Origin of the sequence: Streptomyces sp. NPDC001480 (assembly GCF_042894725.1) — a bacterium.
In the GTDB taxonomy this organism is placed as follows: Bacteria; Actinomycetota; Actinomycetes; order Streptomycetales; family Streptomycetaceae; genus Streptomyces.
Map to the genome: position 1 here is coordinate 169,778 of NZ_JBIAVX010000018.1, position 55,118 is coordinate 224,895.

Below are 55,118 nucleotides of genomic sequence, written 5' to 3' on the forward strand. Positions count from 1 at the left end.
GCTCTACGACGGCCGGACGGCACACGAGGCCGTCGATGCCTCGGGCGCCCACTTCGGCACGGTGTGCGAGCTCGGGCCCCTCGTCACGAGAGGGGTACTGCTGGACCTCCCCGCCGTCCTCGGGATCCGCTGGCTGGAGCCGGGGCAGGCGGTGCACGCGCGGGACGTCGTCGCCGCCGAGGAGGCCCTCGGGGTGACGATCGGCGAGGGCGACGCGGTGCTGCTGCGCTCCGGGCAGGTCCGCCGCCGCCGGGAACTCGGTGCCTGGGACCCCGGCACGGCCGGCGCGGGCTTCCACGTGGACGCCGTACCGCTGCTGGCCGAGCGGGGGATCGCGCTGCTGGGGGGCGACGGCGACAGCGACGTACGGCCCTCGCCCGTCGACGGCGTGCACTCGCCGGTGCACGCGTTGGCCGTCGCCGCGATGGGGGTGCCACTGCTGGACAACCTCGATCTGGAGGCCCTCTCCGCCGCGACCGCCGAGGCCGGCCGGTACGCGTTCCTGCTCGTCGTGGCGCCGCTGAACGTGCCGGGTGGGACGGGATCGCCCGTCACCCCGGTCGCGGTCCTGTGAAGGCGCCTCATGACATGGATGCCGTATCCTCGTCAATGCCAGACTTTTCCGTAAAGTCACGAAAAATGGATTGTCTCGGTGTGAGTGGGGCGAAGCGTGGTTCGGTCCGGCGGAGAACCGAAACCGGCGGGGCGTGCGACAGGCGGCACGGATCCCGCCCGTTTCCGTGAGCGGTTCCTCCAGGGCGAGCCGGTCGAGACGGGCGTTCGCACCTCGATCCTGAACTCCTGGCAGCGCTGCCGGTCCCTGGGGCTCTCACCCGACCAGAGCGACCTCCCCTTCCGGGAGGACTTCGATCCCGGCGGACGGATCGTCCGCGCGGCCGTGCCGGTGCTCGACCGGCTCCAGGCCAAGTTCTCCGGCAGCGAGATGAACATCTCCGTCGCCGACGCGAACGGAACGGTCCTGCTGCGCCGGTTCGGGCGGGCGTCGCTGGCCAGAAGCCTCCCGGCGTTCCAGAAGGTCCCGGGCTTCGTCTTCGCCGAGCAGGTCGCCGGCACCAACGGAATCGGGCTGGCCCTGGCGGAGCGGCAGCTCATCCGGGTCTACGGAGCCGAGCACTTCGCCGAGCGCTCCCAGCAAAGCGCCTGCCTCGCGCTGCCCGTCCGCGACCCGCTCAGCGCGCGCATCGAGGGAGTGCTGTGCATGGGCTATCCGCGCAGGGCCGAAACCCCGGGCCTGGGCGCGGTCATACGCAAGGCGGCCGCGGCCATCGAGCGGCGGCTGCTGGGGCAGAGCTCCGAGCGTGAGCGCGCGCTGCTGACGGCGTACCTCGCGGCGGAGGCCGAAGCGGCCGCCGGCCCCCACCACAGCGTCGCCGTGGACGAACTGGCCCGCGAGCTGCGCCCGCGAGAGCAGGCCGTGCTCCTGGAGAAGGCCACCGAGCTGATCTCCGGCGCGCAGCGGGCCGCCGTCGACGTGTCCCTGCCCGGCGGACGGCGGGTCACCCTCCTGAGCCGCCCCATGACGAGCGCCTCCGGGACGGAAGGCATCGCCGTCGAGGCCGTCCTCCCCGGGGCCACACCGGCGGAGGTCCTCGTCCTCCCGCACCAGTTCGACGCGACGGCGGGCATCGCCGCCGAACCCGTCGTCGTCCGTGCCGTCCCCTCGCTCGCGCGCAGCTCCCTCACTCCGCCGCCGGGACGCCTGCTCTCCGACGGCAGGCCCGGCCTGGTCGCCGCGGGCGGCAAGGCCACGACCAACGGGGCCGACGCCACGGCGGACGACCACCCCGGCCGCCCGTCCGGGGCCAGAGGTCTGGTGATGGTCGGCGAGCCACGCGTGGGGTCGTACGCCCTGGCCGCGCGCCGCCGCCTGGAGTTGCTGTCCGAGGCCAGCGCCCGCGTCGGCACCACCCTGGATGTGTGCCGCACCGCCGAGGAGCTCACCGAGACGGCCGTCCCGCGACTGGCCGACTACGTCACCATCGACCTCGTCGAGGCCGTACTGCGCGGTGAGGAATCCGCGGACCCCCTCGGTGACCTGCGCCGCACCGTCGTCCACGGCATCCGCGACGACCTTCCCTTCATCCCGGTCGGCAAGCGGCCCGACTTCGGCCCGACCGCGCCCCAGCTGCGCTGCCTGACCGGCGGACAGGCGGTGCTGGAACCGGACCTGAAGGTCGCCGCCGGCTGGCTCGCCCTCGACCCCGAGCACACCGAGGCGCTGTTGGCCCACGTCCACTCGCTCATCGCGGTGCCCCTCGTCGCCCGCGGCGTCGTGCTGGGCGTCGCCGGCTTCTACCGCTCCCAGGATCCGGCCCCCTACGGGGACGACGACCTCTCGCTGGCCCAGGAGCTCGCCAGCCGGGCCGCCCTGTCCATCGACAACGCCCGGCGCTACACGCACGAGCGCGCCATGGTCCTGGCTCTCCAGCGCAGACTGCTTCCGCACGGCCTGCCCGACCAGGACGCCGTCGAGGTCGCCCACCGCTACCTGCCCGCGGAAGCCGACGTGGGCGGCGACTGGTACGACGTCATCCCCCTCCCCGGCAGCCGCGTCGGCCTCCTCGTCGGCGACGTCGTCGGCCACGGCATGCTCTCGGCCGCCACCATGGGCCGGCTGCGCACCGCCGCGCGCAGCTACGCCGAGCTCGACTTCCCGCCGGACGAGGTCCTCGTCCACCTCGACAACCTCGTGGGGCGCCTGGACCGGGAGGACCCCGACGGCGAGGGCACCGGCATCATCGGCGCGACCTGCCTGTACGCCGTCTACGACCCGACCACGCAGCGATGCGTCATGGCCCGCGCCGGCCACCCGCCACCCGCCCTGGTCCGCCCCGACGGCACCGTCACCTACCCCGACCTGCCGGCCGGGCCCCCGCTCGGCCTCGGCGGACTGCCCTTCGACGCCGTCGAGATCGACCTGCCCGAGGACAGTCAGCTGATCCTCTACACGGACGGACTGATCGAGGACCGGCACCGCGACGTCGACGCGGTCCTCGAACGGCTGCGCGTTGCCCTGGCGCAAGCGGACCGCACACCCGACGAGACCTGCGAGGCGATCCTGGACACGGTGGCGCCCGACCACCCGTACGACGACATCGCCCTGCTCGTCGCCCGCGCCCACGCCCTGGACGCCCGGCGGATCGCCACCTGGGACCTGGCCGCCGACCCCGCCCTGGTCAGCGAGGTCCGTGCGGCCGCCAACCGGCAACTGGCCGACTGGGGCGTCGACGAGGCCGCGTTCGCCGCGGAGCTGATACTGAGCGAGCTGATCACCAACGCCATCCGCCACGGGGCCGGCCCCATCCGGGTGAGGCTGCTGTACGACCGGGCCCTGATCTGCGAGGTCTCCGACGCCAGCAACACCGCCCCCCACCTCCGTCGGGCGGCCAGTACCGACGAGGGAGGCCGCGGTCTGTTCCTCGTCGCGCAGCTGTCCCAGAGCTGGGGCACGCGCTACCTGCCACAGGGCAAGGTCATCTGGGCCGAGTGCGAACTCGACGCCGCGTGAGGCGGATGCGGCGCGCCCGGTTATGCCCGAAATAGAATGTTTTGTTCGGCTAGTATCCCGCTTGTGCACGACGCTCCAGACCCGTCTGCGAAGGCGCCGGCGCCCTTCGGGACACCGCCCCTGGTCCGCATCCGCGGGCTCGGCAAGCGGTTCGGCGGCACCGTCGCGCTGGCCGGGGTCGACCTCGACGTCCACGCCGGAAGCGTCCTCGCCCTCCTCGGGCCCAACGGCGCGGGAAAGTCCACGCTCATCAAGGTGCTCGCCGGCGTCCATCACGCCGACGCCGGGAGGATCACGGTGGACGGGCACCCGCTCGGCAGCGACGCCGCCTCCCGGCGCATGTCCTTCATCCACCAGGACCTCGGCCTCGTGGAATGGATGACGGTCGCCGAGAACGTCGCCCTGACCACCGGGTATCCGCGACGCGCAGGACTGATCTCCTGGCGGCGGACCCGCGAGCGCGGTGCCGACGCCCTGGAGACCGTCGCAGGACACCTCGACCCCGACGCGCCGATCGCCCGGCTCGGCCCGGCCGAGCGCTCCCTGGTCGCCATCGCCCGAGCCCTGGCGGCACGCGCGAAACTCATCGTCCTCGACGAGCCGACCGCCCGTCTCCCGGCCCCGGACCGTGTCCGCCTCTTCCGCGTCCTGCACACCCTGCGCGACCGGGGACACGCCGTCCTCTACGTGAGCCACCGTCTCGACGAGGTGTACCAGGTCGCCGACACCTTCGCCGTCCTGCGCGACGGCCGCCTCGTCAGCCAGGGCCCGCTGGCGGGCCACAGCGCCGTCCGCCTGGTGCACGACATCGTCGGCGAGGAACCGGCCGACCACCGGCCCACCACGGCCCCGGCCGACGGGCCGCCCGTACTCACCCTCGACGGCGTACGGACCGCCGGCGCCGGACCGGTCAGCCTGGAGCTCAAGGCCGGGGAGGCCCTGGGAATGGTCGGTCTCACCGGCGCCGGGCACCTGGACCTGGGCCGGGCCCTCGCCGGCTCGCACCCCCTCCTCGCCGGACGGGCCCTGCTCGCCGGTCAGCCCTACCGCCCCCGCACGGTCGCCGACGCCGTCCGCCTCGGCGTCGGCTTCGTACCGGGTGACCGACTGCGGGAAGGGTGCGCCGCCGATCTGACCGTACGGGAGAACCTCCTGGCCAATCCGCGCGCGGGAGGCGGACCGGCGCCGCGCTGGCTCGGCCCCCGCCGCGAACGCGCCGAGGCCGAGGCGCTGATGGAACGGTTCTCGGTGCGTCCCCGTGACAGCGAGGCGCCCCTCGCCACCTTGTCCGGCGGCAACCAGCAGAAGGTCATGATCGGCCGGTGGCTGTCGGCCGGCCCGCGCCTGCTGATCCTCGAGGAGCCGACCGCGAGCGTGGACGTCGGCGCCAAGGCCGCGATCCACCGTCTGCTCGACGAGGCACTGGCCGCGGGTCTCGCGGTCCTGCTCCTCTCCAGCGACTTCGAGGAGGTCGCGCGCGTGTGCCGGCGGGCCGTGGTCCTCGTCCGCGGGACGGTGACGGCCGAACTGAGCGGCCCGGCCCTCACGATCGCCGGACTCACCCGGGCGGCTTCGGCCATGCCTCGTCCCGGAACCACGACGAACCCATGACGGCGCCGCCCTCGCCCTCCTCGACCCGGCCGCGCCCGCACCGGCCGGGCGGGCACCTCGTCGGCGCCTACGGCCTCCTGGCCCTCACGGCCCTGCTCGTCCTCGTCTTCTCCCTCGCCCTGCCGCGCACCTTTCCCACCCTCGACACCGTCGACTCGATCCTGTCCAGCCAGTCGATCCCGGCCGTCCTCGCCCTCGCCGCCATGGTCCCCATCGTGACCGGCGCGTTCGACCTCTCCCTCGGCTACGGCCTCGGCCTGGCGCACGTCATGGTGATGCGGCTCCTCGTCCACGACGGGTGGCCCTGGCCGCTCGCCTGTCTCGCGGTGATCGCCGGAGGGACGGCCGTCGGCGTCCTCAACGGTGTCATCGTGGAGTTCGGCCGGATCGACTCCTTCATCGCCACCCTCGGGACCGGCAGCATGATGTACGCCGTCACCGGCTGGATCACCGACGGCGGCCGGATCGTCCCCGGTCCGCGAGGCCTCCCGGCCGGCTTCACCGGCCTCTACGACTCCACGTTCCTCGGCCTCCCGGTCCCCGCCTTCTACGTCCTCGCCCTCGGGCTGGTCCTCTGGCTGCTCCTGGAGCGGCTGCCGCTCGGCCGCTACCTGTACGTCGTCGGCTCGAACCCGCGCGCCGCCGACCTGGTCGGCATCCCGGTCCGCAAGTACACCGTGTACGCGTTCGCCGCGTCGGGGCTGATCGTCGGCATCGCCGGTGTGCTGCTCGCGGCCGAGCAGCAGATCGGCAATCCGAGCGTCGGCCTCGACTACCTGCTGCCCGCCTTCACCGGCGCCCTCCTCGGCTCCACGGCGATCAAACCGGGCCGCCCCAACGCCCTCGGCACCCTGGTCGCCGTCGCCGTCCTCGCCGTCGGCCTCACCGGCATCGCCCAGCTGGGTGCCGACTTCTGGACGGTCCCGCTGTTCTACGGCGGCACCCTGCTCATCGCCGTCGGCCTGGCCGGCTACGCCGCCCGCCGCCGGCTGCGCACCGGCTCCGCCGCGGCCCGTGACGCGCCCGCCGCACCGCCGCCACCGTCCTCCCCGACGCAGGAGGGCGGCACCGCCGGACCCGCTCCCTGACCCGGCTCCGGTGCCCCGCCCCCGGCCGAACCTCCGCTCAGCCCTCCGCGAGGAGCTCCCGTGCACGGCAACCGCAAAGCCACCCCCGGCGCCCGCCAGGTCCGGCTCGCCTCGTGCGCCCTGCTGGCCGCGGCGGTCGTCCTCGCCGGCTGCGAACGCGGCACCACGGGCGGCTCGGGGGAGTCCACGACCGGCCCCGACGGCTGCCCCGCCGTCCACGCCAGGGCGCAGGCAGCCGTCGGCCGGGCGGAGCGGACCGACATCCCGTGGAACGGGCCGACCACCGGCCCCTCGGCGGTGTCCGGCAAGACCATCGTGTTCGTCGCCCAGACCATGACCAACCCCGGTGTCGCGGGCGCCGCGGACGGGGTGCGGGAGGCCGCGCGGGTCATCGGCTGGAACGTCCGGGTGATCGACGGCCAAGGCACCCCCGCCGGTATCCGGGCGGCGATGAGCGAGGCGCTGACCCTCAGGCCCTCTGGCATCGTCCTCGGCGGATTCGACCCCGGCTCGACGGCCCCGCAGACCGCACGGGCCAACGCACAGCGCATCCCGCTCATCGGCTGGCACGCGGTCGCCGCTCCCGGCCCCAGCCGGCGGCCCGAGCTCTTCACCAACGTCACCACCCGTGTCGAGGACGTGGCCGGCATCAGCGCCCAGTGGGTCATCGCCACGTCCCGCGGCCGTGCCGGGGTGGTGCTCATCACCGACGCCTCGATCCCCTTCGCGAAGGACAAGTCCGACCTGATCAGGAAGGACCTCGCCACCTGCCGGGGCGTGCGGCTGCTCGCGTACGAGAACATCCCGATCCCCGACGCGAGCAGCCGCACACCGCGGGAGATCTCCTCCCTCCTGTCCAGGTTCGGGAGCCGGTGGACGCACTCCGTGGCCATCAACGACCTGTACTTCGCCGACGCGGCCCCCGCCTTCCGCGCGGCGGGCCGAAAGGGGTCCGGCCCGCCGTTCAACATCGGCGCCGGTGACGGCGACCCCTCCGCCTTCCAGCGCATCAACAGCGGGCAGTACCAGGCCGCGACCGTCCCGGAACCGCTGTCCCTCCAGGGCTGGCAGATCGTCGACGAGTTCAACCGCGCCTTCTCCGGCCGCCCGGCCAGCGGGTACGTGGCCCCCGTCCACATCACCACGGCCGGCAACAGCGGCGGTGCCACGTCCTGGGATCCGTCCGGTTACAGGGACGCGTACCGGAAGATCTGGGGCGGGTAGCAGGCGTACTGTGGCCGCAACGGTGATCGAGGCGGTGGTGGCGCATGGAGTGGCGCGAGTACGCGGAGCGGATGGCTCTGCTCGCGCGGGACCTGCTCCGGCAGGACTCCGTCCAGGCGACCCTGGACGAGATCACGGCCTCCGCGGTGAAGCTGGTCGAGGGCTGTGACGCGGCGGGGATCCTCGCGGTGCGCAAAGGAAAGGCCGTGACCCTGTCCGCCTGCGGGGACATGGTGCAGGAGAGCGACCGGCTCCAGGGTGAGCTGGGCGAGGGCCCGTGCTTCGATCTGGCCCGCGGCGCGGACAACGACGGCGAGCGCGCGTTCCGCATCGCGGACATGACCCAGCCCCAGCAGGCCTGGCCCCGCTACGCCGCCGCCGCACGAGAACTCGGCATCGGCAGCATGACGGGTGTACTGCTCTACACCCACAACGAGGACTTCGGCGCGCTGAACCTCTACGCACACCGCCCGGGGGCCTTCAGCCACGACATCGAAACCGCGGGCTGGCTGCTGGCCTCGCACGCGGCCGTCGCCCTGGCCGACGCCCGCGCCATCGACCAGCTCGAACACGCCCTGGAGACCCGGCACGCCATCGGCGAAGCCATGGGCATCCTCAGGGAACGCCACGGCCTGAGCGAGGAGGACGCCTTCGACGTGCTGCGCCGTCTGTCCCAGCACCACAACATCAAGCTGCGGGACGTCGCCCAGCGGGTGAGGGACGAAGGCAGCGCGTCGGCCTGACACCGAGGTGGGGCCCACGAAGGTCCAGATCGCCTCCGCCGGCTGCGGTCGCCGCTGGACCCACCCCGGACGTGCCGCCGCTTCGGCGCCGAAGGCCGGCAGGCTCCCCGCGCCCGGTTCCCACAGCCGGGTGTGCGGACCGAAGCAGGCCCAGGACGGGAGGCCGTGGGAGTGTGTGTCACCGGGGCGGCCCCGGCATCAGCGCGGCGATCAGCAGTGTCCGGTCGTCCCTTCCGGCCGGGGCGCTCGGGGTGTGCAGCAGCCGTCGGCACAGCGCGTGCAGCGTGTCCCGGCTGTGCGTGGCGGTGGTCGTGGCCGAGTCGAGGGCGCGTCCGAGCCGGTTGATCCCCTGGTCGATGTCCGTCTGACGGGACTCGACCAGACCGTCGCTGTAGAGGACGAGCAGGGCGGGCTCCGGCACGTTCAGCACCGTGGCCTCGTAGGTGCCCGTCCCGAGGCCCAGGGGCAGGCCGGGGCTGCTGAGCGTGACCGGCACCGCGCGTCCGTCCGGGCCGCGGATCAGCGGGGGAGGGTGGCCGGCGCCGACGAGGGCGCACGTGTGCCGTTCCGCGTCCCACTCGGCGTAGACGCAGGTCGCGAAGGAGGCGCCGGGGGTGTCGCAGGCGAGCGCGTCGAGCCGGTGCATGAGGTCGGCCGGCGGGATGTCGAGACCCGCCAGGGCGCGGACGGCGGTGCGCAGCTGGATCATCGCGACGGCCGCCTCGGGACCGTGGCCCATCGCGTCTCCGACGATGAGGCCGATCCGCCCTCCCGGCCGGGGCAGGACGTCGCACCAGTCACCGCCGATGATGTTGCCGTCACCGGCCGGAAGGCAGCCGTGGGCGATGCGGCAACCGGGGAACTCCGCGTCGGCGGCGGGCAGCAGGCTGCTGCGGATGGCCAGCGCGGTGCGGCGCTCCCGTTCGTATCGGCGGGCGTTGTCCAGTGCCACGCAGGCCCGCGTCGCCAGCCGCTCCACGGCCACGGCGTCGTCCGCCGCGAACGGCTCCCGCCCCGCGCCACGGGTGCAGGCGATGAATCCGACGGCCACGTCCCGCAGATGCAGGGGCACGACCAGGAAGGAGGACGTTTTCAGCAGGTCCTCGATGCGGGCGCTGTCGTCGGCGAGTGAGCCGAGCCGCTCGGAGGTGTGGGTGTCCATGGCGTCGAGCAGTTGGGTGCGCCGGGTGGCGAGAGCGCGCGCGTAGGGGGTCTCGCGAGGGAAGACGATCACTTCCCCGAGGGGAAGCAGCGGTTCCCAGTCCTCGGTGGTGTCCGGACCCACGCGCACGGCGAGGCGGCGGCCCTCGATCTGCGGCGGGTCGGCGGTGGTGGAGCCGTTCTCCTCCTGAAGCCACCGCTCCAGCAGGTAGACCGACGCCGCGTCGCAGAACGCGGGCGTCAACGCGTGCACGACATGGCTGCCGGTCAGCCGCAGGTCGAGTGCGGAGCCTATGACGTCGGCCGCGGGGGAGAAGGAGGGCCGTGCTTCGTTCCGCAGGGTCGTGCCTTTCCGGGTGGGGCCGGGACGTCGCGCATGGCAGGGACGGGCGCGGGGGCAGGGGTCCGCCACGCTGTGAGATCACTATATGATGATGCGTCAAGATCGTTGAGTGGCAGGGGTGTTGTGATGTCCGCTGGTGAGGGTCTTCCGGAAGGGATCGATCCGGACAAGGCGAGCGTTGCCCGCATGTACGACGCGATGTTGGGCGGGCACCACAACTTCGCCATAGACCGTGAGGCACTCGCCGCGTTCACGGCGATCGATCCTCAGGTCCGGACGCTCGCCCGGGCCAACCGTGCCTTTCTGGGCCGGGCCGTCCGCTTCCTCCTCGACGCCGGGGTGCGTCAGTTCATCGATCTGGGCTCGGGCATTCCCACCCAGGGCAACGTCCACGAGGTGGCGCAGTCGGCCAGTCCGGGGGCGCGGGTCGTCTACGTCGACAACGACCCCGTGGCCGTGGCGCACAGCGCGGCCCTGCTGGCCGACAACCCGGACGCGGACATCGTGAACGCCGACATCCGCCGGCCGGCCGACGTCCTGTCCGCCCCGCAGGTGGGGAAGCTGATCGACTTCGACCAGCCCGTGGCCGTACTGATGATCACGATCCTGCACTTCATCGCGCCGGAGGAGAACCCGGCCGGCATCGTGACCGCCTTCCGCGACGCACTGCCCGGCGAGAGCTGGCTGGCGATGACGCATGCCACGAACCAGGACCGTCCGGAAACGGCCGCGGCGGTGGGGCAGTTGTACCGGTCGCGGGCCAGTTCTCCGGTGACGGCCCGTTCCCGCGAGGAGATCCTCGGCCTCTTCGACGGCTTCGACCTCGCCGAGCCGGGCCTGACCTACGTACCCCTGTGGCGCCCGGACCCGGACGACGAGATCCCCGACGACCCGTCCGAGTACTGGGTCTACGCGGGCGTCGGCCGCAAGACCCCGTAGGGCGGGACCGTCGACCGGCCTCACCGCTCGCGACGGGCGCGAATTCCGGCCACTTCGGGCCGGCAGGCAACCTTGATCGGCTTTTGGTCCTGTTCACAGATGGCACACATGTGCCGCCCATGGCGAGCACATGGTGCCTACACCTTCGGACCGACGCAGAGCGAGGAACCGATGACCAGACATCAGCCCCGTGCAGTGACCCGTTCGGCGTGCACCGCGGCCGCGGCCCTGGCCCTCGGCGCCGCCGGCACCGTCGCGGCGCCCGGCGCGACCGCGGCCACCCAGGCGGGGACGCCGAAACTCGAACTGATCGCCGCCACCTCCGCGGTGACCCTCGACCGCTGGGAGGGTGAACCCGGCGTCGCCCTCGACCTCGGCACCTATGTCACGGTCGACGGGGGACCGCTCGAATTCCGTGTGACACGCAAGTCCTACAACGATCCCGTGGTCGCCTCGCAGATCGTCCACTCCGGTGGCAGGACCGTCACCAAGGCCCTGCCCAAGGACCTGGTGAAGGACTTCTCGGGGCTGCCCGGCTTCCTACGGATCAGTGTCACCGATCAGTCCGGCAAGAAGGTGGCCGACACCACGCAGACGTTCTGCCCCAACACCAGGGCGGGCCGGATCCGACCGGACGCCCCCGGCACCTCGAAGTACCCCGAGGGCTGCTCCGACAACCCGTTCACGCTCGGCGGGGTCTGGGGTGTCGAGAAGGGCTGGGCCGCGGCCGCGACGCCGGGGTTCGACGCCGGCAGCACGGTCGACCTTCAGCCGGGCGTCTACACGGCCAAGGTCTCGGTGGCGAAGAAGTACCGCGACCTGTTCGGGATGCCGGCCAAGTCGCAGACGATCAAAGTGACGGTTCGTCAGGGCCATGACGGCGGTGAGGGTCTGGCTTCCGGCAGGCGCCCGGCCGGGGACGCGGCGAAGAGCGCCCAGCCGGCCTCGGGACGCCCGACCGGCTCGGCGGGCGTGCCCGCGGGCGTGCCGAAGCCCGACCTGCGCGCCCTGCCCGCGTACGGCATCGCCATCACCGACGGCGAGGACGGTGACGTACCCGGCAAGGACTACCTGGCCTTCAGCGCCACCGTCTGGAACGGCGGCCCCTCACCGCTGGTCGTCGACGGCTTCCGCAGTCCCGGCAAGGACAAGATGGACGCGTACCAGTACTTCTACGACAGCAAGGGCAAGCAGGTCGGGTACACGCCCACGGGCACCATGGAGTGGGACCCCCGGGAGGGTCACCAGCACTGGCACTTCAGCGACTTCGCCAGCTACCGACTGCTCGGCGCCGACAAGAAGGAGATCGTCCGCAGCGGCAAGGAGGCGTTCTGCCTGGCCAACACCGACGCCATCGACTACACGGTGAAGAACGCCAACTGGCACCCGTACAACACCGACCTGGCCACCGCCTGCGGTGAGGAGACCTCCGTGTCGGTCCGCGAGGTGCTCGACGTCGGCAACGGCGACACCTACAGCCAGTACCGGCCCGGGCAGTCCTTCGACGTCACGAACCTGCCGAACGGCACCTACTACATCCAGGTCATCGCCAATCCCGACAAGCGGCTCGAGGAGCAGAGCACGACCAACAACATCACCTACCGCAAGGTCGTCCTGGGCGGCACTCCCGGCGCCCGTACGGTGGCCGTGCCCAAGTACGGCCGCGTGGACGCCCCTTGAGACCTGCCGGGCGGAGCCGTGCCAGGCTCCGCCCGGCGGTGGCCGGGAATGCCCCGCCGTCCGGCGAGGTTCTCCGACCGACACCCGACGGCTGAAGGGGAACGGCACGGTGACACATGTCAGGGAGCTCTACCTGAGCGTGGCGGACACGGCGGCGAAGCTGCTGGCGGCGCCCGAGGTCGCGGACGGCTGGCACCAGCCCTCCGCACTGGCGAAGCTCAGCGTCCAGGGGCTGGCGGGCCACCTGGCCGGACAGGTCTTCTTCATCCCCGCGGTGCTGGCCGAGCCGGTGCCCGCCGAGCCCGCCATATCGATCCACGAGTACTACGGGCGGGTCAGTTGGATCGGCTCGGACCTCGACACGCCGTTCAACCAGGGCATCCGGTCCGGCGGCGAGAACGAGGCGGCCGACGGCCCCGCCGCGCTGGCCGCGCGGGTCGCGGCGAGCGTCGAGGACCTGCGCGGGGCCCTGTCCACCGTGCCGGACCGCCTGGTCCGCCGCCCCACCTGGGGCCCGTGGTCGATCACCCTCGACGACTTCGTCACCAGCCGGCTCCTGGAGCTCGTCGTCCACTGCGACGACCTCGCCCACAGCGTCGGGCTGGCGACACCCGAGTTCCCGGCCCAGGCCGTCGAGACGGTCGTCGACCTGCTGACCCGGATCGCGCTGCGGCGACACGGCGCGACCGCAGTCCTGCGTGCACTGAGCCGCGCCGAACGCGCGCCGTCCTCCATCTCGGCGCTCTAGTCCAAGGACGAGCACGCCCGGGTCGGCTCACCGCCGGCTCGTGGCGGCCGTCACGAGGTCGCGCCGGTCAGGGCCAGAAACTCACTGCGGGAGCGGGCGTCGGTGCGCAGCAGGCCGAGCATGGTCGAGGTCATGGTGCTGGATCCGCCTGCCTGTACGCCGCGCAGGGTCATACAGGTGTGTTCGGCCTCGATCACCACGCCGACACCCTTCGGCTCCAGATGGTTCTGGAGCCAGTCGGCGACCTGTTTGGTCAGGCGTTCCTGGACCTGCGGGCGGCAGGCGAAGTGCTCGACGACACGGGCCAGTTTCGACAGGCCGAGAATCCGGCCGCCCGGCAGGTAACCGACATGGGCGGTGCCGACGAACGGCAGCAGATGGTGTTCACATACCGACCGGACCGGAATCCGGCGCGCCAGGACGAGTTCGTCGTAGCCCTCGTCGTTGGGGAAGGTGGTCAGGTCGAAGGGACGGGGGCTGAACAGCTCGGCATAGGCGCGGGCCATCCGCCCCGGTGTGCCGCGCAGGCTCTCCGAGTCGGTGGAGATACCGAGCGCCCTGAGGAACCGGCCGGCGGCGTCCTCCGCGGCGGCCAGGTCGATACCGCCCGGCTCGTGGATCACCCGCAGGGCGGGCACCATGGCTGCCGGTCCGTCCTGGCCGGGAACGCGACTGGTGGCATGGGCCGAGGTCTCGGTCATGTCAGCTGCCGCCGATACCGAGAGCGGTGAGCAGTACCAGAACGAGGGTGACCACGGCGAACAGGCCGTGCGCCAGCACCACCGGCACCGGGAAGTGTCGTTCGGCGGGGACGGTTTCCCCGGTCACCGGCGCGGCCGCGGCGCCCGGGGCGGCCGCGGCCATGGCACGGCCGCGGTGGACGGGGATCCAACGGCCCAGCATCACGAATCCCAGCAGGGCGACCGGCAGCAGCAGACCGAACGCGGTCCAGGCGAGGCCGCTCTTGTCGGCCACGACGTAGACGATCCACACCACCAGGCCGACCGCGGCCAGGGCGAAATGACCGAAGACCACCGGCGCGGGCAGGCGACTCGCACCGGACCGCTGCTGCCGGAGCCCGCCGCGCTGGATCCAGGTGCCCAGCATGTAGAAGCCGCCGAGGGCGGTGACCAGCCAGGCGATCAGTGCCGCGATGTCCATGGGGAACTCCCGAGTGATGGAGAGTGCGGGGAGGCGTATCCCTCTGCCTGGGTGTCTTCGTCGGCCACGCGCACGCCGTAGCGGTAGGCGAGCTTGCCGCCCAGGAACCCCGAGACGCCCAGGACCGCCAGGCTGACGGCGGACAGGGCGAGCTTGCCGGGGCCGACGCTGCCGCCGTCCGTGTAGTCGCTGTGGCGCCAGAGGAAATTGATGGCGTAGGCGGCGGTCACCAGCAGGTTCAACGCCATGTGCACCAGGCCGGTGCGGAACGCCCGGGTCCCCGCGGGGATCCCGAGCAGGTCGAGGAATCCGACCATGGCGGCGGGCAGCGCGCCGATCACCCCGACCGCGATCAGCCATTCCGAGCCTTGGGTCAGGAAAGCCGGACGGTGCACCAGGTGGGAGGCGATGTCGAACGCCAGCCCGGCCACCCAGGCACCGATCGGCACCGTCACCAGGATCGGATGGAAGGGATGACCGTACGGACCGGCTAGCGCGGCACTGGTCGGCCGCTTCGCCTGAAGCTGAGATTCACTGGCCATCGCCGCCTCCTTCTTTTTTCACCAACAAAGCTTGGTCTTATTGCGCGGGGACGTCAAGGCATGCAGGTCATGACGTCCCGAATCCCTCAGTGCCCACGCGCGCAGGAGTTACCGTGGTCTTGTGGCTGTGGACCCGACTTCGCCGGCCGACGCGGCCGGCGCCGCGATCGACTCCGTCAGCGTCCTGGGCGAGGACTCGCGGCGACGCATGTTCGCCTTCATCCGGCGCGCCCGCCGGGGCGTGACCCGCGACGAGGCCGCCGCGAGTGTCGGCATATCGCGCAAGCTCGCCGCCTTCCATCTCGACAAGCTCGTCGACGCCGGCCTGCTGCGCGCGCACTACGAACCGCCGGGCGGTATCCGGAAGGTCGGCAGGCAGCCGAAGGTCTATGAACCCACCGATGCCCAGATCACGGTGAACATCCCCGACCGGCGCCACGAACTCCTCGCCGACCTCCTGCTGGACGCCGTTCTGACGGAGGGTGCCGACGAGAACGCCGCGCAGGCGGCGGTCCGGGCCGCCGGCCGGCGTGGCCGGGACATGGGCGAAGCCGAACGGGACCGCACCCGCCCCGGCCGCCTGGGCCCCGAACGCGGTCTGACCGCCTGCGAGCGCATGCTGGACCTGCACGGCTACGAACCCGTCCGCGAAACCCCCGCCCAGGTGCGGCTGCGCAACTGTCCGTTCCACCCGCTGGCCGCCAAGGCCCCCGACCTGGTGTGCGGGATGAACCACGCCTTTCTCACCGGCTACCTCGAAGGCCTCGACATCACCGGGGTGCAGGCGGTCCTGGCCCCCGAACCCGGAGAATGCTGCGTCCGGCTCGGCCCCAGCGCCGCCGCGATCCCCGAAAAGGGCAAGAGGCCGTCGGCTTGATCGGTCCGGCCGCCGTCGCGGGGGTGGGGGCCGCTACGACTCCGCCGTGACCTGGGGGTGGGGAAGCGTGCTGCGGTCGGCTTCGTCCTGGATGAGCAGGGCGAGCAGCGACGCCACGGTCAGCCCGGCTTCGGCCGGGTGCCGAAGGATCTTGCTGGGGTCGATCCGGTAGTTGTTGGAGCGCCCCTCCCGGGTGTGCGAGAGATAGCCGTCGCGTTCCAGGTCGGCGATGATCTTCTGGACGGCACGCTCGGTCAGTCGGCAGTGCGCGGCGATGTCGCGGATGCGCGTGCTGGGGTCGTCGGCGATCGCCGCGAGGACCCGGGCGTGGTTGGTGAGGAAGGTCCATCCGGTATGTGGTTCGGGCACTCCGTCCATGGCTGTCAGCTTAGCGGCTGGACATTCAGGCATTCAAAAGCACGTACTGTTTTTCATGTATTGGTTGACGGGAATGGGTCGATCGGGAGAGCCTGGAGCCGGAGGCTGGTGATCAGGCGAAGGAGGAGGACATGCCGGAGCCTGCGCCGCGGGCGCAGCCCCTCGTCTCGCCGGAGGTCGCACGTGTGGACAGCGGCGCACCGTTCGTGCCCTGCCGGGCGACGGTCGCCGTCCGGCAGGACGGCGACCGGGCGAGTGTGGTGGTCAGGGGTGAACTCGACTTCGACGCCGACCGGTGGCTCCGGACCGACCTCGACGACGTGCTCAGCCGCTCGGTCGACGGCATCACCCTGGACCTGGGCGCGGTGGACTTCTGTGACTGCGCCGGCCTGAACATCCTCCTCACCCTGCGCAAGCGGGCCCTCGAGCAGGGCAGGACCGTCGCCATCCGTGCCGTCAGTCCCACGGTCCAGCGGCTGCTCGACCTGACCGGCGCCGACGAGCTGTTCCAGCCGCAGGGTCCACTGTCGGACCGGATCGATACGGTCGGCCCATGAGAGCTACCGGAACGTTCACCGTCAACGCCTTCGTCCCGACCGAGTTGCAGCCGGAACCTGCTGTGCCCACCGGCCTTCCGGTGGGTGTCGCGACGATGGAGAAGCGCTTCGAGGGAGAGGTCACGGGCCGCTCGGCGACCTTGTTCACCGCCGCGTTCGACCAGGCGACCGGGGTCGGCACCTATGTGGCCATGGAGTCGTTCGAGGGCTCGCTGCACGGCCGTGAGGGCGCCTTCAACTTCGTGCACTCGGCGACCACGTCCGGCAGCGACCGCACCGCGGAGTTCTTCACCGTCGTTCCGTCGAGCGGCACCGGGGAGCTGGCCGGGATCTCCGGCGCGGGCGGCATCGCGATCGGCGCCGACGGTACGCATCGGATCTGGTTCGAGTACTCGCTCGCCTGAGCACGCCGGCGAGCCCGGCGCTCCTTACTTGGATTCGACCCGTCCGAGCGGGTCGGGGACGGCGGCGAGCGCGTCACGTGCCGTCTGCCAGGCGGGGTCCCCGGGGTGGAGCTCGGAGCGGAGGTAGGCCCAGGTGAGCCGTTGGACCACGGACACCCGCTCGGGGTTCTCGTCCGTGGTCTCGGCCACGTCGTATCCGGAGATCCCGCCGAGCCCGTGCTCCGCGTCGAACAGGGTGAGCAGGGACTTGGGGCCGGGGGAGAGGTGGTACGGGTCGGTGTGCCATTCCGGGCCCCGGACCGTCAGGTGGGCGGAAGCGTCCTTGTCGCCGGCGACCACGAGCGTGGGCGTCGTCATCCGGGAGAAGTCCATGGAGAGGAAGAAGGGGTAGTTCTCGGCCACGAACTCGGTGACGGCATCGCCGCCCCTGCCGGGCGCGGCGAGCAGTACACCCGCCTTGATCCGGGGATCGGCCAGATCCGCTTCCGTTCCGTCGTCCGGATCGGTGACCCGGGCGCCCAGCAGCAGGCTCGCGGTGTGCCCGCCCATCGAGTGACCGGCCACGGCCACCCTGCTTCGGTCCACACGGCCCAGGAGGTGCGGGACGGCGGCCTCGATGGCGTCGAGCCGGTCGAGGACGCGCTTCATGTCCTCGGCCCGCGACCGCCAGAACAGAGGCGCCCCCGGTGTGCCGGGATCCAGGCTCAGCGTCCTGGAACTCAGATGGGTCGGCTGGATCACGACGAAGCCGTGCGCCGCCCAGAAGTCGGCGAGTGGCGCGTAGCCGTTCAGTGAGGAGAGGTGGTTCGAGTGACCCTGACCGTGCGACAGGAGGATGACCGGCAGATCGCCCCCGGTCACGGGCGCTGATACGCGTACCTGTAGGTCCACCGGCCGGTCGGGAGCCGGCAGCACCACCGGACTGACCGAGACGACGGGGGTCGGTGAGCCGATGGTGCCGAATGCGCGAGTCGATTCGCTCATGATGCGTTTCCCCTGTATGAAGCGGAGCGTTGTTCCGCTTACTATACGGAACAGTGTTCCGATTCGGCAATGGGTTCCGGCACCGTAAGATGTCCGTCGAACACTGGGTGAGCGACCGCGAGGTGAGGGCATGTCGAAGCAGGCTGCGGGCGGCAGTCACCGCGCGGCTCCGGTGCACACGGATCCCGAGGACGTTTCCGTCCTGACCGCGCTGTCCGCGGTCGCCGATCCCGTGCGCATGCGGCTGATCCGCGAGCTGGCGGGCTCCGCCGACTGGTCACGCAGCTGCGGCAGCTTCGACGTGCCGGTCGGCAAGGCCGCGCTCAGCCACCACTTCTCGGTCCTGCGCGGCGCCGGGCTGGTCGAGCAGCGCGACGAGGGGCCGAGGCGGGTCAACAGGCTGCGCCGCGAGGAGTTCGAGGCCCGCTTCCCCGGGCTGCTCGACCTGCTCCTCCGGGCCGAGGGTGGCGACTGAACGACCGGGCCGCTCCCGGGTCGGCGTCGGCTGTTACTCACTTTCGGGTGACGGTGACCGTCGTCGTGCGCGTCAGTCCTCCATGCCGCAATACGTCTCGGCATGTCTCGGATAGTTGGGTGATACAGGCGAGAGTCACGTGAATATGGGCAATTCGTAACAGGCGTCGCGTATCCCAAGGAGTTTCCGCGTCCGGTTGCAGAGTGTGGGTGCGCGGCCGCCCGGCCGCCACCCGCTCCGAGCATCCGCCGGCGCCGCGGCACCAGACCGCCCGCCAGGGGTGTGCTCCGAACCCCGTGAAGGGGGACCCCTGTGTCCGTATCCGTTCCTGTGACCACCCGCCGTCTGACCGCCGTCGCAGCCGTCGCCGCGGCCGTGGTGGGGGCGGTGGCGCTGCCCGCGTCGGCCGCCGACCACCACCAGCGGCCTTCCGACCGTGACCGCGTGGTCATCAGCGACGTGCAGTACGACTCTCCGGGCCGGGAGGACCGTTCCCGCCACTCCCTGAACCGGGAGTGGGTGGAGATCACCAACAACAGCCGACGCGGCGTCAACCTCGACGGCTGGACGCTGTCCGACGAGGGCGGCCACACCTACACGTTCCGCTACGTACGGCTGGCCGGCCGCGCAACGGTACGCGTCCACACCGGCGTCGGCCGGGACAGTGCCACGGACCTGTACCAGGACCGGCGGACACAGGTGTGGGACGAGGACGCCGACACCGCCACCCTGCGCGACGACCACGGGCGGTTCGTCGACGCCTTCTCCTGGGGCCGGGACCACCACCGCCGTGACGGTGGCGACCGCTGGGGCGGCGACCACCGCGAGGGCGGCCGGGGCTGGGAGGGGCACCGGGGCTGGGACGGCCACCGAGACGGTGACCGCGAGGAGCACCACCACCACGGTGACCACCGCCGGTAGGCGGCCTGTCCGCCGGTGACCGCTGACTCGTAGGCCGGTCACCTCCGGTGTGCACGGCTGACGGCGTGCCACTCTTCCACGGTGGCGCGCCGTCTCCTCCGCTCATCGTCACCCACTTGGTCGCCACCCGGTTCCGGTCGAATTGACAGCTGCCTCGCAGGGCGCGGTACTGAACACGAGGGACTCTTGGTCAAGAGTTTCCCTGTGGTGCACTCCACCATCCCCTTCTCTCCCCGCTCAGGGAGCCGCCATGACGGTGCAGCAACAGCAACCCATGATCCAGACGGTTCTGGTCTACGAGGACGACCCGGGATTTCCCCCCGCGCATGTCAACATGCCCGTGCCGCATCCCGTTCCCCAGCTCGACACACAGCCCTTCCCGACGGCCATAGCCGAGCCGGCGCCTCAGCCGGACAGCGCCGGGCCGGGCACCGAGGCGTTCCGCTACTGGGTGGCGGCCGACGCGCTCAGCAGGGCCGGCCAGACCTGGGGTCCGCTGGTTCCGGCGGGAACCCAGTGGCATCCGACCGTCGGACGCGCACTCACCGCCCACCTCAACGCGGGGGACGACCTCAACGCCTTCTACAACCGCAGAGGCCTGTTCTTCTTCCGCCACACGGTGGCCGGGGTCACCGTCGCCGCGTGCGAGAGCTCCGAGGTCGTCGAGCACGAGACGGGGCACGCGGTCCTGGACGCCCTGCGCCCGCAGCTGTTCAACGCGGCGAGCGCGGAAGCGGACGCCCTGCACGAAGCGTTCGGGGACATCAGCTCCCTGCTGTGCTCACTCCGCCTGGAGACCCTCCGGACCGCCGTGCTGGCCGAGACCCAGGGCGACCTCGAACTGTCCTCGCGGGTGTCGCGGGTGGCCGAGCAGCTGGGGTGGGCGATCCGCCAAGGCCACCCGAGCGCGGTCGACGCGGACTGCCTGCGCAACCTGTCGAACAGCTTCTTCTACACCGACCCGGTGCACTTGCCGCCGAGCGCACCCGCGAACGCGCTCTGCAGCGAACCGCACTCGTTCTCCCGGGTGTTCAGCGGCGCGTTCCTGAAGGTCGTCGCCGGGATCTTCCACATGCAGGACCTCCAGGACCAGGCCGGTCTGGCGGCGGCAGGCGAGATCGCGGGCCAGCTGCTGGTGGACGCCGTGGTGGCCGCACCCGTCGTGTCCGGCTACTACGCACAGGTCGCGGGGCACATGATCGCCGCGGACCAGCGCCGCAACGGCGGCCGGTACGGCCAGGCCCTGCGCTCGGCGTTCATCCGCCACGGCATCCTTTCCATGGAGGCCGCCACGTCCATCACCGGGCCGGAGGTGGCACGCCGCAGCGCCGGCATCACCGAGGCGATGCCTGGCGGTGGTGACGACCAGGGCATGACGGCCGTCACGATCCAGGGGACCATGTACGGCATCACCCAGCCGCTGACGCTCGCCGCCCCGGCGGAGGAACGGCGGTTCGGCATCGCCGGCTCCGACCCCGCCGGCGGCACGGTGCGGCCCGCCGACCCCGAACAGGTCGCCACGTCGTACCTGGAGGACCTCTTCCGGCGCGGCCGGATCCACGTGCCCGAAGAGCACCGCTCCGACGCGGCCTTCGTGGACGTCAGCCCGAACCGGCTCAAGACCCACGAGATCGCGCGCGCGACGACCGGAGAGGGCCTCGCTCTGGTCCGGCGGTGTTTCGACTAGCTGAAGTAGCGCAGACGACGGACGGTCAGCCGTCCGTCGTCCTCGCGTTTGACGACATGCGTCGTCCTCGCCGTCGGCTCCTCGCCCTCGAACACCGCCTCACCGCGTGCCAGCAGATCGCTGATGTACTTGTCCGCCGCCCGGCGCTCGGCGTCGTCGTCCGCACCGGCGGCCGCGGCGCCACCGTCCACCGGCCCCCGCAGGTCCACCGTGAAGCCGCCGCGCTCAAGGGCTTCGGCGCCGCGTGTGGTCGCCATCGCGGGCACCGGCCGTTGGGATACGGCATTCTCGGGAACTGCATTCTCGAAAACGGCCTCGGTCTCGTTCATGGCGGCGGTCAGCTCCGGCAGGCCCCGGCCGTCCGGCACTCCGATCCGCGCCCGGAACACGGGACGGCCGTCCAACGCGGCGAAGGTGAACACCGGGTGGGGCGCGCTGCGCATCCCCGCCTCCCGTGCGAACGCACGCTCGTCGGGATCCTCTCCCACGAAGACACAGTCGTCGGCCGGTACACCCGTGCTCGCCACCGCCCGGTCGAACAGCCTGCGACTGTCCTTGGTGCCCCAGTGGACGAGACCCGCGTCCGTGAAACGACCGGGGAACGCCGCTTGCAGGGCCGCGGCAGCCCTGGCGGCCGCACCGTCACCCGAACCGGGGTTGGAGATGATGCCCTTGCGTACCTCGCCGAGGGCGTCGAGTACGGCGATGACGCGCGGCCGGGGCAGAAGCGACAGCGAGCCGTCGGGCTCCACGCGGGCATCCGCCAGCGTCGCCCCGATGTCGAAGAAGATCACAGGCATCTGGAATGCCTTCCCGCGGCGAGCCCCGCCGACTGTGGACCGCTCGGGTGACGACGGCCGTGCGCGGAGCCCTGCTTCTAGCCGGCGGGGCACCGCTTTCCGGATCCCTCGGTGTGCCGCCCGTCCGGGCCCGTGACGGTCACCGGCAGCGGTTCGGTCCCAGGAGAGGCGAGGCGTTGCGCCGCGACGGCCGTACAGATGAGCTGGGCCGCGGCGAGATCGGCCGGCTTGGCCGTGGGCAGGGAGAGTTCGATGACCACGTGGCCGCCGTCCGACGTCACCTTCACCGGGCCCGAGCCGCCGGCGGGGTCAGTCGGAGCCGGGGTGACGGAGGCCGTGGGAGGGTACGTGTCCGCGGCGGACGGCAGCAGCAGCGGCCGCGGCAGCAGCGTGTCCAGCCCCTTGAGCCGTTCCTTCTCGGTCGGCCCCTGGAGCAGCATCAGCACGGCCGGTTCGACGCCGACCGTCGCGACCATCCGGCGGGGGACGGGGACCAGGGTGCCGTCCGCCACGAAGTAGACCGATGTCGTCGGCACGATCCCGCCGGCAGGGCCGCCCGCCTCCACGACCCCGGTCGTCGGGATACCGCAGGAGGCGAGCGCGCACAGCGCCGGAAGGACCAGCGTCGCGGACCGGAGTACGGCTCTCATGACCGCCTCTCCCGCGGTGATGCTTCCTGCGGCGGCTCGTTCAGGGGCGGTCGGGACTGATCCTCCCTGCGCAACGGAAGTTCCACGGTGAAGACGGCACCGCCCTCCGGCCGGTTCCCGGCGCGGACGGTGCCGCCGTGCACGCGGACGTTCTCGGCGGTGATCGCGAGCCCCAGGCCGCTGCCCTCGGTCCGGGTGCGGGCGGCATCCGACTTGTAGAAGCGCTCGAAGACATGAGGCAGCACGCTTTGGGGGATACCGGGCCCGCTGTCCAGTACCTCGATGACGGCCAGGTGGCCCGCGCCGGGCTCCCCGCCCTCGGACAGGCGCAGCTGGACCGGGCGGGCGCCGTGCCGGAGGGCGTTGCCGACCAGGTTCGCGACCACGACGTCGAGCCGGCGCGGGTCCACGTTTCCGCGCAACGTGTCCGGTGGTGGCAACCGGACGTCCACCAGGTCGGTCCAGGCACGGGCGGCGAGTGTGCGCCGCAGCGACTCGGCGAGGTCGATCTCGTCCAGGTGCAGCACCGCCGCGCCCGCGTCGAAACGGGAGATCTCCATCAGGTCGTCCACCAGGCGGGCCAACTTCACCGTCTCCTCGCTGATCAGCCGGACCGCGGTGGCGGTGTCCGGGTCGAGGCGGGTGGCGTCCTCGTCGAGGACGTCGGTGACCGCAGACATGGCGGCCAGCGGGGTGCGCAGTTCGTGCGAGACGTCCGCGGCGAACCGGCGGGCCCGGGCCTCCATGTCGCGCAGTTCCGCGACCGACTCCTCCAGCGCGGCGGCTGTCTCGTTGAACGTGTGCGACAGATCGGCGAGTTCGTCGGAGCCGTTGACGGCGAGCCGGGTGTCCAGTCGTCCCTCGGCGATGCTGCGGGTGGCGCTGCGCAGCGCACGCACCGGCCGCAGCACCCCGCGCGCGGCGAGCAGGGCGAGCAGCACGGCCAGCACCAGGGCGGGGACGGCGGCCCGTTCGACGGCGGTGACGAGGGCGTCGACGTAGGCCTGTTCCGTGGTCTGCGGCACCGTGAGGAAGACGTGGAGGCCCGAGGCGGTGGCCCGGTCGGCGAAGGTGACCGACATGCCGACGACGAGTGCGGTGTGATCGCCGCTGTCCACCCGCTGAAATACGGTGGCCATCCTGGAGTTCACCGCCTGGCGCAGGACGGGCGTCAGTTCCTCGAACCGGTCGCCGCGAACGGAGGTCGCGTTCAGGCCGTGGTAGGTCACCAGGACGCGCCAGGTCCCGGACGGTTCGGCCGCCGCCACGTCGGCCGCGAACCTCTGGAGCGCGGCCTCGCTCGCCGGCAGGCTCAGCGTCGGGGCGAGCCGGTTCACCTGGCCGCGCAGCTGTGTGATCACCGCGTCCTGGCTCTGCTGGAGCACGCCCGTGCGCGCCTCACGGAAGGTCAGGGCGCCGGTGGTCGTCGCGGTGAGAGCGGCCACGAGTGCGAACGCCACGACCAACCGGGTGCGCAGGCCGCGAAGTTGCGGGACCTTGGCGCGGGCACCGAGCAGCCTTCGTGTGCGGGGTCTGCGCGAGGGCGTCACAGGGAGGCGAACCGGTAGCCGAAACCGCGCACGGTCTCGATGTAGCGGGGGTCGCCCATCTTGGCGCGCAGCCGTTTGACGCAGGCGTCCACCAGGCGTGCGTCCCCGTGGTAGCTGTGTTCCCAGACCGCTTCAAGGAGTTGCTGGCGACTGAACACCTGGCCGGGCGAGGCGGACAGGAGCAGCAGGAGCCGCAGCTCGGACGGGGCGAGCGCGACGGGCGCACCCCGCAAGGTGACCGAGAAACCGGCCCGGTCGACGGTCAGGTCCCCGTAGGTGTCGAGCTTCGGCAGACCGCCGCCGGCGGGTACCGCTGCCGCCCGGCGCAGCACGGCGCGGATGCGCGCCTCCAGGACCCGGGCCTGCACGGGTTTGACCACGTAGTCGTCGGCCCCGGCCTCCAGTCCGACGACGATGTCCTCGTCGTCGCCCCGCGCCGTCGCCATGATGATCGGCAGCGTCTGGTCGAGGGCGCGCATCCCGCGGCACACGTCCAGGCCGGGCATGCCGGGCAGCATCAGGTCCAGCACCACGACGTCCGGCCGGAAGGACCGCAGGACCTTCAGTCCCTCTTCCCCCGTGTCGGCGGCGGCGACCTCGTGCCCCTGACGGCGCAGCGCGAGGGCCACGCCCTCCCGCACGGCCCGGTCGTCTTCGATCAGCAGAACGCGTGGCATGCGCTCAGTATCCCTACGACCTCCGGCAGACCGGGATTCTGTTACCGGATGATCATATGAGCGGACCACCGACTGGCTGTTACCCAACCATGACCGCGCACCGAACAACTCCCGCCCGCTCCCGTCGCCGTCGCAACGGCCGCGCGCACGCCTGCGTGCAAGGCCCCAAGACGCCGCTGTGGGGAGGGCTGGCGGCCCTGCCCCTCTTCGGCGCCGCCGGTCTCGCGGCCGTGGGCTGGACTTCTCCCGGGCACGACCGGCGCCCGTGCCGATGCCTACGCCGACGCCCGCGCCGTCCCGGCAGGGAGGTGGAGCGGGTACGGACAGCGACACCCCACGGCTGCGTGCCCAACGTATGGCCGTACGACGAGCAGGGACGGTACGTCACCGGCCCCGCGGTTCCCTGAGCGACGAGGGTTTACGCAGTACGAGTGAATGAGGGGGCTTTTCGGTTCGGCGCCGCTGGTAGATCTTTTACGGTCTCTGCGTGGATCCGGCGGCCGCAGAGGAGGTCCTGCGGGCGGGGGGCCGGTTGAAAGGCGCACCGGATGGTGGGGTTGGGCAAGTCGCCGGACACACTCGAGGGACGGACCGGGGCTAAGGCCTGGGGCGCGGTCGGTGTGGTGTGTCTCATGGGAACGGTGCTGGCTGTCAGCGGGTGGTGGGCGGTCGGCGGTCTGGCGGCACGGATGGTGGGCAACGGCCCGTCCGTCGGCTGCTGGGTGTTGACGGCCTCTCTGCTGCTCCGTGCCTGGGGTGCGAGCGGCCTGGTCCAAAGACGCCTGCTGCTGCTCGCGGGTTCCGCGGCATCCGGGGGCGTGTACCGGGGCGCGGTCGACGTGCTGTCGGTCCACCCGCAGTCCTGGGGGCGGGACGTGCTGAGTTCGGTGGTGGTCACCGGCGTGACGCTGGCGGTCGGACTGGGGATGGCCGGTCTGGTGGTGGCGGCCGATGCCGGTGCGGGCCGGCAGGTGCTCCTGCGGCGCTTGTTCGACGGGGTGGTCACGGCCGGGTCGGTGTTCATGACGGGGTGGGTACTGCTGCGGGAGGCCGGTGACGGCTGGCGGCTGGGGACGGGCATGGTCGGCGTCCTGTGGGCCGCGGAAGTCGTGTTCCTCAGCTTTCTGTTCGCCCTGCGCCGGCTCGTACGCAGCGACCAGCGGGTCACCTTGTGGGTGGGGGCGGTGGGGCTGTCCATGACGCTGATCGGCGACAGCCTGCGCCTGTGGACGCTCGGCCCGAACGGTCCCGAGGTGATGTCCTGGCACCTGGTCGACGCCTGCGACACCATGGGACTGCTGCTGCTCTCCGCCGGCCCCTGGGTGCCCGGTGGGGCGAGCGTTCTGGTCGCCGGTCGACCGACGCTGCAACTGGGCATAGAGGGCGCCGCCGCGTTCATCCCCCTGACGGTCTGCACGGTCACGGCGCTGGGGTACGCGCTGGCTCCGCTGTCCCGCGACCCGGTGCCGCTGCTGGTCGGCGGGACGGTGATGCTCAGCCTCTGGGCACGCCAGACGTTCCTGTCGCGGGAGAGAGCCGGCAGGGACGACTGAGCCGACGCGACGGCAAGACGGCGAAGAGCCCCACCGCCGTGCTCGCCGGGAAGGCCCGGCGCGGGGGCCGCCCCGGAAAAGGGGCTACGACGTGCTCACGCCGACGGTGAGGGTCGCCTTGTAGCCGTCGGAAACGCTGTCGCCGAGTGCGGTCAGCGTCAGCAGGCCGGAGGAGGCGCCGCCGTCGTCGTAGACGGTGTCGTCGCCGAGAGCCGTCTCCTTGGTGGTGTTGTCCGAGTACGGTGACGTCGCCTGGACCTCGGTGTTGATGTCCGGGTCGAAGAACAGCTGCCCGGTGTGGATGAGCGTGCCGCCGGTGTACGAGTCGTCGGTGAGCGTCACGTCCGTGTGGACCCGCAGGTGGACGTGGACGGCGCGGGAGACGTAGTGCCCGGGCCAGATGGAGGTGATGTTCACCTGCCCGTCGGAGTCGGTCAGCCGGCCGCCCCGGAGGAAGGTGCCGTTGTCGTCCTCCGTGTGGCCGTTGCCGCCGACGAAACCGGAGTACTCGCCGAGGGAGTCGCAGTGCCAGATCTCGACCAGGGCGTCCGCCAGCGGGGCACAGTCGTTGGCGGTGTCGACGACGGTGAACGTGTACTGGACCTCGACGCCTTCCTTGTCCTCGCGGATGTCCTCCCGGACCAGGGCGCCCGAGAGGGAGTACGGGCCCTCGGTGACCTCGGCGGTGAGGGTGCAGGCGCCGGCGGAGGCCGAACCGGTGGCGGTGGCGCCGGTGTCCGCGGTGCTGGTGTCGGTGCTGGCCGAGGCGAACCCGGCGGCCGTCAGTCCACCGGCTACGGCGATACCGCCGCCGCCGATGAGGACGCGCCGTCGCCGTACGCCCTTGTCCCGTCGATGCCGGGCGGGCTGGGAGGAGTCGGAGAGCTCGGGTTCGGGGGAGTGCGGTGTTGCGGAGGCGTTGTCTGTCATGGCCACGAACCTAGGGACGCACCTGAAGAACGTATTAGAGACGCGCTGTGAGCAGGCTGGGGACATACGCCCCAACTGCCGCCTACGTCCGCGAAGTTGGGACGCATTCCGCGTGTCCGTGGGCCGCTCGGGGCGGTGGGCGCTGCTAGCTTGCCGCCGTGGATCTCTTCTCACGGTCTTGGACGGCGTTGCGCACGGCGGTCGCGGAACTCCCCGACGAGGACTTCGAGCAGCCGTCCGGCTGCACGGGCTGGCTCGTACGCGACCTCGTGTGCCACCTGGTCATCGACGCGCAGGACGTCCTGATCACCCTCGTCACCCCCTCCGAAGCCGAAGCGACCGTCAACGCGGTGACCTACTGGAACGTCGTCGAAGCCCCGACCGGTGACGACCCGCTCGACGCGCTGACCGTCCGCCTCGCCGCCGCCTATGAAGAGCCGCGGCTGCTCAAGTTCCACCTCGACGACGTCGGCTCCGCCGCCGGACGCGCCGCCGAACTCGCCGACCGCACCGCGCGGGTCAGCACCCAGGACCAGATCCTCACCGCGGGCGACTACCTCTCCGCGTACGTCATGGAATGGACGCTGCACCACCTCGACCTGATCGCCGAGCTCCCGCACGTCGCGGGGCCGCCCGCCGAGGGCCTGGCCCGTTCCCGCGCGATGCTGGAGGAGATCGCCGGGTCCGCGTTCCCCGGGTCGTTCTCCGACGAGGACGCGCTGCTGGTCGGCACCGGACGCCGGGCACCGACCGCCGCGGAGATCATCGAACTGGGCCCGCTGGCCGCGAGGTTGCCGCTCGCCCTCGGCTGAGACGCCGCCGTCACTCGGGATGGGCCACTGCCGACCTCTGTAGCTGCACCGCCGCCAGCAGGCCCAGCTTCGGCTCCGCCTGGCGCAGCGCTTTCACCGCCGCGACCGAAGCGATGTCCCCCGTGAAGCCGACGGCGGCCAGCCGGGAGCGGACCCAGCGGGCGCGCAGCTGCTCCTCGCTCGCGGCGGCGGTGGACTCGACGAGCGCGGCGGCGCGTTCCAGGCCCGGGCGCTCCTCGGGCGAGGCGTCGGCCAGCGCCTGACGCAGGGTTGCCGCGACCACGTCCGCGTCCCGGATGAGGAGCACGACGTCGTGTTTCTTGTTCAGTCCCGCGAATCCTGTCATGTGGATCATCGTGTCCGCCGAGTTCGGCGCGCGCCAAGCGACTTGAGGAGTCTCAGAGGTGAGTCCGTCCGAAATTCTCTGGCAGGGCCATGTCGCATCCTGATGGAATGATCTTGCGTCCGGTCACTACGATCGGAGCTCAAGACAACCGTTCGGCCGGCCCGATGCCGGGTGCCGGTCGGGGTCGCCGATGCCAGGGTCCGCTCCCCGGGTTGCGGTGATCTTCCTGTTCCAGGAGGACCCTCCCGCATGTTCCGACGTATTGGCAACACTGTCGTCCGACATCCTGTCTGGACGATCGTTGCATGGCTGATCGCGGCGGTTGCGATCGTCGCAACCGCTCCTAGCCTGCCCTCGAACAGCGACGAGAGCAGCTTCCTACCGAAGAGTTACGAATCCATCAAAGCGGCGGATCTCCAGCAGAAGGCGTTCCCCAGCGCCTTCACCCCGTCCGCGATCGCGCTGTACCAGCGCACCGACGGCGGCAAGCTGACCGCCGCCGACCAGAAGGACGTCGCCCGGATCACCACCGAGCTGGGCAAGAAGCACATCGACCAGGTGCAGAAGGTCGTCCCCGGCCAGCCGTCCAAGGACGGCAGGTACACCATGACCCTGGTCCAGATGGACAGCAAGAACGCCGGCCAGCCCAAACAGGCCGACGCGGCCAAGGTCCTGCGCGACGACGTGAAACAACTGGCCAAGGGAACGCAGCTCGACGTCAAGCTCGGCGGCTCCGCCGCGCAGGCCCTCGACCAGCAGGACTCGTCCAAGCGCGGCCAGGCGCTGATCGGCATCGGCACCTTCGCCATCATCCTGGTGACCCTGCTGATCATCTTCCGGGCGCCGATCCTGGCCGTACTGCCCCTGATCCTGATCGGCCTGGTGTCCGCCATCGCCAACGGGCTGATCGCGTACGCCACCAAGCTGTTCGATCTCCAGGCCAACAGTTCGATCTCCTCGATCCTGATCGTCGTGCTCTTCGGCGTGGGTACGGACTACTTCCTCTTCCTGATATTCCGTTACCGCGAACGCCTGCGCGCCGGGGACGAGCCCAAGGAGGCCATGATCAACGCGGTCGCCCGGGTCGGCGAGGCCATCGCCTCGGCCGCCGGGGCGGTCATCATCGCCTTCCTCGCGCTGATCCTGTCCACGCTGGGCTTCCTCAAGCAGATGGGCCCGGCGCTGGCGATCGCGGTCGGCGTCACTCTGATCGCGGGCCTGACCCTGATCCCGGCCGTGGTCTCGCTCATCGGACCGAAGGTCTTCTGGCCCTCGAAGTCCTGGCGGCAGGAGCCGGACAACGCCCGTTTCGCCGCCCTCGGCCGGGGCGTGCAGCGCCGCCCGGTGCTGACCGCCGTGGCATCCGGGCTCGTCCTGCTCGTGCTCTCGCTGGGTACGCTCGGGTTCAACGCCACGTTCGACCTTGCGTCGGGTTCCATGCCCAAGACCAAGGAGTCCATGGTCGTCCAGGACGAGATGCAGAAGGCGTACTCGGCGGGTGCCGCGGCGCCCACCGACGTCTACCTGTCCAGTGCCGACGGCAAGCCGCTGGACAAGACCGCCTTCGACGCGTACGCGAAGAAACTCGGTGCCGTGGACGGCGTCGCGAGCGCCCGTATGGCCCAGGTCAACAAGGAAGGCACCACGGCGGACTTCACCGTCACGCTCAAGTACGAGGCCTCGACGGACAAGGCGATCGATGCCGTCGGCAGGGTGCGCGACGTCGCGCACTCCGACGCCCCTGACGGCACCGAAGCCGTCGTCGGCGGAATGTCCTCGATCTACAAGGACATCGACACCGCGGTCAACCACGACTACCGGACGGTCTTCCCCGTGGCCGCCCTCCTCATCATGGTCATCCTGGGTCTGCTGCTGCGCAGTGTGGTCGCCCCCTGGTACCTGATCGCCTCCGTGGGTCTCGGCTTCGGCGCCACCCTCGGTGCCACCGTGTGGATCTTCCAGGAGGGACAGGGACACTCGGGTCTGATGTTCATGCTCCCGGTGATCATGTATCTGTTCGTGGTCGCCATCGGCACCGACTACAACATCCTCATGATCGCCCGGCTCCGCGAGGAGGCACGGGAAGGCCGCGAACCACGTGAGGCGGCCGGCATGGCGCTCAGGCACGCCGGGCCGACCGTGGCCGCGGCCGGCTTCATCCTGGCGGCGACCTTCGCCACGATGATGCTGGCGGGCAACTCGCTGCTCACGGAGATGGGTTTCGCCGTCTCCTTCGGCATCGCGGTCGCCGCCTTCGTCATGGCGATGTTCTTCACTCCGAGCCTCACCGCGCTCATCGGCCACGCGGCGTGGTGGCCGGGGCACGGGGACCGCGCGGAGGAAGGGGCCGCCGGCGCGGCCTCCGGATCCATCGGGTCCGGACGCGATTCCGACGAGGACCGGGACCAGGCCGCCCACGATCCGTCGGTGCGCCGCGGCTAGGAACGTCACCGGCGCGCCTGCCGGAATCGCGGGCGCCCGCGGTCCCACACGGGACCACGGGCGCCCGCTGTGCGTGGAAGGTCAGGACTGTGCGCCGAGCCAGTCGTGGACGGCGACGGCGGTCGTGGCGGCGTGGTCCTCCAGGACGGTGAAATGGTCACCGGGCACGGTGACTTCGGTGTGCGGCAGGCCCCACGGCGAGGGTGGTTCGGTGCCGGGCAGCTCGTCCCCCGCCCGGACGAAGAGCGTGGGAGCCGACACGGCGGCCGGTGTCCAGCCGGCGCAGAGCTCCATGTAGCCGGCCATCGCGGTGAGCCGGTCGGGGTCGGCCGAGGCGAACTGTGCCGCCCTGTCGATCATTCCGACTGTCATCGCGGTGAGAGCGGGCCCGTCGTCGCTGCCGGACGGATAGGTGTCGATGAGGACGACGGCGGCCGGGCCGGCACCCGCGCGTTCCAGGTGTTCGGCCACCGCGTGCGCCACCCAGCCGCCGGCCGAGCGGCCCAGCAGGGCGAACCGCTCGCCGTCCGCGCAGGCGAGAACAGCGGCGGCCTGTGCGGCCACGAAGGCGTCCAGCGTGGCCGGCAGCGGTTCGCGCGGCAGGAAGCCCGGGTGCGGCAGTACCGAGACCGGCCGCAGTCCCTGGAGCTCCCGGCCGAAGCGTGCGTACTCGTGCGGTCCGGAGAGCGCGCTGAGTGCCGGGAAACAGATCAGCCGGGGCCCGGTGCCCTCGGCCGAGAGCGTGACGGCCGTGGGCGGTGTCCCGAGGGCCTCGGCGCTGTCGAAGGCCCTCCGCAAGCGGGAGGCGACCGTCAGCAGTGCCATGCCGTCCCACGTCCGGCCGGCGGCGCACGCGGCACGGAAGAGCGCGGACAGGGAGTCGGAGGGGTTGCCGTTCTCCGCCGGCGTCTCCCGCGGCACGCCTGCCGCCGCCGAGTGCGCCTGGGCCCACCGTTCCTGGAGGTGGGCTGCGACCGCACGAGGCGTGGGGAAGTCGAACAACAGGGTGGACGGCAGGGACAGTTCCGTCACTGTCTCCAGGCGGTTGCGCAACTCGACCGCCGCCAGCGAGTCGAGGCCCAGTTCGGTCAGAGTACGGTCCGCGTCGATCGCGGACGGCCCCGCGCCGTGCCCGAGCACACCGGCCGCTTCGGTGCGCACCGCCGTCAGCAGCAGGGCCCCGTGGTCGTTCGCGGGTGCGGCGGCCAGCCGCCGGTGCAGCGAACCACGACCATCGGGTGCGGCGGGCGCCGCGGGGTCCCGGCGGGCGTACTCGCGGCCCGGTACGCGCGACAGAGGGGCACCCGCCCTGCCCGCGGCGCCGGAGGACGCAGGGTCCAGCCGGGCTGCCACGAGTACCGCCTCGCGGCTGTCGACGGCGGTGTCGAAGAGCGTGAGGCCCTCCTCGGTGCTCAGCGGGACGAAGCCGGACCGGGCCATCCGGCGCAGGTCCACGCTGCTCAGACGGGCGGTCATGCCGTCGCGCTGCTGCCAGGGCCCCCACGCGAGAGACGTGCCGGCGAGGCCGAGGCTCCTGCGGTGCTGTGCCAGGGCGTCCAGGGCGGAGTTCGCCGCCGCGTAGTTGCCCTGGCCGGCCGAGCCGAACACGCCGGCCACCGAGGAGAACAGGGCGAAGACCGCCAGGTCCTGGTCCCTGGTCAGCTCGTGCAGGGCGAGGGCCGCGTCCACCTTGGGCCGCAGCACGCGGGCCAGCCGGTCCGGGGTGAGCGCGGGGATCACCCCGTCGTCCAGGACGCCCGCGGTGTGCACCACGCCGGTCAGCGGGTGCGCCCGAGGCACACCGGCCAGCAGAGCGGCGAGCGCGGCGCGGTCGGCGACGTCGCACGCCGCCACCGTCACCCGGGCGCCCAGTCCGGTGAGTTCGGCACGGAGCTCGGGGGTTCCCGGAGCCTCGGCGCCGCGCCGTCCCGCGAGCAGCAGATGCCGCACACCGTGCCCGACGACGAGGTGGCGCGCGAGCGCCCTGGCCAGCGAGCCGGAGCCCCCGGTGATCAGTACGGTGCCGTCGGGGTCCAGCCGACGGCCGTGGCCCGCACCGGTCACCGCACCGGCGGCGCGGATCAGCCTCGGAACGTACGCGATTCCCCGGCGCACGGCCGTCTGCGGCTCCATGCCCGCCACCACCTGCGCCAACGCCCGCAGGGAGAGGGCGTGTTCGTCCACGTCGACGAGTGCGAAGCGGCCCGGGTTCTCCGTCTGCGCCGAGCGGAGCAGCCCCCACACCGGCGCGTGGGCGACGGCGGAGATGTCCGCATGCGGCCGTTCGGCGTCCTCGATGCCGACCGCCCCCGAGGTGACGACGATCAGGCGCGAGCCCGTGAGCCGGTCCTCGGCGAGCCAGTCCTGCACGAGTCGCAGCGCCCAGGCAGCCGTACGGTGTGCGGCAGAGGCGGGGTCGGCGCCGTCCGCGACCTCGGCGAAGGGCGGACACGGGGCGAGGACGACGGCCGGTGCGGCCACGCCCGCCTCGGCCAGGTCCGCGTACCGTGTCGTCGTGACGCCGGAGGGGACGAGCGCGTCGAGCAGCCGTGGCTCGGCCTCGCCGAGCACACCCCATGCGGACGGTGCGAGCGGTGCGGCGGCGGAGGAGTCCGCCGGCCGTGTCCAGTCGACCCGGAACAGGGAGTCTCCGTGCGCGCCGGCGGTGCTCACCTGTTCGCGCGGAAGCGGCCGCAGAGCCAGGGAACGGACCGTGGCGAAGGGCCTCCCGGTGTCGTCGCTCAGCTCCAGTACCGCCCGGTTCGCCGCCCCGGGTGACATACGCACCCGCAGCCGGCGGGCACCGGAGGCGTGCACGCGCACACCGCTCCAGGCGAACGGCAGCGACACGGCCCGGCCGGCGGCGTCGTCGGGCGCGGTCCTGCCGAGCATCATGGTGTGCAGCGCCGCGTCCAGCAGGGCCGGATGCACGGCGAACCGGCTGGCGTCGGCGTCCCCCTCCTCCGGCAGCACGACCTCCGCGAGGACCTCGTCGCCGAGGCGCCAGGCGGTCCGCAGCCCCTGGAACACCGGGCCGTAGCGCAGCCCGCCGCGCGCGAGACGCTCGTAGAAGCCGCCGTCGCCGTAGCCGTCGCCGTGTCCGTCCTGTCCGGGGCCGCCGTCGAGCGGCAGCGGTACGGCGCCTGCCGGAGGCCAGTCGGGCAGCACGGACGGAGCGGCGGACCCGTCGGCCCCAGGCGGTTCCGAAAGCACTTCACCCGCCAGGAAACCGGAGGCGTGGCGGCGCCACGGCCCCTGGGACGCGGGCGCGTGGGGGCGCGAGTGGAAGACCACGGCCCGCCGCCCGTCACCGTCCGGGCCCGACACCTTCACCTGCAACTCGACGGTTTCGGTGGTGGGCAACGGCAGCGGTGCCGTGAGGGTCAGCTCGTCCAGGACCTCGGCTCCCACCAGGCCCCCGGCGTGCAGGGCCATCTCGACGAACGCCGTCGCGGGCAGGAGCACCGTGCCCAGCACCGCGTGGTCGGCCAGCCAGGGCTGGTCGCGCAGCGAGAGCCGTCCGCTCAGCAGCAGGCCGTCGTCGTCCGCCGTGGAGGTGGCGGACGACAGGAACGGATGGAGTCCGGCGCCCGGTGACGTCGCGGGGTGCGCTCGCCGGTCGGCGTCCAGCCAGTACCGCCCGCGCTGGAACGCGTACGTGGGCAGCGTCGTCCGCCGTGCGCCGCGTCCGGCGAACACCTCCCGCCAGTCGACGCCCACGCCGTGGGCGTGCAGCGCGGCCACCGTGGTGAGCAGCGTCTCCGCCTCGGGACGGGGGCCGCGCAGGGTGGGGACGACCAGGGGTGCCGGGGTGTCGGGGAGACAGTCCTGCGCCAAGGCCGACAGCACACCGTCGGGGCCGAGTTCCACGTACCGTGCCGCGCCGCGTTCCCACAGGTGGCGCATCGAGTCGGCGAAGCGGACCGGGCGTCGTACGTGATCCACCCAGTGCTCCGGCGAGCTCACCTCCTCGTCCGTGGCGGCACGGCCGGCCACGGCGGTCACGAGGGGCAGGCGCGGAGAGGAGTAGGTGAGTCCCCGGGCCACCTCGGCGAAGTCGGCGAGCATGGGCTCCATGTGCGGGGAGTGGAACGCGTGGCTCACCCGCAGCCGTGACACCTCGCGGCCTCGTGCCCGCCAGTGCGCGGCGACGTCCAGCACGGCCGCCTCGTCCCCCGAGACGACCACGGAGGAGGGGCCGTTGACGGCCGCGATGTCCACCTCCTGCTTCCCGCCGGCGTGAAACTCGAGAAACGCGAGAGACTCGGCCATCTCGCTCTCGCCGGCCCGCACGGCGACCATGGCCCCTCCGGCGGGCAGCGCTCCCATCAGCCTGCCCCGTGCCGCCACCAAGGCGCAGGCGTCCTGGAGCGTCAGCACCCCCGCGACGTGCGCCGCCGCCACCTCGCCGACTGAGTGCCCCGCGACCATGCCGGGACGCACGCCCCAGGACTCCAGCAGCCGGAACAGAGCGACTTCCAGGGCGAAGAGCGCCGGCTGCGCGAACCGGGTCGTGTGCAGGCAGGCGCCCGCCTGCGTGCCGTCCGGTGCGAACACCACGTCTCGCAGCGGCCGGGGCAGGAGCGGGTCCAACAGCGCGCACGTCTCGTCGAAGGAACGGGCGTAGGCAGGGTGGGTGTCGTACAGTTCCCGCCCCATACCGGCGCGTTGGCTGCCCTGACCGGTGAACAGGAAGACGACAGGACCCTTCTGACCGGGTCCGCCGGTGATCACTCCCGGATGCTGCCGCCCTTCGGCCACCGCCGTGAGGGAGGCGAGCAGTTCCTCGCGGTCCCCGGCCACCACCACCGCGCGGTGCTCGAAGGCGGCACGGGTCGTGGCGAGGGAGAACCCGGTGTCCAGCAGGCTCGTTCCGGGGTGCGCGGCCACCGCGGCACGCAGACGCGCGGCCTGGGCGCGGAGCCCCGCAGCGCTTGTGGACGACACCGGGAACGGCACGGCCGTCGCCGGGGCCACGGACGCGGCGGCGCCGTCCTCGGGGGCTGCCGCGGCGGACGGCTCCGGCGCGGGCGCCTGCTCGAGTATCACGTGGGCGTTCGTCCCGCTGATCCCGAAGGAGGACACGCCCGCCCGGCGCGGCCGGCCGGTCCGGGGCCACGGCACCGGCCGGGTCAGCAGCGACACCGCCCCCGACGACCAGTCCACCCTCGGTGTCGGCTCGTCGGCGTGCAGGGTGCGGGGCAGCTCACCGTGTGCCATCGCCTGGACCGTCTTCATCACGCTCGCCATGCCCGCGGCGGCCTGCGTGTGACCGATGTTGGACTTGACGGAGCCCAGCAACAGCGGGCGCTCCCGGCGTCCGTCCTGCCCGTAGGCGGCGAGGAAGGCCTCCGCCTCGATGACGTCGCCCAGCCGGGTGCCGGTGCCGTGCGCCTCGACCGCGTCGATGTCCTCGGGCCGCAGTCGCGCGTCGGCCAGCGCCTGCCGGATCACCCGCTGCTGGGCCGGCCCGTGCGGGGCCGTCAGGCCGTTGCTCGCACCGTCCTGGTTGACGGCCGAGCCGCGCACCACGGCGAGCACCGGATGACCCGCACGCCGCGCCTCCGACAGCCGGGTCACCAGCAGCATGCCGGCGCCCTCGCCCCACGCGGTGCCGTCGGCCGCCGCACCGAACGCCTTGCAGCGGCCGTCGGGAGCCAGCGCACGCTGTCTGCTGAACTCGACGAAGGAACCGGGCCCCGACATCACCGTGACGCCCCCGACGAGGGCGAGGGAGCACTCGCCCCTCCTGAGCGCCTGGGCCGCCAGGTGCAGGGCGACCAACGACGACGAGCACGCGGTGTCGACCGTGATGGCGGGCCCTTCGAGACCGAAGGTGTAGGCGATACGACCGGAGGCGACGCTTCCCGCGTTGCCGATGCCCAGGTACCCCTCGATGTGCTCCGGCGCGGCCGCGAGACGGCCCGCGTAATCGCTGTACATGACCCCGGCGTACACACCCGTCGCCGTTCCGCGCAGCGTGGCCGGATCGATCCCGGCCCGCTCGAAGGCCTCCCAGGCGACCTCCAGCAGCAGCCGGTGCTGTGGGTCCATCGCCAGCGCCTCACGGGGCGAGATACCGAAGAACCCGGGGTCGAAGCGGTCCACACCGGTCAGGAAGCCGCCTTCACGCACGTACGTCCGGCCGGCCCGCCCCGGATCCGGGTCGAACAGCCCCTCCAGGTCCCAGCCCCGGTCGGCGGGGAACGGGGTGATGGCGTCGACGCCGTCGGCGACCAGCCGCCACAACTCCTCGGGGGACTCCACGCCACCGGGGAAGCGGCACGCCATCCCGACGATCACGACGGGGTCGTCGGCGCCGTCGGCCTCTCCGGGGCTCGTGCGCGCGGTGTCCGTCGACTCCCCGGTCAGCCTGGCCCGGAGATGAGCGGCCAGCTCGGCCGCGGTCGGAAAGTCGAAGGCGACCGCTTCGGACAGGGTGAGGCCGGTCGCCGCCGACAGCCGCCCGCGCAGCACCGTCGACGACAACGAGTCCAGGCCCAGATCCCGGAACGCGGTCCCCGGCTCCACCTCGTCGGCACCGCAGCCGAGCACGGCGGCGGCCTCCGCGCGGACCAGAGCCAGCAGATCCGCCGCCGTGGGCCCGGACCACGGGGCGGTCTCCGCCTCCAGCAGCCGCGCGGGCCCGTCGGCGAGCGCGTACCGCTTGGGTTTTCCCGAGGCCGTGCGCGGGACGGCGGCCACCTCGTACAGGTCGGCGGGGACCTTGTACGGGGCCAGACGCGCACGGCAGGCGGCGAGGATCCGTCTCCGGTCGAGCCCGCCGGCCCGCTCGGGGACCACGTAGGCGACCGGAACCTCACCGAGCACCTCGTGGGGGCGGCCGGTCACCGCGGCGTCCGCGATCTCCGGCAGGTCCAGCAGAGCCGCCTCCACCTCGGACGGGTGGATGTTCTCCCCGCCCCGGATGATCAGCTCGCTGACCCGGCCCGTGATGGTGATCTCGCCGGAGGCGTCGATCCGGGCGAGGTCACCGGTGCGGTACCACCCGTCGCGCAGCACCTCGGCGGTGTCCTCGGGCCGGTTGTGATAGCCGGCCATGACACCGGGGCCGCTGATCCACAACTCGCCCTCGCCGGTGGGCTCCCCGTCGCTGCCGCCCCCGACCCGGGCCCTCAGGCCCGGCACCACACGGCCGCACGAGCCGGGCGTACGGTGGGCGCCCGGCGCCGTCATGGTGGCGGGCCCCGTCTCGGTGGCGCCGTAGTGCTCCAGGAACGGGACGCGGCATATCTCCTCGAAGGACCGCTGGAAAGCGGGCGTGACCGCGGCACCCCCGCTGACGCAGCCACGCAGCGCGGGCGCCCTCAGTCCCTCGCCGCGGACGGCGTCGAGGAGTTTGGCGTACGTCGTCGGCACACCGGCGAGCAGCGTGCACGGATCGTCCGTGCGCCGCAGCTCGCCGAGCACGTCGGCCACCGAGAACCGCGGCAGGATCCGTGCGCCCGCTCCGGTCGCGGTCACCCCGATGACGCACATCAGCTGGCTCATGGCGTGATGGAGGGGAAGCGGCCACAGCAGACGGTCGTCGGCCGACAGCCCGAGGACGCCGACGATGCCCGAGGCGACCGACCACAGACGGCTGCGCTGGGTCGACAGCACACCCTTCGGCGTGCCGGTCGACCCGCTGGTGTAGAGCAGCCAGGCCACCTCGTCGAGTCCGAGGTCGTCCGGCGCGGGTTCGCGAGGCTCGGTGGCGGCCAATTCCTCGTACCCGGCCGAGCAGCCGGTCGAGTGGCCGGCCGAGCGGTCCGTTCCGGTGCCGTCCACCGGCACGACGGTCACCCAGGGGCGCTCGGCCAGCAGGTGCCGCAGCCGGACCGACTGATCCCGGTCGGCGAAGACCACCCGGGCGGCGCTGTCGTCCAGCATGTGCGCCAGCTCCCCGTCGGAGCTCCGGGGATCGATCGGCACGCCCACCGCACCCGCCCGCAGGACGGCGAGGAGGCTCTCGACCACCTCGACGCGATTGCCGAGCAGGACCGCGGCGCGCTCGCCGTGCCGCAGCCCGAGTCCGGCCAGATGACCCGCCAGCCGTCCCGTCCTGAGCTCCAACTCCGTGTACGTCACGCCGGTACGGGAGTCCTGGAACGCGGTCTTGTCGCCGAAGCGCCGGGCGTTCTCCCGAAGCAGTTCCGGAAGCGGCCTGATGAGGTCTGTGCGTGCCGTCACGTGGTCGCATTCTTCCTTATGGGCAAGGGGAGTTGACGGTGCCATGCCGCTGCCGGCCGAAGGCCGACCGTTGTCATGATCCTGGACAGCGGCCGGGAGCCATGCTCTGATGCCAACGACCACCGCTTCCAGCGTTGTAAGAGGACGTCGCGACAGCCGAAGCGGTGAGCCGCCACCTCTCCTCAGTCAAGGAGGACCGTGCGCATCAGATCGCTCAGACACCACCTGTCCCTGCTGATCGCGGCCGCACTCGGCGTCGCCGGACTGGCCGCGACACCGGCCGCGACGGCCGCGGAAGACCCCGTCCAGGTTCACGGCCTCAAGGGCGAGTACTACACCCAGTCCGCCCCCGGGGCCTTCGACTTCGCCCAGCTCAAGGCCACCGGATTCGACCCGCAACTCGACTTCGGCTCGCTGGAGTCCCGTCTGGACGCCGCCACCGGGCAGTCCGACGACGTCAGTGTCCGCTGGACCGGCCGCATCGTGCCGGAGAAGACCGGCGCCACCACCTTCTCGATCACCGGCGACAACGGATTCCGCCTCTGGGTCGGCGGCAAGCTCGTCATCGACCACTGGGTCGACGACTGGGACCGCGAACAGAGCGGTGATCCGGTCGAGTTGACCGCCGGGAAGGCCTACGACATCAAGGTCGAGTACTTCGAGCACTACGGCGGCTCCAACCTCCACCTGCGCTGGACGCCGCCAGGCGGCACCAAGACCGCCGTACCGCAGTCGGCGTTCCTGCTGCCTGAGGGATACGCCTACAACGGCGCCATCGCCACCACCGTCCTCGGGGACGGCCGCACGCTCCGACTGGACTTCGCGCAGCCCCTCGCACAGCCCGGCGCCCAACTCACCGACCACCTCGACGCCGTCATCGGCGGCGCCGCCTGGCCGCTGGGCAGAGCCCGCCGGAACCCCGCCGACCCCAAGTCCCTCCTCGTCCCGTTGAAGGAACCCGTCGTCGGCAACAAGACCGGCACCGCGCCCGGCCTGGCGGACGTCCGCTACGACGGGCAGGGCGGCCTGACGGACAACTACGGCAACGTTGTCAACGCCTTCTGGAGCAGCGGCGCCAACCACTCCACCTACGAGCTGCGCACCAAGTGGGCCGACGACGTCACCCCGGCCAACGCCCACCGCGAGTACCCGAGGCCCCAGCTCACCCGGGACGCCTGGCGCAACCTCAACGGCAGCTGGCAGTTCGCCGCGGCCGAGGCGGGCGAACAGCCGCCCGTGGGCCGCACCCTGGGCGAGCGGATCCTCGTCCCGTACCCCGTCGAGTCCCAGCTCTCGGGCATCGAACGGCACGAGGACCGCATGTGGTACCGCCGCACCTTCACCGTCCCCGCCGGCTGGAAGATCGGGGACCACCGGCGCCTGAAGCTGAACTTCGGCGCCGTCGACTGGCAGGCCGAGGTCTACGTCAACGGCACCAAGGTCGCCGAACACAAGGGCGGCTACGACAAGTTCAGCGCCGACATCACCGACGCGCTCAGGCCCGGCCGCACCCAGGAACTGATCGTCGGCGTCCACGACCCGACGGACGCCGCGAACGGCGAGAACCCGCCCATCGGCAAGCAGCGCCTGGACCCGAGCGGCATCTGGTACACCCCGACCTCCGGCATCTGGCAGACGGTGTGGATGGAACCCGTCGCCGCCGACCACGTGGACCAGCTGAAGCTGACCCCGGACGTCGGCAGCGGCACCCTCACCGTCGAACCGCAGGGCGTGCGCGACGGCATCCGGATCACCGCTACCGCGTACGACGGCAAGCGCCGCGTCGCCACGGCCACCGGCCGCACCGGCGAACCCCTGGTCCTCACCATCCCGCACGCCCGCCTCTGGTCACCGGACGACCCGTTCCTGTACGACCTGAAGGTGAACGTCGGCGCCGACCGCGTCGGCAGCTACTTCGGCATGCGCTCCATCGCGGTGCAGAAGGTGGACGGCGTCCCCCGCACGGTCCTCAACGGCAAGCCGGTCTTCATGATGGCCACCCTCGACCAGGGATTCTGGCCCGACGGCCTGTACACCGCACCCAGTGACACGGCTCTCGCGTACGACCTGAAGATGCACAAGAAGATGGGCTTCAACGCGGTCCGCAAACACATCAAGGTCGAACCCGACCGCTGGTTCTACTGGGCCGACCGGCTCGGCCTGCTGGTGTGGCAGGACATGCCGGCGATGACGGCGGGGGTGAACCCGTCCACCGCCGCCCGCGCCGAGTACGAGCGCGAGATGAAGCAGATGATCGACGAGCACATCAGCAGCCCCGCGGTCGTCATGTGGGTCGTCTTCAACGAGGGCTGGGGCCAGTACGACATCGGCCGCGTCGCGACCCAGGCCAAGTCCTGGGATCCGACCCGCCTGGTGAACAACATGTCCGGCCTCAACCTCGGGGCCGACGGCGGAGCCGGCGACATCATGGACGAGCACGGCTATCCGAGCCCGGCCCTGCCACCGCATCCGGACGGCCGACGGGCCCTGGTCAGCGGCGAGTACGGCGGTCTCGGCCTCGCGGTACCGGGCCACGCCTGGTCGGTGCAGCAGTCGTACGTCGACGTCGACCCCACCACCTACACCGACGACTACCTGAAGAAGCTGAGTGAGGTGCACGCGCTGGCCTGCCGGGGCGGCAACGGCGCGGTGTACACCCAGATCACGGACGTCGAGGGCGAGCTGAACGGCCTGACGACGTACGACCGAAAGGTGACCAAGCCCGACGTCGCGCGGCTGAAGGCCGCCCAGGACGCGCTGATCGACGACGCGTCACGGGCGGTTCCGGCGGGCTGCGCCTGACTTCGGCGACGCTCCGCGGCCCGGTCCGCCCACCGCCTCGGCGGCGGGCGGACCGGGCCCCGCCGTCCTGCCGCTTCAGGTCGCGCCGTTGAGCGGGGGGAGGTAGCCGAGCGACTGGCCCGAGGCGGTGGGGTGGTAGGAGTCGGTGAGGTCGAGCCAGTCGACGCTGTGCAGCCAGGGGCTGGACGAGCAGATCTCGTGCCCGGCGAAGGCGCTGCGCACGTCGGCGAAGGTGAACCCGTGGGCGGCGGCACGTCGGGCGATCACACGGTCGAGGTGGTCCACGGCCGCGTTGAGCGCGGACCTCTCGGTGTCCTGGAGGCCGTGCGAACAGGAGCCGTGGAGCTGGTAGAGGTGGGGGTAGCCGAGCACCACCACACGGGCGGCGGGTGCCTTGCTCGTGATGGCCGAGTAGAGACGGTCGAGGGCGCCCGGGAGAGCCGCGTCCATGTAGGAGTTCGCCGCGGCCACCGCGGACAGGCACGCGTCACGGCCGGGCAGGGCGCAGGTCGCCATGACCCGGACGAAGCCCGCGTCGCTGCCGCCGACCGTGAGGGTCACCAGCCCGGTACGCGGGCTGAGCGGGCCGAGCTGACCGGCCAGGACGTCGCTGGTCCGCGCATGGTTGCACGCGGTGAAGTCGAAGGACGACGGCGCATGGGCGGCGGCCCACAGCGCGGGGTAGGCGCGGCCGCTGCGCAGGCAGTCCGTGCCGGAGGCCAGGTAGCCGCCGGCGCCGACACCGGCGGCGTAGGAGTCACCGAGGGCCACATAGGCCGTGGCCGTCGTGCTCGGCGCCGCTTCCCCGGCCGCGGGACCGGCGAAGGCTGCGGCGGCCGCGAGGAGAAGTGAGGCCGCGCCGGACGCTGTTCGGGACTGTCTCATGACCTTCTTTATCGCGGCCCGCCTCGCCCGCCACCCGCCGTGGCCGACCCGCCCGCGCAGCCGTGTTGACAAGCGCCGGAGGCGATGCCCGCGCCGGAGCACCCCGTACCGGCGGGGACGCCGGCCGGAGCGAGGGGCGCGCCGTACGGGCGCCGGCCTCGACGGGATTCACCCGGTGAGCCGTCACCCGTACGGCGGCCCCACCGCAACCGTCAGGGGTTCACGCGTGGAATGGCCGGTCCGCGGTCAGGCCCGGGTGCGCGGTCGGGCGTACTGCTCGTCGCTCACGTGCTCGGCCCACACGGTCTCGGGGCTGTCGTCGCCCGTGCCCTCCCACATTGCCAGGTGCTCCATGAAGTGGTCGGGAGCCGCGCCGTGCCAGTGCTCCTCGTCCGGCGGACAGGAGACCGTCTCGCCGGGGTGGGCCTCGAAGACCGTGCCGTCGCGGGTGCCGATCAGGGCGATACCGGAGACGACGTGCAGGGTCTGGCCCCGCGCGTGGCGGTGCCAGGCGGTACGGGCACCGGGCGTGAAACGGACCAGGTTCATGCGCATCCGGGACGGCGCCTCGCCGGGGTGGATCACGTCCCACCACACATCGCCGGTGAACCACTCGGCCGGGGCCTTGCTGGTCGGGCTCTTCTTCAGGAATTCCACGGGTGTGCTCCCAGCCCTCGGAAGGGGATTCGTTTTTCGCTGCGCCGGTTTTCGCCACGCCGTTTATCGGAACGTCGGTGAAATCCGTACGCCTCCCACGCTCACACGGCGGCGCGGGTGCGCAAAGAGGAGGGTTTCCTCCTGGGACGGGAACATCCTGGGAGAAAACTCTCCCACCCACCCGGGGAGCGGCGAGTGCGAGACTGGCCGGTATGACCAGCAGCGCACACCTCAAGGAGCTGGGCGAATTCCTCAGGGCCCGGCGTGCCGAGCTCAGCCCCCGCACGGTGGGCCTGCCCGACACCGGAGCGCCGCGCAGGGTGCCGGGGCTGCGCCGGGAGGAGGTCGCCCAGCTGGCCGCGATCAGCACGGACTACTACATCCGCCTGGAACAGGGCCGCATGCAGCCGTCGGCGCCGGTGCTGCACGCACTGGTGAGCGTGCTGCACCTGAGTGACGACCAGCGCGACTACCTGTACGAGCTGGCGGGCAAGGCCGGTGCCCGGCCCCGTCGGCGCACCGGGCAGAAGGTGCAGCCGCAGCTGCGGCGCCTGCTGGACGATCTGACCGCGACCCCCGCCGTCGTCCTGGGGCGGCGCATGGACGTTCTCGCCTGGAATTCCCTCGGCGCCGCACTCGTCACCGACTTCTCGCGGATTCCGGAGAAGCAACGCAATTACGTGCGGCTGCTTTTCACCGATCCGGCGATGCGGAGGCTCTATCCCGACTGGGAGAAGGTGGCCCGCACCAGCGTCGCGCAGCTGCGCATGGAGGCCGCCAGGTACCCCGAGGATCCTCAGCTGGCCGCCCTGGTCGGCGAGTTGTCGGTGCGGGACGGGGACTTCCGCACCTGGTGGGCCGCCCATCATGTGGCCGCCCTGAGCGTCGGTACCAAGACCCTGCACCACCCCGTCGTCGGTGAACTCGTCCTCGACTGGGACACCCTCACCGCCACCACCGACCCCGACCAGCAACTGGTCGTCTGGACCGCCGAGCCCGGCACCCCCTCCCACGACGGCCTCCGTCTGCTCGCCTCATGGGCGGCCGAGCGCATCGAGGAGACGGAGGGCAGTGGCTGATCAACCCGGAGCAGGCCGACGTCCCGGCCGGCACCGCACCGGGCCGCTCCGTGCCGAGTGACGGCCCTGGGCGCCGGTTCGCGCCGCGGTGACCGCCACCGTCGCGTAGGGCATCGTGAAGCTTCCCCCCATCGCGTCGATGGTGGTGCCGACGCCGTCCAGTACCTCCGCAAGCTTGTCCGGGGGGAGCCGGGTGAAGGCGCCCTGGGTGGGCATCTGGTCCAGCCAGGCGTCGCGGCTGTACGTGCGCTCCCAGTCGAATCGCCATTGCTCGGGTGCGCCGAACCCGCCCGTCCCACGGATCCCGTCGGCGGTCTTGCCGAGCAACGCCTGGCTCGCGTCCAGGGCTCCCTTCGTCATCGCCCGGAAGTCGAACGGTGCGTCGGGCATCACCCGTTGGCAGACCTCGGCGACCGCCTCGGCCAGGCCGGGCGGAAACTGGATGACGTTCCAGAACACGGCCAGCCGGCCACCCGGCCGTAGCGCCCCGGCCGCCTTCACCGCGCCCGCGACGGGGTCTATCCAGTGCCAGGCCTGGCCGGAGACGACGGCATCGTAGGCCCGGCCGGCGGGATCCCAGGCCTCGAACGCGGCCACCTCGACCTCGATCCCGTGCTGTCGCGCCCGCTCGGCCATGCGCGCGTCGACCTCGACCCCCAGCACCCTGCACCCGGCCGCCCGGAACTGCCGGGCCGCGATGCCGGTACCCGTGCCGACGTCGAGCAGGTCGGGCCCGGGGGTTGCGGCGACGACCGCCTCCACCAGGGCGTCGGGGTAGCTCGGGCGGGTGCGGTCGTAGCGTTCGGCGTCCGACCCGAACGACTCCGCCACCTGGCGGTGCCGATGGGGCTCATTCCCGGAAATCGGTAAAGTGGGCATGTGCCCACTATGAGTGGGCGCTTGCCCACTCGTCAACGGACGGGCCCGGCGGGACGGTCCCGGCACAGGAAGAAGGCGATGCACGATGCCGACAGGCGTGGCCATCCGCGACGCGCGCGAGCAGCTGTTCGACGCCGCCGAGCGCGTCCTGCTCCGCGCCGGTCCGAGCGCGCTGACCAGCCGGGCGGTCACCGCGGAGGCGGGCTGCGCCAAGGGCGTGCTGCACCGGCACTTCGCCGACTTCGACGCCTTCCTCGCCGAGCTCGTGCAGGACCGCATCGCCCGGATCGGCGGTCGGGCCACGGCCCTGCGCGATGCCGCCGGGACCGGCACGGTCGTCGGCAGTCTCGCCCAGGCGCTGACCGAGGTGTTCGGGCCGGTCGCCGTCGCGATCGTCGCCCTCGTCACCTTCCGGGACGAGCTGCGCGCCCGGCTGCGCCGGACCGGGCCGGCCGGCATCCCGCTCCTGACGGAGGCCACGGCCATGATCGCCTCCTACCTCACCGCCGAGCGCGAACTGGGCCGGATCGCCGCCGACGCCGATGTCGACACGCTCGCTCCCACGCTGGTCGGAGCCGCGCACCTGCTGTTCGCCGACAGGAAGGGCACCCCGCCGGAGACGGATGCCGTCCGCAAGGTCGTGAGCACGGTCCTCGCAAGCGCCGCGCGGGATCCGCTGTGAGATCCCGACCACGAACCCGAGCCGCCGCCAAACCCGGTTGAGAAGCCGCGACATGTCAAGCACAGTCTGTGCGCATGGAGTTCTTCTGTTACCACCGTGACCGGCCCGGCTCCGTGGCACTGCGCGGCGAACTGCTGGAGGAGCACTGGTCCTACATGGACCGGTTCGCGAAGGAGCTGATCGCCCGCGGCCCGACCTTCACCGCCGATGGCGAAACCCCCACCGGCAGCGTGCACATCGTGGATCTGCCCGATCCCGCCGCCGCCCGCGCGTTCGCCTTCGAGGAGCCCTGTTACCAGGCCGGCGCCTACCGGGACGTGCTGCTGCGCCGGTGGCGGAACCTGCTCGGGCGCACGATGTGGGAGTTCCCCGGCGGCCGCACCGGTGGCAACAGGTATCTGGTGCTCGGCCTCGGCGAGGGGCGGACCCCCGATCTCGCCGTACCGCCCGACCAGGACGAGCTGATCGCCTACGGGCCGCTGCTGTCCGACGACGCCACGACCTGGGTGGGCACGGCGGCGCTGGTCCGGGCACCGGACCCGGACGCGGCACGAGCCGTTCTGGTCGCGGACCGGTACGCGGACATAGAGGTCCACGACTGGGAGTTCGGCGGCCGGCGGTGAGGCGCCAGGGGCGCGCCGCGCCGGGGGCCGCCCACGCGGCCGGGAACCGGTGACCGGCATCAGCTCCCGGTCAGCTGCCGGACGGCCTTGAGTGCCTGGCCCGTTCCGTCCTCGGCCGCCATGTGCCGCGCGGCCGTCGCGGCGGCTCGTGCGTACGCCTGCTGCTTCACGACGTCGCCGAGGGCGTCGGCGAGCCGTTCGGCGGTGAGGGACCGGAAGGGGATCGGATCGGCGGCGGCACCGACGGCGGCGAGGCGGCGCGCCCAGAACGGCTGGTCGGCGGTCACGGGTACGGTGACCGCGGGCACTCCGGCCCGCAACGCCGCGGCCGAGGTGCCCGCCCCGGCGTGGTGGACCACCGCGGCCAGGCGCGGGAACAGAAGGGCGTGCGGTACGTCACCGATGGTGAGAACGTCGTCGCAGTCGGCCGCGAGCCCGGCGCTGCCGGCCTGGAGGATGCCGCGCAGCCCGGCGCGGCGCAGGGCTCGCACCGCGATCTCGCTGAGCCGTTCCCCGTCACCGGCCGCCATGCTCCCGAAGCCGATGAACACGGGCCGGGGGCCCGCACGAAGGAAGTCCTCCAGGTCCGCGGGCAGCCGTTCGGCCGCATCGAGATGGGGCCACCAGGTGCCTGTGACCTTCAGGCCGGAACGCCAGTCGGAGGGCCGGGGCACGAGTGCCGTACTGAAGCCGTGCAGGACGGGCCAGTCGGCCTGTTCCTGGCGTCGGCGCGTCGCGGAGGCGGAGGCCGGAGGCAGACCGAGGCGGTGGCGCAACTCCACGACCGCCTGCTCGTAGAGGCGGTCGACCATGCGCAGGGCGAAGCGTCCGGCCATGCGGTTGACGGGCCGGCCCAGTGACCGGGAGCCGGTGACGACGGGCGGGAAGTCGCCGGTCGGCGCGGTGGGCTGGAGGTACACGCCGAGGCTCGGCGTGCCCGTGGCCTCCGCGAGGTGCCAGCCGAGCGGGGCCGTGGTGGCCGACAGCAGAAGCAGATCCGTGCCGTCGGCCATGGCGTCGGCGAACCCCTGGCCCAGTTCGGTGACGAACGCGGCGGCGGAACGCATCAGGTGCCGCCCGCCCGTGACGCCACCGCGCGCCCGCGGGTCGGCGGGAAGACGCCGGAACTCCAGCCCCGCGTCTCGAACGAGGGGTGCGAACGTGTCCGTGGTGGCGAGGGCGACGTCGTACCCGGCCCGCCGCAGTGCGGCGCCCAGGCCCGTGTAGGGCGCTACGTCGCCACGCGATCCGGCCGCGGCGATCAGGACCCTCATCGCTCCTCCTCCGAGCCGGTACGGCCGCCCGCGTGGCGGGCCGCGTTGGCCTGGACCGCCTTGCACGTGTAGGCGGCCAGGCCCGGGCGTTGCTGCGACGGCGGTACGACCAGGGCGAAGGCGCGCGGGTCGGCCGCGAAGTCGTCCGCGATACGCCGGTGCATGTCGGGCGGACACGAGGTGAACCACCGTGAGATGTGCAGCCGGTGCTCCTCGGCGAGGTCCATGGCCCGCTCGCCGTCGCTGGGCTCCCTCTCGTCGAAGGCCGCGAGCAACTCCGCGCGCCAGGCGGCGGCCTCGCCCATGAGCTGCCGCCAGTCGTCCTTGGTGTGGGCGGCCGCGCGCGCCATCGCCTCGCGCTGCCCCTCCGAGTGCGCCCACTTCAGCTCCGCCTGTGTGGCATAGCTCAGGTCGAAGGTGATCTCACCGAAGACCTCGAAGCGTTCCTCGGGGGTCAGGGACACCCCGGTCTGCTGGACCTCGATGGCCCGTTCCGCCACCTCGGCCAGCCGTTGCAGCCTGGCGATCTCCTCACTCAGCTGCCGCTGCCGACCCCGTAGTTGCTCCACCACGTTGGCCTGCGGATCCTTGAGTATCCCGGCGATCTCGTCCAGGGTGAAGCCGAGTTCGCGGTAGAAGAGGATCTGCTGGAGACGGGCCAGGTCCGCGTCGTCGTAGAGCCGGTAACCGCCGCGACTGCGGCCACCAGGCGAGAGCAGCCCCGCCTTGTCGTAGTGGTGCAGCGTACGCACCGTCACCCCGGCGAACCTCGAGACCTCACCCACGGAGTAGCTCATCCACCTGCCCTTTCGTCGGCGTACAGCGTGGAGCCTGACGTAAGGGGAGGGTCAACTCGCTCTCCGGCGGGAGCCGGTGTCATCCGCCGCCGTCGAGGTCGTCGCGCCGGCGGAGCACCCGTAGTCCGTCGCCGGCGAACTCCATCTCGTACAGCTTCCCGCGTGCGTTGTCGAAGGGGCGGTGCAGGATCATCATCAGCCGGCCGTCGAACGTGTGGAACAGCATGCCGTGACCGCTGTCGTCCCGCACCAGGGGCCGGTGCTGGCGCCACGGCCCTGTGATGCCGCCGGACTCCGAGACGGCGTAGGTCTGCACGTATCCGCCGCTGACGGTGCCGTCCTGGGCGACCACGTTCTTCTCGTACGTCGACCACAGCATGAGCAGGGTCCCGTCGGGTGTGCGGCACAGTTGCGGGCCGTCGGTGACGTAGGGCGGGAGCTGGTGCGGGACGCCGCCGGGGATCTGCTCACTGATCCAGGACGCGTCCGAACCCTTGAACAGGAAGACCGGTTCACCGATCGTCCGGGACAGGTCCGGAGCGAGCCGGATCGCTTCCATGGTTCCGTCGATGGTCTGCAGCCACTCGTGCGCGTACACCATCCAGGGCTGCCCGGACGGATCCACGTAGAGCGTGCCGTCGAGGGTCATCAGGTTCTCGGGCGGGGTCGGACGTGAGGGGTCCACGACCGCGAACGGGCCGAGCAGCGAGTCGGACACGGCGGTGACGGTGCCGCGCATGTGGTTCGGGACCTGGAACGGCGAGCCCCAGTGGCCGGCCGGCGGTACCGGAAGCGGCTCGTCCTGGTTGTGCAGCGTGGTGAACAGGTAGTACCGGCCGTCCCATGCGTGCACCTCCGGCGCCCATCCGCCGTCGGTCGCCCAGATGCCCTCCTGCTCGGCCGCCAGGAAGACCACGACAGGGCGCACCCAGTCGCGCAGGTCGTGGCTGCGGTAGACCATCGTGCCGACGCCGTCCACACCCGACACGGACGGCTCGTTGGACGTGTACAGGTAGTACGTGCGGGTTTCGGTGTCGGCGACGATGAACGGATCGTGCAGCGGCATGTCGGGAAGCCGCATCGGTTCGGTCCGGGCCACCGTCGAAGCATACGGTCGCCGGAGCCCGGATTTCCGGCTCAGGGACGCAACTCGTCGAAGCCGACGTGCAGATGCCGCGGACCGCGCAGCACGGCGTTCGGGCGGTAGGGCGGCGGGTCTTCGAGCAGTCTGGGGTCGCCGAGGCGGCGGGCCAGTTCGGACAGCGCGATCTGGGCCTCGACGCGGGCCAGTGGCGCGCCGAAGCAACTGTGGATGCCGCTGCCGAAGCCGAGGTGCTGGATGTCCTCGCGGTCCGGGTCGAACCGGTCGGGGTCGGGGAAACGCTCCGGGTCCCGGTTGCCCGCCGCGAGGACGAGCCAGATGCGTGAGCCCTTGGGGATGGTGACCCCGCGCACCTCGATGTCGGCGATGCAGGTGCGCTGGGGCACGAGCTGCACCGGAGGTTCGTAGCGCAGGAGTTCCTCGACGATCTTCACGGACAGGCCCGGGTCGTCGCGCAGCCGCCGGAGGTACTCCGGGTGGCGGAGCAGGGTGAGCATCCCGTTGGTGATCAGGTTGACGGTCGTCTCGTGGCCCGCGATGAGCAGCAGCACCGCCGTGCTGAGCACTTCCATCGTGGTCATGGCGCCGTCCGGACCCCGGCTGTTCACCAGGTCGGACAGCATGTCGTCGCGCGGCTCCCTGGTGCGCTGCTCCACCAGCCCGTTCAGGTACATGCCGAGCTGCAACCGTGCCTCCTGAGCGGCCCGCTCGGAGTCGGCGCTGGTACGGGTGTCGGGGTCCAGGCCGGCGACGATCGGGTCGACCCAGGCACGGAAGCGGGGCTCGTCCTCGCGCGGTACGCCGAGCAGCCGGCAGATCACGGTCACCGGGAAGGGGTACGCGAACTGGTCGACCACGTCGATCTGCCGGGCGTCCCCGAACCCGTCGATCAGGTCGGTGACGATCCGGGTGAGTTCACCGCGCATGGAGTCGATGCGGGTGGGCCGGTGCGGAGGGCCGAAGGAACTGTTGGCGATCCGCCGCAGCCGGTCGTGCTCCGGCGGGTCGAGCCGGATGAAGCTGGGCGGCAGCCCCGTGGCCTCCGGCCTGGACAGCTCGTCGTCGGCCGCGACGCTGAGGTTGGTGAAGTCGGAGCTGATCCGCGGGTCGTGGAGCAGGCCCTTGATGTCCCAGTACGAGCTGATGACATACGGACCGTCCTCCTCCTCGTGCAGCACCGGGGTCTTGCGGAGCTCCTCGTACAGCGGATACGGGTCGGCGCGGTTCGCGAAGTCGGTGATCCGGCGCAGGAGCGGGGCGTGCGTCATGCGGGGTCCTTGGGGCGTGGAGGTCCGTGGGGCCGGGGGCCGGGACCGGTCAGTGGGCCGGAGTGAAGACCAGTTGCCGGTCGGTCGGTGAGTATCCGCTGAGGGTGACGGTCGGGCCGTGCGTCGGCAGGGACGGGTCGGGGAAACCGGACGGGACGGGCTGCCGGCCCTCGGGGCGGCGGTCGACCGTCGGGAACTCCACCGGGAACGGCGCGCCCGTCTCGATCTTCCGCTGGTAGAACTCCAGCCAGCGCGTGTTGTCGAAGCTCACGGCGGCGATGACGCGGCCTTGGTGGCCGTACACCCCGACGAACCGGCGCTCGGTGAGCGAGCCCTGCGTGATCATGATCTCCTCGCCCATGGGCGGGACGCCGACGGACTTGATGTTCACGCCGAACTGCGACGACCAGAACGCGGGCACCCACAGGTGCGGGCGCCGCTCGGCGCCGGGGCTGATCATGTTGTGCGCGGCGATCTCGGCCTGGGCGACGGCGTTGCCCCAGTGTTCGAGCGAGAGGAACTGATAGCCGAACAGGGCGTGCGGGGACCGTGCGACATCGCCCGCGACGAAGATGTCGTCGGTGACGATGCCCCGGAAGTCGAAGGCCCGGCAGCCCGCGTCGCAGGCGATGCCCCGAGGGCCCGCGCCGAGGCCCGAGCCGGCCAGCCACTCGGTGTTGCGCGTCGCCCCGAGCGAGACGATCACGACGTCCGTCTCGACGACGCTCTCGTCGGACAGATGCGCGGCACGTACCCGGCCCACGGAGTCGCCCTCCAAGGCGGTGACCATGACGCCGGTGCGCAGATCCACACCGTTGTCCTGGTGCAGTTGCGCGGCCACCGCGCCGATCACTCCGCCCAGGGCGCCCACCAGGGGCGCACCCGCGCGCTCCGCCACGGTGACCGCGATGCCCATCTCCCGGCAGGCCGAGGCGATCTCGCAACCGGTGAACCCGGCACCGATGACGAACACCCGGCGCGGCCCGGCCCGCAACCGCCGGTACAGGGTGGCCGCGTCGTCCCGGGTGCGCAGCACGAAGACGCCGTCGAGCCTGGCTTCCGCCTCCTTCGGCCAGGGCCGTGCACGGACGCCGGTCGCGATCAGCAGCCGGTCGTAGTCGACCTCGTCCCCGTCGGCCAGCCGCACCCGCTTGGCCGCCAGGTCGAGACCGGTCGCCGCGACGCCGAGGCGCCACTTCGCGTCGATCTCGAGGCGCCGGGGCAGCTCGGTGTGCTGCGGCGACGCCTTGCCCAGCAGCACCGCCTTGGACAGCGGCGGCCGGTCGTACGGCTCGTACGGCTCGTCCCCGATCATGGTGAGGGAACCGGCGAAACCCTCGGCGCGCAGCGTCTCGGCGGCCCGCAGACCCGCGAGCGAGGCGCCCACGATGACGATCCGGCCCTCGCGTCTGAGCCAGTCCAGGTAGTCAGCGGGCATCGGACGGCTCCCCGGCGGATGCGACGGGCGCCGGCCTCGGGCTGTCCAGCCCTTCGGCCGTGATCGCCCGTACGGGGCAGGCGGCGACGGCACGGGCGACTCTTTCGCGCTGTTCGCCCGCGGGGTGCGGGTCGTAGACGAGGGACTCCTCGCCGTGCATGGTGAAGACGTCCGGTGCGAGGAACGCGCACTGCGCGTATCCCTGGCACCTGTTGAGATCGACGACAAGCCTCATCAGCGCTGTGCCCCTTCGCGGCCGGGTCCATCGCCAGCATGGACGCCGGGCCCGGCCGGCGCGCGCCGGTGACCGCCGATCGCGTGAGGACGGCCCGCATCCGGGGTCCCGTTCGCTACCCCCTGGCCGCGGCCGACCTGCGGGTCGGTCTGCCGAGCGCCCAGAAGAGCACGCCGCAGAGCATGAACCCGATGAGCGGGACGGTCTCCGTCAGCAGATACTTCCAGCGCTCGCCGTGACTCCAGCCGTCCGGCGCGTAGGCGGAGCCGAACCAGTGGTCGCCGAGGCCGGGCGCGACCAGTTGCACACTGGCGAACAGGATGAGCAGGGTGAGTACCGTGCTGATGGTGCGGGGGAGGGGCGCCTTGTAGGGACGGGAGACGTCCGGGGCCTTGCGGCGCAGCGCCGCGAGCGCCGGGAAGATCCCCACGTAGCTGACGAGGGTGGTGGAGACGGCGAGGCCGAGGACGGCGCCGAAGAGTTTGGCGGCGCTGCCGCCGGTCAGTTCGTGGGCCAGGACGAGGACGACGGTGGAGACCAGCCCGCTTAGGATGTTGACCCGCACCGGGGTGCCGAACCGGCTCGAGATGACGCCGAGGAAGCGCGGCGCGGCGCCGTCGTAGCCGGAGACGGCGAGGGCGCGGTCGGAACCCATGATCCAGGTGACGCCCGAGGACAGCACCGTCAGGATGAACATGATCGCCGCGAGGTCACCGAGTACGCTGCCGGCACCGCTGAGCGTGGCGGTGCCGTCGGGGGCGACGTGACCGCCGTACACGGTGAAGACCTGCCGGATCGCGTCGACGAACCCGCCGAGACCGGTGATGTCCTTGACCGGCAGGACGAGCAGGATGCCGAGGATCGGCAGCGCGTACAGCAGCACGGAGAGAAAGGCGCTGCGGAAGATCGCGAAGGGCACGTCCCGCTGGGCGTCGGTCATCTCGTCGCCGGCGGTGTTGGGCAGCTCGAAGCCGACGTAGTTGAACATCAGGACGGGCACCAGGCCGACGAATCCCGCGTACGTGGGGGAGAAGTCGCCGAACCCGAATCCGTGCAGGCCGTGCTCGACGCCGTACACCACGACGGTGGCGGTGAACAGGCCGAGCAGGACGAAACGGCTCCAGGCGCCGATGGTGGGAATCCACTTGCCGATGTCGAAGGACAGGATCGCGGCGAGCACCCCCACCCAGACGAACACCAGGGTGAAGGCGTAGAAGGCAGGCGTGCTCAGGTTCCTGCCGCCGTTGAAGAAGGTGGTGTACGCCGCGACGGCGGAGACGGAGAGCGTGCCGCCGAGCCACACCGGGTTGGTGATCCAGTACAGGAAGTTGTTGACGGCACCGGTGAGCCGCCCGAAGGCCCGGCTGGTCCAGATGTAGGGACCGCCCTCCTCGGGGAACGCGGCCCCGAGCTCGGCGATCAGCAGCGCCGAGGGCACGAAGAAGACGACGGCCAGCACGATCAGCCAGGTGAACGCCTCGGCACCGGACGAGGCCACGGTGCCGATGGTGTCCACCCCGACGATGGTGCAGAGGAGGAAGAACAGGATGTCGAAGCGGCCGAAGTGCTTGCGCAGCTTCTGCCGCTCCACCTGGGCCGAGGCCGGCGTGCCGGCCGGCCCGGAGAGCATCTGACCAGCGGCCACCGGGGCCTCCTGTGTGCTTGTGGGACAGGGGCTGGATTCGGCCAATGATCCGTCGCTTACGGGAAAGCCCACAAGCGGTCATGTGCAATTCTTGACCCTCGTTTCTCCTGTGTCGACGCGGCAGCGACACCGTGTGGACCGTGCCGTCCGGGAAGTGGATCTGCACGGTCCCGTCCGGCGTCTCGCGTGCGCGGGTGCCGTTCCGAAGGGCTTCGGGATCGCTGGACACGCCCGGGTCCGCGGTGAGGACCACCAGGGTGGCGAGCAGCAGCGTGCCGCCCGGGTGCTCCGTGGTGAGAAGCGGCGTGGCCGAATACCGGCCATAGGCGTTGTGTCCTGTGCCGTGGCCGACTTCGCCCGCGAGGTCGCTCGGGGCCCCGGGCCGGTCGAGCAGGGCGACGAGCGCGCTGGTGAGACCGTCGTCACGGATCGTCACCGCCCATCCTGGTCCGGTCGTCGCGGCCTGCCGGGCGGTGTCGCTCGCGATCGCCCAGCCTCCCTCCCGCACGATGGTCCCGGCCGGAGCCTCGACGCGGTGCAGGCGGACCTCCCACGGGCCGTGCGCCGTGCTGACCGTGGTGACGGCATGCCCGTGCTCGGTGCCGTCCGCCGACAGCGGGGTGTGCCAGGAGGCGGCCCCGCTGTCGGCGGTGCAATGCCGTTGCTTTTGGGGTTGTCGGTCGGTTGAGCGGGTGTGCTGATATCCCGTCTGGAACGGCTGGGGCTGGGAGTCCTGACCCGGTCATG

General features: G+C 71.9%; 45 protein-coding genes (1 of these 45 cut by a window edge). 22 read left to right on the plus strand and 23 right to left on the minus strand.

Annotated features, from left to right (window positions below; genetic code table 11):
* The 6 genes from ACFY01_RS36755 to ACFY01_RS36780 form a co-directional block, all read left to right on the plus strand.
* On the plus strand, window positions 1-574 hold the 3' portion of the coding sequence (locus ACFY01_RS36755; RefSeq protein WP_390740102.1) for a cyclase family protein. The gene continues 395 nt to the left of window position 1, outside the view; 574 of the gene's 969 nt are visible here — the last part of the coding sequence; its start codon lies beyond the left edge, outside the window; the stop codon is at window positions 572-574.
* A 96-nt stretch (window positions 575-670) separates the two neighbouring features.
* Window positions 671-3,529 (plus strand): SpoIIE family protein phosphatase, encoded by a 2,859-nt coding sequence (locus ACFY01_RS36760; protein ID WP_390740103.1) that lies wholly within the window; start codon window positions 671-673, stop codon window positions 3,527-3,529.
* Window positions 3,530-3,592: 63 nt separating this feature from the next.
* Entirely contained in the window at window positions 3,593-5,140 is a 1,548-nt protein-coding gene (locus tag ACFY01_RS36765; protein ID WP_390740104.1) for a sugar ABC transporter ATP-binding protein, read from the plus strand.
* Window positions 5,137-6,228 carry an ABC transporter permease gene (locus ACFY01_RS36770; RefSeq protein WP_390740105.1) on the plus strand — a complete coding sequence of 364 codons (1,092 nt, stop codon included), beginning with the start codon at window positions 5,137-5,139 and terminating at the stop codon, window positions 6,226-6,228. Before ACFY01_RS36765 ends, ACFY01_RS36770 begins: the two co-directional genes overlap by 4 nt.
* A gap of 60 nt (window positions 6,229-6,288) precedes the next feature.
* The gene (locus tag ACFY01_RS36775; RefSeq protein ID WP_390740106.1) at window positions 6,289-7,452 is read left to right on the plus strand and encodes a substrate-binding domain-containing protein; all 1,164 of its coding nucleotides are present in this window, start codon (window positions 6,289-6,291) and stop codon (window positions 7,450-7,452) included.
* Window positions 7,453-7,496: 44 nt separating this feature from the next.
* The gene (locus ACFY01_RS36780) at window positions 7,497-8,195 is read left to right on the plus strand and encodes a GAF and ANTAR domain-containing protein (protein ID WP_390740107.1); all 699 of its coding nucleotides are present in this window, start codon (window positions 7,497-7,499) and stop codon (window positions 8,193-8,195) included.
* A gap of 178 nt (window positions 8,196-8,373) precedes the next feature.
* On the opposite strand, the gene ACFY01_RS36785 is transcribed toward ACFY01_RS36780, so the two are convergent.
* Window positions 8,374-9,768, minus strand: a complete 1,395-nt coding sequence (locus ACFY01_RS36785) for a PP2C family protein-serine/threonine phosphatase (protein ID WP_390740108.1) — start codon at window positions 9,766-9,768, stop codon at window positions 8,374-8,376.
* Window positions 9,769-9,825: 57 nt separating this feature from the next.
* Here ACFY01_RS36785 and ACFY01_RS36790 point away from each other — a divergent pair, with 57 nt between their 5' ends.
* The 3 genes from ACFY01_RS36790 (at window position 9,826) to ACFY01_RS36800 (ending at window position 13,066) form a co-directional block, all read left to right on the plus strand.
* Window positions 9,826-10,638, plus strand: a complete 813-nt coding sequence (locus tag ACFY01_RS36790; RefSeq protein ID WP_390740109.1) for an SAM-dependent methyltransferase — start codon at window positions 9,826-9,828, stop codon at window positions 10,636-10,638.
* Window positions 10,639-10,809: 171 nt separating this feature from the next.
* Window positions 10,810-12,318: a lysyl oxidase family protein gene (locus ACFY01_RS36795; RefSeq protein WP_390740110.1), complete on the plus strand. Its 1,509-nt coding sequence runs from the start codon at window positions 10,810-10,812 to the stop codon at window positions 12,316-12,318.
* Window positions 12,319-12,427: 109 nt separating this feature from the next.
* Window positions 12,428-13,066, plus strand: a complete 639-nt coding sequence (locus ACFY01_RS36800; RefSeq protein ID WP_390740111.1) for a maleylpyruvate isomerase N-terminal domain-containing protein — start codon at window positions 12,428-12,430, stop codon at window positions 13,064-13,066.
* Between the two features lie 50 nt (window positions 13,067-13,116).
* Here the strand turns inward: ACFY01_RS36800 and folE are convergent, their stop codons facing one another.
* The 3 genes from folE to ACFY01_RS36815 all read right to left on the minus strand — a co-directional run bounded on the left by folE (window position 13,117) and on the right by ACFY01_RS36815 (window position 14,769).
* Window positions 13,117-13,707 carry a GTP cyclohydrolase I FolE gene (folE, locus tag ACFY01_RS36805; protein WP_390740154.1) on the minus strand — a complete coding sequence of 197 codons (591 nt, stop codon included), beginning with the start codon at window positions 13,705-13,707 and terminating at the stop codon, window positions 13,117-13,119.
* 61 nt (window positions 13,708-13,768) lie between these two features.
* Window positions 13,769-14,227, minus strand: coding sequence for a hypothetical protein (locus ACFY01_RS36810; RefSeq protein ID WP_390740112.1), 459 nt, complete (start codon window positions 14,225-14,227; stop codon window positions 13,769-13,771).
* Window positions 14,209-14,769, minus strand: a complete 561-nt coding sequence (locus ACFY01_RS36815; RefSeq protein WP_390740113.1) for a DUF2231 domain-containing protein — start codon at window positions 14,767-14,769, stop codon at window positions 14,209-14,211. The genes ACFY01_RS36810 and ACFY01_RS36815 overlap by 19 nt, the downstream gene beginning before the upstream one ends.
* 121 nt (window positions 14,770-14,890) lie before the next feature.
* Here ACFY01_RS36815 and ACFY01_RS36820 point away from each other — a divergent pair, with 121 nt between their 5' ends.
* On the plus strand, window positions 14,891-15,646 hold the full coding sequence (locus ACFY01_RS36820) for a helix-turn-helix transcriptional regulator (protein ID WP_390740114.1): 756 nt from the start codon (window positions 14,891-14,893) through the stop codon (window positions 15,644-15,646).
* Window positions 15,647-15,679: 33 nt separating this feature from the next.
* Here the strand turns inward: ACFY01_RS36820 and ACFY01_RS36825 are convergent, their stop codons facing one another.
* Complete coding sequence (locus tag ACFY01_RS36825) at window positions 15,680-16,024, minus strand: helix-turn-helix transcriptional regulator (RefSeq protein WP_390740115.1); 345 nt, start codon at window positions 16,022-16,024, stop codon at window positions 15,680-15,682.
* Window positions 16,025-16,155: 131 nt separating this feature from the next.
* On the opposite strand from ACFY01_RS36825, the gene ACFY01_RS36830 reads away from it, so the two are divergent.
* Window positions 16,156-16,581, plus strand: coding sequence for an STAS domain-containing protein (locus tag ACFY01_RS36830; RefSeq protein WP_390740116.1), 426 nt, complete (start codon window positions 16,156-16,158; stop codon window positions 16,579-16,581).
* Window positions 16,578-16,985, plus strand: a complete 408-nt coding sequence (locus tag ACFY01_RS36835; protein WP_390740117.1) for a DUF3224 domain-containing protein — start codon at window positions 16,578-16,580, stop codon at window positions 16,983-16,985. Before ACFY01_RS36830 ends, ACFY01_RS36835 begins: the two co-directional genes overlap by 4 nt.
* A 24-nt stretch (window positions 16,986-17,009) precedes the next feature.
* On the opposite strand, the gene ACFY01_RS36840 is transcribed toward ACFY01_RS36835, so the two are convergent.
* A complete protein-coding gene (locus ACFY01_RS36840; protein ID WP_390740118.1) occupies window positions 17,010-17,969 on the minus strand; it encodes an alpha/beta hydrolase family protein in 960 nt (319 codons plus the stop codon).
* 130 nt (window positions 17,970-18,099) lie between these two features.
* Here ACFY01_RS36840 and ACFY01_RS36845 point away from each other — a divergent pair, with 130 nt between their 5' ends.
* The 3 genes from ACFY01_RS36845 to ACFY01_RS36855 all read left to right on the plus strand — a co-directional run bounded on the left by ACFY01_RS36845 (window position 18,100) and on the right by ACFY01_RS36855 (window position 21,052).
* Complete coding sequence (locus ACFY01_RS36845; protein ID WP_390740119.1) at window positions 18,100-18,444, plus strand: ArsR/SmtB family transcription factor; 345 nt, start codon at window positions 18,100-18,102, stop codon at window positions 18,442-18,444.
* A gap of 330 nt (window positions 18,445-18,774) precedes the next feature.
* Window positions 18,775-19,365 (plus strand): lamin tail domain-containing protein, encoded by a 591-nt coding sequence (locus ACFY01_RS36850; RefSeq protein ID WP_390740120.1) that lies wholly within the window; start codon window positions 18,775-18,777, stop codon window positions 19,363-19,365.
* A 250-nt stretch (window positions 19,366-19,615) separates the two neighbouring features.
* Window positions 19,616-21,052 (plus strand): hypothetical protein, encoded by a 1,437-nt coding sequence (locus ACFY01_RS36855; protein ID WP_390740121.1) that lies wholly within the window; start codon window positions 19,616-19,618, stop codon window positions 21,050-21,052.
* Here ACFY01_RS36855 and ACFY01_RS36860 read toward each other — a convergent pair.
* From ACFY01_RS36860 to ACFY01_RS36875, 4 genes are all read right to left on the minus strand, one after another.
* Entirely contained in the window at window positions 21,049-21,852 is an 804-nt protein-coding gene (locus ACFY01_RS36860) for an HAD family hydrolase (RefSeq protein ID WP_390740122.1), read from the minus strand. The genes ACFY01_RS36855 and ACFY01_RS36860 overlap by 4 nt on opposite strands.
* 77 nt (window positions 21,853-21,929) lie before the next feature.
* Window positions 21,930-22,502, minus strand: coding sequence for a hypothetical protein (locus ACFY01_RS36865; RefSeq protein ID WP_390740123.1), 573 nt, complete (start codon window positions 22,500-22,502; stop codon window positions 21,930-21,932).
* A complete protein-coding gene (locus ACFY01_RS36870; RefSeq protein WP_390740155.1) occupies window positions 22,499-23,968 on the minus strand; it encodes a sensor histidine kinase in 1,470 nt (489 codons plus the stop codon). The genes ACFY01_RS36865 and ACFY01_RS36870 overlap by 4 nt, the downstream gene beginning before the upstream one ends.
* Before the next feature lie 80 nt (window positions 23,969-24,048).
* A complete protein-coding gene (locus ACFY01_RS36875; protein ID WP_390740124.1) occupies window positions 24,049-24,729 on the minus strand; it encodes a response regulator transcription factor in 681 nt (226 codons plus the stop codon).
* Window positions 24,730-25,361: 632 nt separating this feature from the next.
* Between ACFY01_RS36875 and ACFY01_RS36880 the strand changes: the two genes are divergently transcribed.
* Complete coding sequence (locus tag ACFY01_RS36880) at window positions 25,362-26,282, plus strand: hypothetical protein (RefSeq protein WP_390740125.1); 921 nt, start codon at window positions 25,362-25,364, stop codon at window positions 26,280-26,282.
* 84 nt (window positions 26,283-26,366) lie between these two features.
* Here the strand turns inward: ACFY01_RS36880 and ACFY01_RS36885 are convergent, their stop codons facing one another.
* Entirely contained in the window at window positions 26,367-27,212 is an 846-nt protein-coding gene (locus ACFY01_RS36885; protein WP_390740126.1) for an intradiol ring-cleavage dioxygenase, read from the minus strand.
* A gap of 158 nt (window positions 27,213-27,370) precedes the next feature.
* Here ACFY01_RS36885 and ACFY01_RS36890 point away from each other — a divergent pair, with 158 nt between their 5' ends.
* Window positions 27,371-28,024, plus strand: coding sequence for a maleylpyruvate isomerase N-terminal domain-containing protein (locus ACFY01_RS36890; RefSeq protein ID WP_390740127.1), 654 nt, complete (start codon window positions 27,371-27,373; stop codon window positions 28,022-28,024).
* A 10-nt stretch (window positions 28,025-28,034) separates the two neighbouring features.
* Here the strand turns inward: ACFY01_RS36890 and ACFY01_RS36895 are convergent, their stop codons facing one another.
* Entirely contained in the window at window positions 28,035-28,370 is a 336-nt protein-coding gene (locus ACFY01_RS36895; protein WP_390740128.1) for a hypothetical protein, read from the minus strand.
* A 249-nt stretch (window positions 28,371-28,619) separates the two neighbouring features.
* Here ACFY01_RS36895 and ACFY01_RS36900 point away from each other — a divergent pair, with 249 nt between their 5' ends.
* Entirely contained in the window at window positions 28,620-30,812 is a 2,193-nt protein-coding gene (locus tag ACFY01_RS36900) for an MMPL family transporter (protein ID WP_390740129.1), read from the plus strand.
* An 81-nt stretch (window positions 30,813-30,893) separates the two neighbouring features.
* On the opposite strand, the gene ACFY01_RS36905 is transcribed toward ACFY01_RS36900, so the two are convergent.
* Complete coding sequence (locus ACFY01_RS36905) at window positions 30,894-39,005, minus strand: type I polyketide synthase (RefSeq protein ID WP_390740130.1); 8,112 nt, start codon at window positions 39,003-39,005, stop codon at window positions 30,894-30,896.
* 198 nt (window positions 39,006-39,203) lie between these two features.
* Here ACFY01_RS36905 and ACFY01_RS36910 point away from each other — a divergent pair, with 198 nt between their 5' ends.
* Window positions 39,204-41,807: a PA14 domain-containing protein gene (locus ACFY01_RS36910; protein ID WP_390740131.1), complete on the plus strand. Its 2,604-nt coding sequence runs from the start codon at window positions 39,204-39,206 to the stop codon at window positions 41,805-41,807.
* A 75-nt stretch (window positions 41,808-41,882) separates the two neighbouring features.
* Here ACFY01_RS36910 and ACFY01_RS36915 read toward each other — a convergent pair whose 3' ends face one another.
* Both ACFY01_RS36915 and ACFY01_RS36920 read right to left on the minus strand, forming a co-directional pair.
* Complete coding sequence (locus ACFY01_RS36915; protein WP_390740132.1) at window positions 41,883-42,692, minus strand: SGNH/GDSL hydrolase family protein; 810 nt, start codon at window positions 42,690-42,692, stop codon at window positions 41,883-41,885.
* A 246-nt stretch (window positions 42,693-42,938) separates the two neighbouring features.
* Window positions 42,939-43,349: a cupin domain-containing protein gene (locus tag ACFY01_RS36920; RefSeq protein ID WP_390740133.1), complete on the minus strand. Its 411-nt coding sequence runs from the start codon at window positions 43,347-43,349 to the stop codon at window positions 42,939-42,941.
* A 212-nt stretch (window positions 43,350-43,561) separates the two neighbouring features.
* Here ACFY01_RS36920 and ACFY01_RS36925 point away from each other — a divergent pair, with 212 nt between their 5' ends.
* Window positions 43,562-44,428, plus strand: coding sequence for a helix-turn-helix domain-containing protein (locus ACFY01_RS36925; RefSeq protein WP_390740134.1), 867 nt, complete (start codon window positions 43,562-43,564; stop codon window positions 44,426-44,428).
* Here the strand turns inward: ACFY01_RS36925 and ACFY01_RS36930 are convergent, their stop codons facing one another.
* Complete coding sequence (locus ACFY01_RS36930) at window positions 44,429-45,307, minus strand: class I SAM-dependent methyltransferase (RefSeq protein ID WP_390740135.1); 879 nt, start codon at window positions 45,305-45,307, stop codon at window positions 44,429-44,431.
* A gap of 85 nt (window positions 45,308-45,392) precedes the next feature.
* Here ACFY01_RS36930 and ACFY01_RS36935 point away from each other — a divergent pair, with 85 nt between their 5' ends.
* Window positions 45,393-45,989 carry a TetR/AcrR family transcriptional regulator gene (locus tag ACFY01_RS36935; RefSeq protein WP_390740136.1) on the plus strand — a complete coding sequence of 199 codons (597 nt, stop codon included), beginning with the start codon at window positions 45,393-45,395 and terminating at the stop codon, window positions 45,987-45,989.
* A gap of 74 nt (window positions 45,990-46,063) precedes the next feature.
* Window positions 46,064-46,612 (plus strand): YciI family protein, encoded by a 549-nt coding sequence (locus tag ACFY01_RS36940; protein ID WP_390740137.1) that lies wholly within the window; start codon window positions 46,064-46,066, stop codon window positions 46,610-46,612.
* A 59-nt stretch (window positions 46,613-46,671) separates the two neighbouring features.
* Here the strand turns inward: ACFY01_RS36940 and ACFY01_RS36945 are convergent, their stop codons facing one another.
* The 7 genes from ACFY01_RS36945 to ACFY01_RS36975 all read right to left on the minus strand — a co-directional run bounded on the left by ACFY01_RS36945 (window position 46,672) and on the right by ACFY01_RS36975 (window position 54,371).
* Complete coding sequence (locus tag ACFY01_RS36945) at window positions 46,672-47,886, minus strand: glycosyltransferase (RefSeq protein WP_390740138.1); 1,215 nt, start codon at window positions 47,884-47,886, stop codon at window positions 46,672-46,674.
* On the minus strand, window positions 47,883-48,683 hold the full coding sequence (locus ACFY01_RS36950) for a MerR family transcriptional regulator (protein WP_390740139.1): 801 nt from the start codon (window positions 48,681-48,683) through the stop codon (window positions 47,883-47,885). Before ACFY01_RS36950 ends, ACFY01_RS36945 begins: the two co-directional genes overlap by 4 nt.
* 79 nt (window positions 48,684-48,762) lie before the next feature.
* Window positions 48,763-49,764, minus strand: a complete 1,002-nt coding sequence (locus ACFY01_RS36955; RefSeq protein WP_390740156.1) for a glycoside hydrolase family 43 protein — start codon at window positions 49,762-49,764, stop codon at window positions 48,763-48,765.
* Window positions 49,765-49,820: 56 nt separating this feature from the next.
* Window positions 49,821-51,053, minus strand: coding sequence for a cytochrome P450 (locus tag ACFY01_RS36960; RefSeq protein ID WP_390740140.1), 1,233 nt, complete (start codon window positions 51,051-51,053; stop codon window positions 49,821-49,823).
* 49 nt (window positions 51,054-51,102) lie between these two features.
* Window positions 51,103-52,491, minus strand: a complete 1,389-nt coding sequence (locus tag ACFY01_RS36965) for an NAD(P)/FAD-dependent oxidoreductase (RefSeq protein WP_390740141.1) — start codon at window positions 52,489-52,491, stop codon at window positions 51,103-51,105.
* On the minus strand, window positions 52,481-52,726 hold the full coding sequence (locus tag ACFY01_RS36970; RefSeq protein WP_390740142.1) for a ferredoxin: 246 nt from the start codon (window positions 52,724-52,726) through the stop codon (window positions 52,481-52,483). The genes ACFY01_RS36965 and ACFY01_RS36970 overlap by 11 nt, the downstream gene beginning before the upstream one ends.
* Before the next feature lie 115 nt (window positions 52,727-52,841).
* On the minus strand, window positions 52,842-54,371 hold the full coding sequence (locus tag ACFY01_RS36975) for an APC family permease (protein WP_390740143.1): 1,530 nt from the start codon (window positions 54,369-54,371) through the stop codon (window positions 52,842-52,844).
* Window positions 54,372-55,118: the final 747 nt, after the last annotated feature.

Bases quoted from the DNA above. Each gene is read 5' to 3' on its own strand.
- ACFY01_RS36770 (WP_390740105.1), top strand. From the start codon at position 5,137: ATGACGGCGCCGCCCTCGCCCTCCTCGACCCGGCCGCGCCCGCACCGG.
- ACFY01_RS36780 (WP_390740107.1), top strand. From the start codon at position 7,497: ATGGAGTGGCGCGAGTACGCGGAGCGGATGGCTCTGCTCGCGCGGGAC.
- ACFY01_RS36790 (WP_390740109.1), top strand. From the start codon at position 9,826: ATGTCCGCTGGTGAGGGTCTTCCGGAAGGGATCGATCCGGACAAGGCG.
- ACFY01_RS36795 (WP_390740110.1), top strand. From the start codon at position 10,810: ATGACCAGACATCAGCCCCGTGCAGTGACCCGTTCGGCGTGCACCGCG.
- folE (WP_390740154.1), bottom strand. From the start codon at position 13,707: ATGGTGCCCGCCCTGCGGGTGATCCACGAGCCGGGCGGTATCGACCTG.
- ACFY01_RS36810 (WP_390740112.1), bottom strand. From the start codon at position 14,227: ATGGACATCGCGGCACTGATCGCCTGGCTGGTCACCGCCCTCGGCGGC.
- ACFY01_RS36815 (WP_390740113.1), bottom strand. From the start codon at position 14,769: ATGGCCAGTGAATCTCAGCTTCAGGCGAAGCGGCCGACCAGTGCCGCG.
- ACFY01_RS36825 (WP_390740115.1), bottom strand. From the start codon at position 16,024: ATGGACGGAGTGCCCGAACCACATACCGGATGGACCTTCCTCACCAAC.
- ACFY01_RS36830 (WP_390740116.1), top strand. From the start codon at position 16,156: ATGCCGGAGCCTGCGCCGCGGGCGCAGCCCCTCGTCTCGCCGGAGGTC.
- ACFY01_RS36835 (WP_390740117.1), top strand. From the start codon at position 16,578: ATGAGAGCTACCGGAACGTTCACCGTCAACGCCTTCGTCCCGACCGAG.
- ACFY01_RS36840 (WP_390740118.1), bottom strand. From the start codon at position 17,969: ATGAGCGAATCGACTCGCGCATTCGGCACCATCGGCTCACCGACCCCC.
- ACFY01_RS36845 (WP_390740119.1), top strand. From the start codon at position 18,100: ATGTCGAAGCAGGCTGCGGGCGGCAGTCACCGCGCGGCTCCGGTGCAC.
- ACFY01_RS36855 (WP_390740121.1), top strand. From the start codon at position 19,616: ATGACGGTGCAGCAACAGCAACCCATGATCCAGACGGTTCTGGTCTAC.
- ACFY01_RS36860 (WP_390740122.1), bottom strand. From the start codon at position 21,852: ATGCCTGTGATCTTCTTCGACATCGGGGCGACGCTGGCGGATGCCCGC.
- ACFY01_RS36865 (WP_390740123.1), bottom strand. From the start codon at position 22,502: ATGAGAGCCGTACTCCGGTCCGCGACGCTGGTCCTTCCGGCGCTGTGC.
- ACFY01_RS36875 (WP_390740124.1), bottom strand. From the start codon at position 24,729: ATGCCACGCGTTCTGCTGATCGAAGACGACCGGGCCGTGCGGGAGGGC.
- ACFY01_RS36880 (WP_390740125.1), top strand. From the start codon at position 25,362: ATGGGAACGGTGCTGGCTGTCAGCGGGTGGTGGGCGGTCGGCGGTCTG.
- ACFY01_RS36885 (WP_390740126.1), bottom strand. From the start codon at position 27,212: ATGACAGACAACGCCTCCGCAACACCGCACTCCCCCGAACCCGAGCTC.
- ACFY01_RS36895 (WP_390740128.1), bottom strand. From the start codon at position 28,370: ATGACAGGATTCGCGGGACTGAACAAGAAACACGACGTCGTGCTCCTC.
- ACFY01_RS36900 (WP_390740129.1), top strand. From the start codon at position 28,620: ATGTTCCGACGTATTGGCAACACTGTCGTCCGACATCCTGTCTGGACG.
- ACFY01_RS36915 (WP_390740132.1), bottom strand. From the start codon at position 42,692: ATGAGACAGTCCCGAACAGCGTCCGGCGCGGCCTCACTTCTCCTCGCG.
- ACFY01_RS36925 (WP_390740134.1), top strand. From the start codon at position 43,562: ATGACCAGCAGCGCACACCTCAAGGAGCTGGGCGAATTCCTCAGGGCC.
- ACFY01_RS36930 (WP_390740135.1), bottom strand. From the start codon at position 45,307: ATGCCCACTTTACCGATTTCCGGGAATGAGCCCCATCGGCACCGCCAG.
- ACFY01_RS36935 (WP_390740136.1), top strand. From the start codon at position 45,393: ATGCCGACAGGCGTGGCCATCCGCGACGCGCGCGAGCAGCTGTTCGAC.
- ACFY01_RS36940 (WP_390740137.1), top strand. From the start codon at position 46,064: ATGGAGTTCTTCTGTTACCACCGTGACCGGCCCGGCTCCGTGGCACTG.
- ACFY01_RS36945 (WP_390740138.1), bottom strand. From the start codon at position 47,886: ATGAGGGTCCTGATCGCCGCGGCCGGATCGCGTGGCGACGTAGCGCCC.
- ACFY01_RS36950 (WP_390740139.1), bottom strand. From the start codon at position 48,683: ATGAGCTACTCCGTGGGTGAGGTCTCGAGGTTCGCCGGGGTGACGGTG.
- ACFY01_RS36955 (WP_390740156.1), bottom strand. From the start codon at position 49,764: ATGCGGCTTCCCGACATGCCGCTGCACGATCCGTTCATCGTCGCCGAC.
- ACFY01_RS36960 (WP_390740140.1), bottom strand. From the start codon at position 51,053: ATGACGCACGCCCCGCTCCTGCGCCGGATCACCGACTTCGCGAACCGC.
- ACFY01_RS36965 (WP_390740141.1), bottom strand. From the start codon at position 52,491: ATGCCCGCTGACTACCTGGACTGGCTCAGACGCGAGGGCCGGATCGTC.
- ACFY01_RS36970 (WP_390740142.1), bottom strand. From the start codon at position 52,726: ATGAGGCTTGTCGTCGATCTCAACAGGTGCCAGGGATACGCGCAGTGC.